Origin of the sequence: Faecalibacterium sp. I3-3-33 (genome assembly GCF_023347295.1) — a bacterium.
In the GTDB taxonomy this organism is placed as follows: Bacteria; Bacillota; Clostridia; order Oscillospirales; family Ruminococcaceae; genus Faecalibacterium.
The window spans coordinates 1-57,671 of sequence record NZ_CP094469.1 but is presented as its reverse complement, the minus strand read 5'-3'; the positions used below and the strand labels follow the sequence as shown (position 1 = coordinate 57,671).

The following is a 57,671-nucleotide window of genomic DNA, read 5'->3' as shown; positions in this document are numbered from 1 at the left end:
TGACAGAAGGGTCTTTCCGATCACTGTACTGTCATCATTGCCGCCAGCACCATCGCTATGACTGCCATGCCCACCGTGCCGAACAGCCACTTTTTCGCCTTGTCCTTGGCGGTAATATAAGGCTTTAAGTCCTCTGTTCCGGGAATCGTCCATGCGTTCGTGTGCCCCACCCAGTAGCCATCGATCAAAAAGCGGTCCATGAGATTCATAACGGACAAGATGACCAGCAGCTGCCAGAAGCCCGCCGCAAAGCTGCGTGCACCGTTTATCCCATAGACACAGACCAGCACATAGGCGATGTAGCCGGGAACGCATACCGCTTTGAAAATCAAAGCATTTTGCTTTATTTTTTCGCGTGTTGTAAGTCCCAGCTTCACGCACCGCCGCTGCACCGCCGGGCTGTAAAGATGCACCATCCCAACAGCCCCTTTGCGGATGCCCACGGCACAGACAAGAAATAGCAAAGCCCCCAACCCAAGACCTTCCAAAATCACCTGTAAAAGCATTACTTGTTCCTCCTGTATCCGTTTTCGTCCCGGTATTCGGGATGTTCCTTTAAGTATAGATCCTGATCGCCGCAGATGGTGTAATCACACTTACAGCCATCCCTCTACGATGTATGGTTCAAAACGCCGTGACGATCAAGGCTGACAGTGCAGCGACTGCGGCAAACAACGGGATACCGCGCCAAAACGATTCGATATGCTTTTTCGGATTTTGATAGTATTTCTTCTCCGGCAGGAAAGAGAAGCGGGTACGTTTTGTGTTGCGCCACCAGAGAAGATCGATCACCAAAAGATCGAACAACCCAAGCCCCTCGCTGAACGCAAGAAAGTACCAAAATGCCGACAGATAACCGTCCAAGTTCAGCACGCCTCTCAGCGCAAGTCCTAAAGCGGAAAACACGACTGTGAAAAGCAAAAGATTGCTGAGCCAAACGGCAGCGGTGGATTTCCCCTTCGGAACAGCCTTTCCAAGCTGATGGTCGCTTCGCACACGGTTTTGAACTTCTTCGGGATAAGAACGCAGCCCCATGAGATTTTTCTTGTCCGTGCCTGTTCCAAGAAAACATACGCCCCAATACAGAAAATAAAAAGCAATTGCAACGATGATTTTCATCAGCCTATATCTCCGTTGAATCCAAAAAGCTGCGGATAGAGCATTCTGATTTTTCCTTTCTTTCAGCTTCTTTTGTTTTGAGCTGCCGATGTGTGTGTCAGGAACTCCATGATTCTCCGATAAAAATCCTGCGGATACATCATCACAAGCTCCGCGTGATCCATCTTCGGAATTTCATGCAGTTGCGCCCGTGGAAAATATTGCTTTATAAAGCAGATATTGCTGTGTCGCGCCTGCTTTTCCTCTTCGCCGTACCAATATGTGATTTGGCAGCCCATTTCAGCCGGCTTCGTCGGCAGAGTATAATTGTTCGCCGACCAGAAAATGTTGCGGACGGTGCGTTTTGAATAGGTTTTCAGATACGCCGCCAGCGCATCATACTCCTTCACTGGATCGCGCCCCGGCATCGTCCAGCGCTCTGGCGGATAGACCGTCTCAAGGACCTTGCGGCTCTTCGCTATGAGCCTGAAACCAAGATCGTCTCGCAGGCAGGCGAGACGGCGCAAAATCAGCGGCATCCGATACGGCGTAATGCCTGCATCAATAACGGCGCGCTCGACCGGGATTTTTCCCAAGGCGAGAAAGCGTGTCAGACACGCACCGCCCAGAGAACAGCCATATGCCGCGTTCAAGTGGGTAATGCCGCGCGCTTGCAGCCAATCTGTTACCTCGTCTACTGTCGTCTCCACAGAGATAAAGTCTTCTCCCGTTTCGCCGTGACCGTCATAGACGATCTGAATCACATGGTAATCCTGCGAAAGCAGGCCAACCGAGTCGGCGAACGCCCACTCCGGCTCCGCCGTGCACGGCAGAAACAGCAGCGTCTTTTCATGTTCTTTTCCATATTCCAAAGTTCTCATACCATCCGCCCCTTGGTTTTTGCAGCATTATTTTTTCGGATCACGCTCCGTCATCGCGCCAAAGAATGCCGGTGCGCCGCCTGCACTTCCTTATCTTCCCACGCCCTTCAAGTACCCGCTTTTTGAGTTTTCCTCAGTATCATCGGATTCATCATAGGCATCGTAAAGCGCATTGGGGTCGTGGGCTCTTTTCTTGAAAGGCGAGCACAGCTCATTTTTGTGCGCAAAGGCAAACTCCATGTTGTCCGTCCAACCTGTGTGACCGGTAACGAACAGCGGATGCAGCCCACGTTTTCTCAGCTTTTTCTCCAGCAAAGCCAAAGACTTCACCGCCAGCTTGTTATCCTCTGCCAGCGAAGAAATAAAACTGTATCCGCCGTCCGCACCAAACCACAGCGTGTCGCCGGTAAAAAGGTACTTATCGTCAACGAGATAGACCATATGTCCCCATGTATGACCGGGAACGAGAAAACACTCGATCCTGATCCCGTCGATGTCGATGACCTCACCATCGTGCAGCAGTACCTTTTCGTTATTGATCGTGACCTGCGGCAATTTATAGAGATGATAGATGACTTTTCGCCGCTCCTCGCCGGTGAGATACCGGTTCTCGATCTCGCCGATGTACAGATTCGCATTCCGGAACAGCCCCGGACTGTCTGCTTCCACCGCACCCACATGGTCGGTGTCCTGATGGGTGATGAGGATGTGCCGGATGGACTGCGGGTCGATCCCCAGCCAGTGCATCTTCTCTGCCAACCGTTCATAGTTGTATCCGGCATCGATCATAATGGTGGTATCGCCCTTGCGGTAGAAGAAGATATTTGCCACCCATTCGCGCACGCAGGCAACATTCTCGTCGATCCGGCCGGTGTTCAAAGGCTTGAAAATCTCCTTGCCCCGGTACATCCAGCTCATTGCTTTTCTTTGAAATTCCGTTGCCTTTTTCGACATGATCGCACCTCATTTCTGTGCTGTGATGCACAGCCAGCCCTTTTTATTTTTGTGGTTCTGGATCTTACAAAATCCTGCTTGCTCCAGATACGTTTTACCGTTCACAATGCAATACTTTTTACCAGATGCGCCCACTGCTCCGGGTGACAGGCCAGCAATTCCTCGTGCTGCAAGTTCTGCTCATGGAGAACAGGATGTGCAAAATGCTGCTGATACCGGGCACGATATTTTGCGCCCATTTTCAGGGCGTAAAAAATATGGATCTCGGTACCGGGTACATGGATCTTATCCGGCAGCGGAGTGATAAGATCGGAGTAGAACTGATTTTTACAGCTCTGCATGGTCACATAAGGGCGGGCCTCACCGAACATTTTCAGAAAGGCTTTGACATAATCCCCCGACTCTCTGGCACGCTTATCCAGACGCTTTTGTAGAAATTTTGCCTTGAACTTTCCGTCCCGCACCACAGGGTAGATCAATGGCAGCAGAAAATCAGTCTGCAATCTTGCCGCCAGCGGCGATGCCTGATCCAGATCGGAGCTGCCCAGAATGCCGTAGTCCATGTGGATATTCTTCCGCGCCGCCAGCAGTCCCACAAACGAGCCGCCCAGAGAGCAGCCGTAGGCCGCCCGGATGTGACCGCCGCAGTGGATCTTGAGGTAGGTCTCGATCTTTTCGGTCTCCTCCAGCATGGTGGGAAATTCAGTCTGTTCAGTCTCATCAAAACCATCGTAGCTGACGCACAGCACCCGGAAGCTGTCAGCCAGAAGCGGGATCACCGCACCGAAATTGCTTTTCCAATGGCAACAGGTGCCCGGCAGCAGCAACAGCACCGGGGCATCCTCTGCACCAAAATGGTAGATCTTCATCCTGATACGCTCCTTCTCTATTTATTTTCCGCCTGTGAACAGAAGAGATATATTTCTTCGTATAGGGCAGAGTTTTGAGTTAGGTAAAGCTAACTTTTCATTCTATAAAAAGCCGCTTCTCAGCGGTCCTTCTGCCAAAATAATACGCCCTGCTGTTGTCTCTGTCAAGATGTTTAGGCGTTTTCGGAGATTCCGAAAGAGATTTCGTTATTGGAGCTTCCCCTGCGGCATAGAGGATGCAAAACATTTCCCGCATCGAAAAAATTTTGCCCCTGTAAACTTGTCTGTTTCTGCTTGACAACGCCCTGTGGGAGTGCTATTTTAATCCCACAGATTTGTTCCGCCTAACCATTTGAGGGGTTTTACCCCTGCATTTTTTTGCATCGATTGTTAGACAATGGTCAAAAATACAACATCCTGTTGCTGCCAGCAATAGAAAGATCTACCGCAGACAGAAAATGGGGTTTGTTCTGATTCACATAGCGTATTTTTTCCTAAAGCTACAAGATGTGTCATACTTTTCTTGCTTCACTTCAATAAATTTTTCAAAACTCTCTTGACGCATTCTACATGCCGTGGTATTTTTCTTGTAAATCCCACTGGTTTTGTGGATTGGTTACAAGTCATCCACAAGATGTGGTCGTGTTCATTTTGAACACAGCCACAGAAAGTGGTTGGTTATCACCGTGAGACCCACCACTTCAGTGAGGGAAAGTCCGCAAAAGAATTTACCGCCCCGCAACACACCCGATTTATTTTGCCGCCGATTCACCCGACAAAATCATCGCTGCGCTGCATGGGCGGTTTTCTCTTTTTGTGGGAAACGCACCTTGAAAATTTCATGAGCCGACCGGACGTGATACCGACTTTTCGTCAACGCCGCTGCACAAACAGGGGCAGGAACTTCGTTCGGAGCAAACGGTGACCCCATTACATGAGCAGCACCACCTCTACTTATTTTTGCGTCTTAACAATTCGGAAACAATTACCCAGAAACGGTTTTGAGCGCAGCGGTAGAGGGCAAGAACCGTCCCGTGGCCACAAATTTTCAATTCTTGAAAATTTCCTGTCCATCCGGGACTTCACTTCTGCAATGCGTCTGCATTTACGAAGTGATCTTGTTGGGGCGTGCCTGCCCCAAACCCTGCTCATGGTTCGCACCTGACGGTGCGAACAGCAACGGCGTGTCGTGCTTACATAACTTCACCGAGGAGTTATCGAACAGACAGGAGGTACAATGACCAAAACGAATGTTCAATCGACCCCTAGCAATTCCCAGCACCACGACACGCCGAACAACAAAACGCACGTCATCAAGTTCCGTGTGACAGCGGAGGAAAAAGCGTCACTGGAACTCACTTGCAAACTCCTGAATCTCTCCCTCTCCACTTTTATCCGCCGCGCCATCCACAACGTCAAGATCGAGAAAACGGTCATCGTTGCCGGCGGCGGAGAAGAAACCCTGACCGCCGTTTCCACCCTGCTTGCCCAGTGCAGCAGGGTGGGCGGAAACCTCAACCAGCTTGCAAGGCACTTCAATTCCGGCGGTGCAGACACCGAGCAGATCCGGGCGAAACTCCTTGACGAACTTGCAGACCTGACTGCATTCCGGCTCCATGCCGAGAAAGTTCTGGGTGAACTGTATGGCAACGCTCAAGCATATCGCCTCTAAAAACTCGGACTATACCGCCATCGAAGCGTACCTCGTTTATCAGCACGATGCGTTCACTGGAAAGCAACTTCTGGATGAACAGGGCAAGCCGAAGCTGCGGGATTCGTACCTGCTCGACACCCTTGAGTGCGGCGATTTCTCGTTTGCAACGGCCTGTCTGCTGGCAAACCGCAAGTATGGTAAGAACACCCAGCATGGTGATATTAAGAGCCATCAGTATATCATCAGCTTTGACCCCAGAGATGCAGCCGACAACGGCTTGACCATGGAAAAGGCACAGGCACTTGGCCTGAAGTTTTGTTCTGAAAACTTCCCCGGTCATCCTGCCATCGTCTGCACTCACCCGGATGGGCACAACCATTCGGGAAACATCCATGTCCACATCGTGATCGGAAGCATCCGAACGCGAGAGGTGGAACGCAAGCCCTATATGCAAAAGCCCCGCGACTGGCGCGAGGGTATGAAGCACTCCAGCACAGCCCAGACCATGCGGCACCTCCGTGTCGAAGTCATGGAGCTGTGCGAGGGTGCCGGACTGTACCAGATCGACCTACTCAACGGCTCGAAGGAGCGTGTCAGTGAAGCCGAGTATTGGGCAAGACGGCGTGGGCAGCAGAAACTTGACCGTGAAAACGCAGCCCTCACCGCAGCCGGACAGTCGCCCAAGCAGAAGAAGTTTGAAACAGTAAAAGATACCCTGCGGAGACAGATTTCGTCTGTATTGTACCGCGCTACCAGCTTTGAGGATTTCTCTGACAAGCTCATGCAGCAGTACGGCATTGCCGTTAAGGAAAGCCGTGGGCAGCTCAGCTATCTGCCTGCTGGCAGAACCAAGTTTATCCGGGCGAAACATCTCGGTGACAAGTTCGATAAGGCGGCAGTGCTTGCCACGTTGCAGGCAAATGCCGAACGCAAACCCCAGGTTCAGTTCAAGCAGGATACCATCTGGAAATTGATCGACATCCAGTCGAGGATGACCGAGGGCAAGGGCATCGGCTACGAGCGTTGGGCGAAGAAGCACAACCTCAAAGCCATGGCACAGACCTTGATCCTCTTAGAAGAAAAGGGCTTGACCGACGAGGACGCCCTGAACCAGCGCATCGCTGAACTGGAAACCAAGTATCACGACGCACTGGCGGTGGTGAAAGACCTCGAAGGTCGCATGAAAACCAACAAAGAGCTGCGCTATCACGTCGCAGCCTACACCAACACCAAGAACATCGCACAACAGTTAAAAGCCGCAAAACGACCCGCAGCCTTTGAAGAACAGCACCGTGCAGAACTGACAGCATACCGGACGGCAGCAGCCTATCTCAAGGCAAACAACATCACGAAGCTGCCCAGTCCGAAAAAGCTGGAAGCCGAGTATGCGCAGCTGGCATCCGAAAAGGCAAAGTTCTACGAGCAGTACAAAGAAGCCACGGAAGAACTGCTCAAACTGAAAACCGCAAAGCAGAATGTTGCGTCCTTTTTCCGGGAGGAAGAACAGGCGCAACAGGAGAGATAAAGGAGTGTGCGTATGATCAATCTGAAAATTGACCCGGAGTTCCAGTCCCAGATTCCTCCTCTGACCGATGATGAATTCAAGCAGCTTGAAGAAAACATCCTGAAAGAGGGCAAGCTGCTCTCTCCTTTGATCGTTTGGGGTAACACCCTTGTTGATGGTCACAACCGTTATGCGATTCTTCAGAAGCATCCCGAAATCTACTTTTCTACCATGCCGCTCCACTTTGCAAATCGTGAGGAAGCACTCGCTTGGATTTGCAAGAATCAGCTGGGGCGGCGCAATCTTTCCCCCGAACAAAAGCGTTACCTGCTGGGGAAGCAGTACGAAGCCGAGAAGAAAGCTGCAAAAATCTTTCGGGGCAATCAGTACACTTTAGCAAAGAAAAGTGGTGGTGATCACGGTGATAACCACCACTCCGGGAAGAAAACCTGCGACCGGATCGCAGAGGAAAACGGTGTCAGCCGTGCCTCCGTTCTTCGTGCCAGCCACTATACACGAGGCATCGACATCGCAGATAATCTCTCTCCCGGCATCAAGCAGAAAGTCTTTTCCGGCGAAGTGAAGTTCACCAACGAAGAAATGTCCAAGCTTGTGCAGGCAAGTGTCGAGCATCGTTCAGATATCCTTGCTCAAATCCTGCATCCAGAGGCATTGGAAGTGTTGGAATCTGCCAGCGCAGAATTTGAACCTGAAAAAGCGGAACCCGTTCCCATGCCCACACCACAAACAGAAGAATTTCGGTGCTATCATGTACCGGACGAGTTTATGAAGGTTTACAAATCTTTGAGCCGTGCGACCGAAATGATGAAAAACTCATGGAAGAAAACGCTCAAAAACAATCCCAGCTATTTCACTGACCCGGAAAAGCAGAAGGTTCTCCGCTTCGCAATGCAGCGACCTGCTAACTACCTGACTGAAATCGAAACCTATCTGGAAAAGGCTCTTGCAGAAGCCCTTGAAGAAGAAAAGACCGCATAACAGCAGACACCTGTAAGCCATCAATAAGCCACCAGCCGCAAGTCCAGGGTGGAAAACTTCCGCGCCCTTGCGCCTGATAAAAATTGGAACTTTGATTTTCTCGCCCGACTTTGCCACGGTGGGACGATCAAAGGAGCGTGCGTTTGAACAAAAAGAAAAAGTCCACAAATACTTCCCCTTATCCCGATGAAGTCATTGACCGTCTGGCGCGGGCATTCTACCCGGCCATCCTTGCCTGCTGGAACAGCGAGGAAGGCCAGAGGGAGTTTGCCGCGTGGCAGGCAGAGCAGGCTCATCATGCAAACAACGAAAAACAGGAAGTTCCCACTTGCTGGGTATTCGTAAAACAGTTTTCGAGAAATGACACGGCAACTGCCTGTCAGGATTGGTTACGAGTACCCGGCTAGGCCGAGGAATCATCAAGTCCCATGTCCGCACCGTCAAGGTGTTGGGTATGGGGCTTTTTGCATTTCAGGAACGTGTACATCTCTGGAAAGGTGTAACACACTAGACTTTGTACCAAAGTCGTGTGCCAAGGGTGCTGCGCCCCTTTGGAATCCCTGCTTACATCGCCTGTGGGCGATGTAGATTCGCCGCACAGAAAGCTCTCACAAAAGGCACACCCGGCTGTCTGCGGCGAGGAGAAGGCACTTCTGCGGAAGTGTAATAACCCACTATGACACTTTCATCCCTGTGGTCTGCAAAGTGTAGTGGGCTCTCCGAGGGGGAAACGGCTATATAGGGTGCGCTTCGGGCAAATCGCTGCGTACGTGCGTACCAATCTCTCGTACGCACGTACGCAGTAAAACGGCTAAAATCTCCTATATAGGGGTGTTCTTCTGGAAATCAATATGATATACTCAACTTAACCAACCATCAACTAATAGGAGGCGGTAATATTATGGGAAAAACTTTTGTGTGTAGCTTATGCCGTAATGGAATCATTGGCGGTGGTTTGTACATTGATGAACAGAGCATTACATATTCAACTCAAAAGCTCACAGTCAGTCCACTGTATCGCAACCTTGTATTGCCCATGAACGAGATAAGGGAGCTTTCATGGAGTCAGATGGTCGTTCCTGTTGCAGCAATTTCCATGAAAGATGGAGAATGTTATAAATTTATCATATATAACAAATCAGGATTTGAAAAGGCATATAAGCAATATAGCAACCACCAAGAATGAAATCACCTAGCAGGGTTTGGGGCAGGCACGCCCCAACAAGAAGCTGTCCCAAAAGGGCAAGAATTTTCAAGAATTGAAAATTTGTGGCCACGGGACGATTCTTGCTCTCACGAAAACCCATACTTTTTGAAAATCCGCTTTTCGCAGCCAAAGGAGGATGCACCATGAAAAAAGAGATCGAAGCCTTCGTCAACGCAGCCAACGAGCAGGAGTTGGAAGCCGCATGGAATAACCTCTCGGCAGAGGAACAGCGAGTTTTCGAGCAGCTCATGGAGGAAGAACCACCCGAAGATGCACTGGCATTTTTCGCACAGCTGTATGATGATGCCCCGAAAGAGCAGACCAGCGAGACTGTGAACATCTCCGAAAATGAAATCTATTTCAAGCGGAAGCCCTTGACCGAAGAGCAGAAGAAACACAGCTCTTATGTGGACGAGAACGGCAACCTCCATGTCAAGAACCTGTCCGCTTTCTGGATTCCAGAACTGACCACCACGGAGAAAGTCGGTCACACCACCTACACCGTGACCGGCAGCTATGAGGGCAAGGAGTCCTTTTTGAAGAAGCTGGAGCGCATTGTTGCCAAGAACGCCCAGCAAAAATTTGAAGATGAGGGTGCAGACGAATGACAACTGCGTCCAATTCTGCTATACTTGACCCGGTAACCAATCCTGTACCGACAGTTGCTCCACAGAGTAAGGAGGACACAACAATGTCTGGAGCAACGAATAAAATCACCGCACTTTACTGCCGACTGTCGCAAGAGGACGCACGGCTCGGCGAAAGCCTGTCCATTGAGAACCAGAAGGCTATCCTTCTGGAATACGCCAAAAAGAACCACTTCCCGAACCCGGTGTTCTTTGTGGATGATGGCTACTCCGGCACGAACTATGACCGCCCCGGCTTTCAGAGTATGCTGGTCGAGATCGAAGCAGGGCGTGTAGGAATCGTTATCACGAAAGACCTGTCCCGACTGGGGCGCAACTCTGCCTTGACGGGTCTGTACACAAACTTTACCTTTCCCCAGTATGGCGTTCGCTACATTGCCATTAACGACAATTACGACACCATTGACCCGAACAGCGTAAACAACGATTTTGCGGGTATTAAGAACTGGTTCAACGAGTTTTACGCCCGCGATACCAGCCGCAAGATTCGGGCTGTCCAGAAGGCCAAGGGAGAGCGTGGAGTGCCGCTGACGGTCAATGTTCCGTACGGCTATGTAAAAGACCCGGAGAACCCGAAGCATTGGCTTGTTGACCCGGAAGCGGCTGCGATTGTGAAGCGCATCTTCTCCATGTGCATGGAGGGACGTGGCCCGACCCAAATTGCAAACCAACTGTGGGTGGACAAAGTTCTGACTCCCACCGCCTACAAGCTGAGCCATGGCCGGAGTACAAACGCACCTGCCCCGGAAGACCCTTACCGCTGGGATAAAAGAGCAGTAAGTTTGATTCTGGAACGCCGGGAGTACACTGGCTGCACAGTCAACTTCAAGACCTATACTAACTCTATCTGGGATAAAAAGAGACATCTGAATCCTGTGGAAAATCAGGCTATCTTCCCGGATACACATGAGCGCATTATTGACGATGATGTGTTTGAAAAGGTTCAGGAGATTCGTAACCAGCGTCACCGCATGACTCGGACAGGCAAGAGCAGCATTTTCTCCGGTATGGTCTACTGCGCTGACTGCGGTTCCAAGATGCAATATGGTTCGTCCAACAACAGGGACTTCAGTCAAGACTTCTTTGATTGCTCTCTGCACAAGAAGAACGGGAGCAAGTGCAAGGGACACTTCATCCGGGTAAAGGTTCTGGAAGGACGTGTACTGAGTCATGTTCAGCGGGTGACGGACTACATTCTCCGTCATGAAGACTACTTCCGCAAGGTCATGGAGGAGCAGCTTCGGGTGGAAAGCACCGAAAAGCTGACCGTCCTGAAGAAGCAGCTTGCCCGGAATGAGAAGCGGATTGCAGACCTCAAACGGCTGTTCATGAAAATCTACGAGGATAACGCCAGCGGAAAGCTGAGCGATGAACGCTTTGACATGATGAGCCAGAGCTACGATGCCGAACAGAAGCATCTGGAAGAGGAAGCCCTCTCTATCCAGCAGGAAATCGAAGTACAGGAACAGCAGATCGAGAATATTGAGAAGTTCGTCCAGAAAGCGCACAAATACGTTCATATTGAAGAACTCACCCCTTATGCTCTCCGTGAACTGGTGTCAGCCATCTATGTGGATGCCCCGAATAAGTCCAGCGGAAAGCGGGTGCAGCACATCCATATCAAGTACGATGGGCTGGGGTACATCCCTCTGGATGAACTGGAAGCAAAAGAAAAGGCGTGACCGAAGTCACGCCAAATCTTCCCCATTTAGGGAACTTTTGCAAATACTGTTTTATGGGAACTCTGCTCTGGGGAACTCCCTGTTGTACATATCGCTATCGTCTGTGGCTTTTGGCAGGGTGCGTCCTATTCAGGGGCGCACCCTGTTTTTTGTTTTGCCCTTAATCTTCTAGCCCATGGCTTCCAGCCACATTCTTCAAATATTTCTCCGGGTCACCGTTCAGAATCAAATCCGCATAGCCCAGCGGATCGTTGTAGATGAGGTAGTCCAGTTCCGTCCTCTGCGCCATGGTCACGTCCAATTCATCCTCGACCCCAGTGCAGTCAATGGAGATCATTCTCCCATCCCGGAGCAGCAGCTCCACGCAGCCGGTATCCATGTTGAACTTGCAGGCTCTTTCATCGTACTTCATGTTTGTGTCCTTTCTGCCTTACGGCACTCTTACAGTGATCTGTCGTGCTTTCTTATGATAAGGTCTAGGACGCTTTTCGATGGAAGCAAGGGATTCGTTCTGTTTTCCGAAGAATACAAAAAATCCGAACCCTTCTCCTATTGGAAAAAAGTTCAGATTTTGTTGTTGTGGTGCGATGGAAGGGACTCGAACCCCCGGCCTACTGATTCGTAGTCAGTCACTCTATCCAGCTGAGCTACCAACGCATACGTTCCGTTCGGAACATGATGTATTTTATCACGAAGGACAGGGTTTGTCAACAGCTTTTTAAAATTATTTTTATATTTTTTGAAAAAGAACGTCTTTTCTTTGATTTTACTGCGGCTTTTTTGCATTCCTTCTGCCGTCCCGGCGCAAAAAGCGACTTTTACAACCGCTTTTCGCCCGCCGGGCGGGGGCGAACCCGGGCGGAAAGGGGAGCAGGGCGCTGCGTGGCAGGTCGGTGCTCCGCGATGCTGGCAGCGCAAGCCGGTCTTGCCCATGGCGCGGCGTTCAGTCCTCCTGCGCCAGCTGACGGGCAATTTTCACACCGGTGGGGGTGGCGGCAAGGCCGCCCTGACCGGTCTCGCGCAGGTCGGGGGAGAGCAGGCTGCCCACGCGGCCCATGGCGTCGATGACCTCGTCGCAGGGGATGGCATAGTCCACCCCGGCCAGTGCCATGTTGGCGCAGGAGACCGCGTTCACCGCGCCCACCACGTTGCGCTTGATGCAGGGCACCTCTACCAGACCCGCCACGGGGTCGCAGACCAGACCCAGCAGGTTGCCCAGTGCCATGGCGGCGGCAGCGGCGCACTGCTCCGGGGTGCCGCCCTTCAGGTTACACAGGGCGGCGGCGGCCATGGCGCTGGCAGCGCCTACCTCCGCCTGACAGCCGCCCTCTGCGCCCGCCAGCGTGGCGCGGGCGGCGATGACCTGCCCAAAGCCTGCCGCCACATACAGCGCATCGCAGACGGCATCCTCGTCTGCCTGTCCGGCGCGCGCCAGCGGCAGCAGCACCGCCGGCAGCACCCCGCAGCTGCCCGCCGTGGGCGCGGCCACGATGCGCTTCATGCAGGCGTTGCACTCGGCGGTCTTTAGGGCTTCTGCCGTGACGGCGGCCAGATAATCATCGCCCAGCAGGCGTCCCTGCTGCCACGCCTGCTCCACCTTGGCGGCATCGCCACCGGAAAGGCCGCTGCGGCTGCGCTGCGCGGGGTCGTATTCCTGACTGGTGGCCTGCATCACCTGCCACAGGTGCCGCATGGCGGCGCGGCTGTGCGCCTCGGTCAGGCGGCTCTCCTCCAGATCGCTGCGCAGCACCGCTTCTGCCAGCGTGATCTTCTGGCTGCGGGCAGCAGCCAGCATCTCTTCACAGGACAAAAATGCCATGGCTCATTCCTCCGTTTCTTCCGGCTCGTCCACGTTCAGGCAGGTCACCTTCAGCAGACCCGGCATCACCGCCAGCTGCCGCTCCAGCGCGTGGGGGATGTGGGAGTCGCACTCCAGCACCATCACCGCATAGCCGCCCGCGGCGGCGCGGAACACCTGCATGGACGCGATATTGATGCGCCGCAGCGCCAGCGCCATGGTCACCTCCGCAATGCAGCCGGGGGTATCCTCGTTGTGGATGATGAGGGTATTGCTGTCCCCGCCAAAATCTGCCGGTACGCCGTCGATCTCGGTCACGCGGATGCGTCCGCCGCCCACCGATGCCGCCTTGAGCGAAAGCTGCCGCCCGGTGCGGCTGGTCAGGGTAAGCACGGCGGTGTTGGGGTGGGCAGAGCGCAGCTCTACCGGGTGGATGCTGAACTGCATCCCCTGCTGCGCAGCCAGCGCAAAGCTGTCCGGCAGGCGGGGATCGTCCGGGCGCAGACCCAGAAGCCCCGCCACCAGGGCGCGGTCGGTGCCGTGGCCCTTTCCGGTGGTGGCAAAACTGCCGTACAGGCCGATGTCTGCCTGCGCCGGAACCTCGCCCAGAAGCTTTTGTGCGGTATAGCCGATCTTTGCCGCACCGGCGGTGTGACTGGAGGAAGGCCCGATCATCACCGGGCCCAGAACATCAAATAATCGCATAGGGGACAGCCTTCCTTTCCTGAGGGTTTTCCCACTTTTGCGCGGCAGCTGCTGCCGCAAAACGCGCTTTTTTCCTGCTTAAATGGACTAAAATTGCCAAAACGGCACATTTTTATCAAGTTTATTATACCGCTTTTGCTGCACTTGTGCTATAATAACTTTACTAATGTTTGAAAATGTCCCCAAAATGGCGTTCCGGCTGCTGCCTTGGCAGCGCCGCCCCGCCGCCAAGGGAACAACACGGAGGGTAGATCCTATGAAACTGGTAAGCGTGGAAACTCCTGAAAAGAGTGTCTGCAAAATGACCTTCAGCGCTACGGCTGAGGAACTGGAGGCCGCCTCCAATGCGGTCTATGAGCGCACCCGCGCCACTTATACCATCAAGGGCTTCCAGAAGGGCGAGGCCGACCGCGCACAGATCGAGGCTGACCGCGGCGAGCACACCTTCTGGTACGATGCCATCAACGATCTGATGGATCAGGATGTGCCTGCTTTGTACGAGGCTGCTTTGAAAGAACACGGCTTTGCGCCGGTAGATGATCCCAGCTACGATCTGGTAAGCGTGAAGAAGGACGAGGGCTTTGTGGCTACCGCCACCGTGGCGCTGCAGCCCGAGCTGAAGCTGACCAAGACCACCGGCTTTACCTCCCAGTGCGTCACCCCGGAGGTGACCGACAAGGAGATCGACGCGGTGCTGGAGCGCCGCCGCAACTACGCCGCAGAGCTGGTGCCCCACAAGGGTCCCGCTGTGAAGGGCAATGTGGTGCACATGGACTTTGAGGGCCTTCTGGACGGCGTGCCCTTTGAGGGCGGCACCGCAAAGGATCAGTCCGTGCAGCTGGGCAGCGGCCGCATGATCCCCGGCTTCGAGGACGGCATTCTGGGCCACAAGGCAGGGGACGAGTTTGAGATCAACGTCACCTTCCCCAAGAACTACCACGGCAAGGAGCTGGCAGGCAAGCCCGCTGTGTTCAAGATCAAGCTGCATGACGTGTGTGTGCGTCAGCTGCCCGCCCTGAACAGCGATTTTGCCAAGAAGATGGGCAAGGAGACCATGGAGGAGTACCGCGCCTTCGTGAAGAAGCAGCTGTTCGACGGCCGCCACGGCGGTGCGCTGAACCACGCCAAGGACATGATCCTTGGTCAGCTGGCCGATGCCGCAGAGGGCGAGATCCCCAGCATTCTGGTGGAGAACGCCTACCAGCAGCAGATGCAGAGCATCCAGCAGCAGCTGCAGATGCAGCGCATGAGCCTGAACACCTACCTGAGCCAGATCCATGAGACCCGCGAGAGCTTTACTGCCAAGGTGCGTGCCGCCGCAGAGAAGAACACCCGCGCCCGCATGGCACTGCTGCAGGTCGCCCAGCAGGAGAACCTGCTGCCCACCGACGAGGAGATCGACAAGCAGCTGGCTGAGCGCGCCGAAAAGACCAAAAAGACGGTGGAAGAGATCAAGGCTGGCACCGACATCGCCGCCCTGCGCCGCAGCGAGGGCATCCGCAAGGCTGCCGATTGGGTCATCGACCACTCCACCATCGAGGAAAAGGTAGAGAGCAAGTAAGCGCCGCCGATTTGGAATGCGCTCCGCTTTGCTTTGCGCATACACAGCGGAATTATTATTTTTAATAGAGCAATGCCGGGCGGTCTGCGGACCGCCCGGCATTGCATTTTCACGGGAAAGGCCGTAAAGGAGAACTGCATTCCTTTCTGTGAAAAATGAACCGGGAAAATCCGCAGATTTTCCCGGTTCTCAAATTTAAAATTGTTTTTCCTCTATTGATGCGCAGAGCAGCGCGGAGCGCATTCAAATCGTTTTTCAGGTCAAGAGGTTGAAACCCATAATGACCACGCCCAGCACCACTAGCACTACGCCGGTGGCGCGGTTCAGGGTCTTGGGGGTTGCCTTGTTGGCAAACACGGCGGCAATGCGTGCCCACAGCAGGGTGAACGCCACGCACAGCACCCATACCAGCCAATCGGGCGTGCCGCCGATCATAAAGTGGGACACTGCACCAGTCAGGGCGGTAAAGGTCATAATGAACACGCTGGTGCCCACGGCAGTTTTCAGCTCGTACCCCAGCACGCTGGTGAGGATGAGCAGCATCATCATGCCGCCGCCTGCACCGATAAAGCCGCAGATGAAGCCGATAAGCACGCCGCACACCACCGACTGCACCGCGCGCTTTTTTGCGCTGACCCCCTGCATGGCTTCCTTGGTGGTCATCACCGGGCGCAGAATGAACTTGACGCCCAGCAAAAAGGTCATGAACACCGAGAAGCCGCCCATGGTGGCGGAGGGCACCTTGCTGGCCACCCAGCTGCCCACCACCGTAAAGGCAAGCACGCTTGCCATCATGATCAGGCCGTTTTTGATATCCAGATTCTTGTTTTTATGGTAGGTATAGGCAGACACTGCGCTGGCAAGCACATCCGAGGAAAGGGCAATGCCCACGGCCATGTAGGGATCCATGTGCAGAAAGGTGATGAGCATGGGGCTGATGACCGCCGCCGCGCTCATACCGGCAAAGCCGGTGCCAAGGCCGGCACCCATGCCGGCAAAAAAGGTGACAAGCACCGTAAACAGCAAGTGCATTTTATCCATTCTCCTTTAAGATCTCGTCCAGATTTTTCCCGATGACCTCCATGGTGCGGAAGAATGCCTCCCGGGTGGGAGCGTCCGTGTTGTCCAGCAGGCGGGCAAAAAAGCGCTCCTGCACCTCGCGTCCCCGTGCGATGACCGGCTGCGCCTTTTCGGTGCACAGCAGCTGGGTCTTGCGGCGGTCGCCCGCCACGGCGCGGCGCTCCAGATACCCCTCCTGCACCAGACGGTCCACGTTTACCGAAACGAGATTTGCCTTGATTTTGCGGATCTCCACGATATCCCGGGCGGTGGTGCAGTCCGGGTTGTTGGCCAGAAACATCAGGATGTCAAAAGCGGTTTGAGGCAGCTTTAGTTCCTGACACAACGGCTTGCACATGGCGCTGTACGCCTGCGCGGTCTTGAAGCTGATCTCTATGGTAGGGTTCATGGGACGCTCCTTTTGTTCTTATATGGATAGTTCATTTTTGAAGTATTATAGTTCAAATAAGGGAAGATGTCAAGAGAAAAAAGGGTCCTGAAAAGCCTGCGGCTTTTCAGGACCCAAAAATCGAACCAGTATTTCAGAACACCGCCACGGCGACCAGACGCACCAGCAGGGCGCACAGCCATGCCACGGCGCACTGGTTCACCACCATGATGGTAGCCCACTTGCCGCCAAGCTCCCGCTTGACCGAGGCCACCGCCGCGATGCAGGGGGTGTACAGCAGGCAGAACACCAGCAGCGGTGCGGCCTGTGCCGGGGTGAGGGCTGCGGTCAGGGCAGCCGTAGAGCCGAAGAGGATGAGCAGCGAGGACACCACGCTCTCCTTTGCCATAAAGCCGGTGATGAGGGCGGTGGAGATACGCCAGTCCGCAAAGCCCAGCGGGGCAAACAGCGGGGCGATATCGCCCGCGATGCGCGCCAGAATGCTGGCCTGCGGGTCAGCGGTCAGCCGCAGCTGCAAATCAAAGTTCTGCAGGAACCAGATGACGATGGTAGCGGCAAAGATGACCGTAAAGGCCTTCTGCAAGAAGTCCCGCGCCTTTTCCCACAGCAGCTGCGCCACGTTTTTCAGGCCGGGCAGGCGATAGTTGGGCAGTTCCATGACAAAGGGCACGGCCTCGCCCTTGAACACGGTGCTCTTGAGCAGCAGCGCCGCCAGCACGCCCACCAGAATGCCGGTGAAGTACAGCAGCACCATCACAAGCCCCGCGTACTTGGGGAAGAACGCCGCCGCGAACAGGCTGTAAATGGGCAGCTTTGCCGAGCAGCTCATGAACGGGGTGAGCAGGATGGTCATTTTGCGGTCGCGCTCCGAGGGCAGGGTGCGGCTTGCCATCACGCCGGGCACGGTGCAGCCAAAGCCGATGAGCATGGGCACGATGCTGCGGCCGGACAGGCCGATGCGGCGCAGCAGCTTATCCATCACAAAGGCGACACGCGCCATGTAGCCGGTATCCTCCAGCATGGAGAGGAAGAAGAACAGCACCACGATGATGGGCAGAAAGCTCAGCACGCTGCCCACGCCGGTAAAGATGCCGTCGATGACCAACGAGTGCACCGCCGCGTTGACGTTCCAGCTGGTCAGGGCGGTGTCCACAATGCCGGTCAGGGCGTCGATGCCCATTTCCATGAGGTTCTGGAAGAACAGGCCGATGACGTTGAAGGTAAGGAAGAACACCAGACCCATGATAGCGATAAACGCCGGGATGGCGGTGTACTTGCCGGTAAGGAACTTGTCGATGCGGTTGGAGCGCAGCTGCTCCTTGCTTTCGTGAGGCTTGACCACCGTCTGCGCCACCAGTTCCTGAATAAAGGAGAACCGCATATCTGCAATGGCGGCGGCGCGGTCCAGCCCGCGCTCCTGCTCCATCTGCACGATGATATGTTCGATCATCTCTTTTTCGTTGGGGTCCAGCTTCAGCGCTTCCTCAATGCGGGGGTCGCCCTCCACCAGCTTGGTGGCGGCAAACCGCACCGGGATGCCCGCCGCCTTGGCGTGATCCTCAATGAGGTGCAAAATGCCGTGGATGCAGCGGTGCACCGCGCCGCCGTGGTCATCCTCGCTGCAAAAATCCATCCGCCCGGGGCGCTCCTGATACTTTGCCACATGGACGGCGTGGTCTACCAGCTCGTCCACGCCCTCGTTCTTGGCGGCAGAGATGGGGATGACCGGGATGCCCAGCATGGCTTCCATCTTGTTGATGCGCACCGTGCCGCCGTTGCCGCGCATTTCGTCCATCATATTCAGCGCCAGCACCATGGGGATATCCAGCTCCATCAGCTGCATGGTCAGGTAAAGGTTGCGCTCGATGTTGGTGGCGTCCACGATATTGATGATGCCGGTGGGCTTTTCGCCAATGATAAACTGCCGGGTGACGATCTCCTCGCTGGAATAGGGGGACATGGAGTAGATGCCCGGCAGGTCGGTGACCTCGGTCTCCGGGTGCCCCTTGATAGCGCCGCTCTTGCGGTCCACCGTCACACCCGGGAAGTTTCCGACGTGCTGGTTGGAACCGGTGAGCTGGTTGAACAGGGTGGTCTTGCCGCAGTTCTGGTTGCCCGCCAGCGCAAAGGTCAGGGTCTTATCCTCCGGCAGGGGATGCTCCCCCTCCTTGGTGTGGTACTTGCCGCCCTCGCCAAGACCCGGGTGCTCCACCATCTTCCCGTCCACCGGGGCGTGCACCGCCGGGGTCTTTTCGGTGGGGGTCACGGTGATCTGTGCCGCGTCGTCCAGACGCAGGGTCAACTCATAACCGTGGATGCGCAGCTCCATGGGGTCGCCCATGGGTGCCAGCTTTACCAGCGTGACCTCCACCCCGGGGATCAGACCCATATCCAGAAAATGCTGCCGCAGTGCGCCCGCACCGCCCACAGCGTCTACTATGGCGCTTTTGCCGATCTGTAACTCTTTTAACGTCATATCCGTTGCCTTCTTTTATATGTACCATTCTTATATGTTAGTCCGTGTTAACAAATGTAGTATAGGCTAACTGGCAGCGGATGTCAATAGAGAATATAGACACAAAAAAAGCACCGCACACTCTCAGGCGAGAATATGCGGTGCTCCGGTTCAAATCATTATTACTTCACGGTGTGGTAGCCATCAGGGTTGTTCTTCTGCCAGTTCCAGCTGTCGGCGCACATCTCCTCGATGCCGTACTCAGCCACCCAGCCCAGCTCGTTCTTGGCCTTGGTGGGGTCGGCGTAGCACTCGGCGATATCGCCGGGACGGCGGGGGTCGATGACGTAGGGGATCTCTTTGCCGCAGGCCTTGGAGAAGGCGTGGATGACATCCAGCACGCTGTACCCCTTGCCGGTGCCCAGATTGCAGATGAAGAGGCCGCAGCCGGTCTCCAGCTTGCGGATGGCGCACACATGGCCCCGGGCCAGATCCACAACGTGGATGTAGTCACGCACACCGGTGCCGTCCGGGGTGGGGTAGTCGTTGCCAAAGACGTGCACCTTTTCCAGCTTGCCCACAGCCACCTTGGCGATGTAGGGCATCAGGTTATTGGGGATGCCGTTGGGGTCCTCGCCGATCAGGCCGCTCTTGTGGGCACCGATGGGGTTGAAATAGCGCAGCAGCGCCACATTCAGGCTGGGGTCAGCCTTGCAGACGTCCTGCAGGATGCGCTCGGTGAAGGCCTTGGTGGTGCCGTAGGGGTTGGTGGTAGCGCCCACGGGGAAGTCCTCGGTGATGGGCACACTGGCGGGGTCGCCGTAGACGGTAGCGGAGGAGCTGAACACGAAGTTGTGGCAGTCATGATGACGCATCACGTCCAGAATGACCAGCGTGCAGTTGAGGTTATTATAGTAGTACTCGATGGGCTTGGACACGCTCTCGCCCACAGCCTTGTAGGCTGCAAACTGGATGACGGCGGTGATATCCGGGCACTCGGAGAAGATCTTTTCCACTTCTTCGCGGCGGGTCATGTCTGCCTTATAGAAGCGGAAATCCTTGCCGGTGATCTGCTTGACCCGATCCAGAACCACAGGAGAAGCGTTATAATAGTTATCTGCCACCACGATATCGTAGCCAGCGTTCAACAGTTCGATGCAGGTGTGGCTGCCGATGTAGCCGGCACCGCCGGAAACCAAAATTGCCATAGCCGAGTACCTCTCTCACATAGTATTATCACTTTTATCTCTTTGCGCCGGGCGCTGCCCGGTCTGCTTAAAGAATACCGCTTTTTGCCGCCGACTGCAAGGGGCGCTTTCTTTATTCAGATATATTTTTGTTGCAGCTTTTTCCCGTGCACTTTTGATTGACAGAGATTTTTTGCACCTTTCACATGGAGAGAATGCGCCGTTTGTGCAAAACATAGAAATAGCGCGCTGCGCAATGAGGTTTGCCGCTGTGCGGCAAATGACGTGCTGTGCAATGATGTTCCGGCTGCGCCGGAAATGATGCAGCCGCCGCAGGCGGCCATTGTGCCGTAAGGCACACATCATTTGTCCGCAGGACAACATCATTTCCCGCAGGGAACATCCTGCCACGCAAAAAACGTCTGCCGGAGCAGACGTTTTTGCGTAATGTATCATTTTTAAAGCTTTCCGCACTGTTTGCCGGTGAAGAACCGCAGGGTGGTGGTGGCGCGGAACACCTTGCCCGCCCGCAGCACCGTGGAGGGGAACTCCGGGTGGGAGGGGCTGCACGGATAGTGCTGGGTCTCCAAGGCAAAGCCGCCGTACTTGCGCAAAGGCTGGCCGCCCTTGCCCGGGGCGGGGCAATCCTGCAAAAAGTTGCCGGTGTACAGCTGGATGCCCGGCTGGGTGGTGTACAGCTTCATACTGATGCCGGTCTTATCGCTGGTAGCCCATGCGCAGATGCTCTGGCTGGAACCGCGTGCGCGGTCGATGACATAGCAGTGGTCGTAGCCGCCGCCTACCATGGTGGTCTGGGAGAAGCCGGTGTCGATCTCCTTGCCGATGGTCTTACCGGCGGTAAAGTCCATGGGGGTGTTCGCCACGGGCAGGATGTTTCCGGTGGGACAGGTGGTATTGTTGCCCTCCAGATAGCGGGAGGCGTAGATGCGCAGCTTCTGGTTCAGCACATCGCCGCCGCCATCCAGATTGAAGTAGCTGTGGTTGGTCAGGTTTACAAGGGTGTCGGCGTCCGAGGACACACGGTAGTCCATGCGGAAGGTGTTGTCATCGGTGAGGGTATAGCGCACCGCGATCTTCAGCGTACCGGGAAAGCCGTCCTCGCCGTCGGGGCTTACGGCCTCCATCAGCAGGGTATCGCCGAAGTATTTCACCTCATAGATTTTCCGGGAAAAGCAGCCGTGCAGATGGTGCTCACCGCAGTTTTTTTCCAGCTGGTAGGTCTTGCCGCCCAAGGTAAAGACGGCGTTTTCGATGCGGTTTGCGTAGCGCCCCACAAAGGCACCGCAGCAGGTGCTGCCGGACGAGGTGAAGTCGTTTTCGTAATCTGCCATGGTGTCGTGACCCAGCACCACATCCACCGGGCCGTTTTTGGCCGGGACGATGATATTTTTGATCACGCAGCCGTAATCCAGCACACTGACGGACATACCGCCGGGGTTCGAGAGGATGTACTCGGTAACATTAGCGCCCTCTTTGGTCACACCGAAGGGCTTGGAACGGATCTGTGCCATTGGGCCTCGCCTCCTAAAGTTTTTTTCGGAAATGCAAAAGGGGGCAGACTACCCCCTTTGCATCTTGTCTGTATTTATGATTATATCACAGTTTTACGATTTTGTGTTGGATTCATTTTAGAATTACCATCCAATTTTTGCGGCGATTTTTTGTTAGAATCATCGAAAGTGCCTACAATACCAAAAAGCGCCCCGCACTTCCGGTGGAAATGCGGGGCGCTTTGGAGATACGGGCTGTATGCCTTATGCCTCCGGCTGGGGCTGTGCCGCAGAGGACTGGGCGGCAATGAATTCGGCGGCATCGTCCGGGATGTCGTCCAAGTCCTCGTCGCTGCCGATGTCCACGTTGAGCGGCGGCTTCTTGAACAGGATATCGTACAGGATGGGCACGATATACAGGGTCATCAGGGTGGCGTAGCTCAGGCCGCAGATGATGACGATGGCCATGCCGCTCATCAGCTGGCTTGCCATATCGTTGCTGAGCACCATTTGCAGCATGGCCAGCACGGTGGTCAGGGTGGTCATCAGGATGGGGCGCATACGGGTCTTGCCGGTGGCCACCAGCGCGGCGCGGCGCTCCATGCCGCCCATACGCAGCTGGTTGGCGTAGTCCACGAACACGATGCCGTTGTTGACGACCGTACCCATCAGCACGATGAAGCCCATCATGGAGATCATGGTCAGCTGCTGGCCGGTGAGCAGCAGGCCCAGCAGACCGCCGGTAAAGGCCAGCGGCACGGTAAACAGCACGATGAAGGGGGACAGCAGGCTCTGGAACTGTGCCACCATGACAAGGTACACAAAGGGCAGAGCCAGTGCCATCCACTGGATCATCTCATTGGTCATATAGTTGACGCTGTCGCTCTCGCCGCCCATGGAGAAGGAGCAGCCTTCCGGCATCTCATCGGTGAGGGCAAAGGCGTCCAGCGCCTTTTTCACTGCACGCGCCTGCACCGTGGTGTTGTAGCCCGGGGCAGTCTCGGCGGTGACGGTAACGAACTGGTTCTGGTTCTCGCTGGTGATGGAGTCCGGCGTGGTGCCGGTGGTCCAGCTGGCGATATCCGACAGCTTGCAGGTTCCGGTGGCGGTGGTGCCGTCTGCGGACATGACGGTGGTCTCAAAGGTCATGTCCATCATGTTTTCCTTGGTCAGCGGGTCCAGATTGTTGCTGATCTGCACGTCCATGGTGGTGCCGTCCACGGTAACAGGGGTCTGTGCCGTGGTGGTGGTGGTCAGCTTTGCCGCGATCTGCTGGTACACCTGCGCAACGGTCAGGCCGTTGGCGCGCACCTTATCGCGGTCCACCTGCAAAATGATGGTGGAATCGCCCGCGCCCAGACCGTTGGTGGCGTTCTGGAAGCCATCGGTGCTGTTCACGATGTCAATGACCTTCTCGGACAGGGCGGTCAGGGTCTCGGCATCGGTGCCGTAGATCTTGATGGTCAGACCGGTGGACAGCTGGCTGGTCAGGTCATCGGTCATGCCGTACTGCTGGACGGTGGCGGTGCAGTCCGCCACCCCGGCCACGGCTTCTTCCATGGCTTTGCAGGCGGTGTCGATCTCGGAAGAGGAGAGCTCCTCGTTGAGCTTGACGTTGATCTTGTACTTGCCGTAGCCGTTGGCGGCGTTCAGCAGGTCGGTGATGGTGGAGGGCAGGCCAAGGTTGGAGACATCCATGCCCGACACGGTGTTGTCGGGAGTAATGCCTACCTCCTCCACGCCGTCCACGGCCATCACAGCCTGCACCACCTTACCAGCCACATCGTAGGACTCGTCCTTCGAGAGGGTGTCGGTGGTAGAAAGGGTGATCATGGCCTCGTTGCTGGTGCTGGTGGGCAGCAGCACGATGCCCATGGAGACCACCCGCCAGCAGCAGAACACCAGCAGCAGCACTGCGGCTGCCAGCGGTACAAAGCGATTTTTCAGCGCCTTTTCCAGACTGCGGCCGTAGGCGTTCTGGATCTTATCGAACCATGCCAGCTTTTTGGGCTGGGCGTTCTTCAGCACGGTAGCCGAGGCGGCGGGCACCACGGTCAGTGCCACGATGAGAGAAGCCATCAGGCAGTAGCCGATGCACAGGGACATGGGGCCCATCAGGCTGCGGATGAGGCTGGCAGAGAACACCGCCGGCAGGAACACGCAGACCGAGGTAAGGGTAGACGCCACAACGGACATACCCACCTGACGCGCGCCCTGCACCGCCGCGCGGGCGGCGGGCACGCCGCGGCCGCGCAGACGGTAGATGTTCTCGATGACGACCACCGAGTTATCCACCAGCATGCCGATGCCCAGCGACAGGCCGGCCAGCGTCATAACGTTCAGGTCCAGCCCGGTGAAGTACATCAGCACCACGGCAAACAGCACCGACAGGGGGATACTGACGCCGACCACCAGCGTGGGCTTGATGTCCTTCAGGAAGATGGCCAGCACGATGATGGCCAGTGCGGCACCCACCAGCATACTGGTGAGGATGCTCTTGATCAGGATGCTGATGTAGTTGCCCTGATTGGACAGCACCACAACGTGCAGGCCCTTGTACTGGGCTTCCAGCTCCTTGAAAGCGTCCAGACAGTTGGCAGATACGTCACCTGCGCTGGAACTGTCGTCCTTGTAAATTTTCAGCACCGAAGCCTGCTCGCCGTTCAGGCGGGTATAGCTGTCGGCGGCGTTGTCGATGATCTCCACGTCTGCCACATCAGAAAGACGCACGTCGCCGTAGCCCTCCACATGGAGCAGCAGGGCACCGCGGATATCCTCCACGCTGTCGTATTCCTCGCCCACCTTCAGTAGCCACGACTCGCCGCTTTCGTCCTTGACGTAACCGGCGGGCATGGAGAAGTTCTGGGCGTAGATGAGGGTGGCAAGGGTCTTGATATCCAGCTGCTTGGCCACATCGGCGCTGGCAAGGGCTTTTTCTCTGGCGGCCTCATACTGGAGCTTTGCCTCGCTGAGCTGCTTTTCGTACTCGTTCAGCATCTCACGGGCATCCGTAAACTGCATATAGGCAACCAGCTGCTGCTGGGTAAAGTTGCCCAGCGCCTTGGAGAACTCTGCCATCATGCCGGGCACATTGTCCATGGCTTTGATGGTGTCCTCCAGCGTCTTGTAGATGACGTTCAGGCTGTCCTGCAGCTGCAGCTCGTCTGCAAGGTCTGCTGCGCCCTCGCCCTGCGTGCCGGTCTCGGTATTGATGCGGTTCTGCAGGGTCTGCAAGGCAGAGGAGAGTTTATCGGTGATATCGCGCAGCTCGGACACGATCTCGATCAGGGAGTCGATATCCCGCATACCGGTGCTGTTGAACTTGTCCAGCACCCGCTGCAAACCGGCCTGCACCTCGATCAGTGCCTGCTGCACCTCGGGCTCCTTGACCACGGCGATCAGGTTGTTGACGCTTTGCAGCAGCGCCTCGGCCTGCTTGCGCACCACCTCTACGGCGTCGCCGACCTCAGAGCTCAGGGTGCCCATGACAGTGTTGGACACCGTGTTGCCAAAGTTCCGGTACTGCTTGTCGTATTCCGCGCGGCCGGCCTTGATCTTGGCCTCGGCATCCTCCAACTGGGCGTGCGCTGCTTCCAGCTGGGTGTCGATGAGCTCCATCAGCTTTTCGTTGATGGCATCCACCTTTTCCTGATTCAGCTGCACCTGCACCAGCTGCTCCACAAGGCCGCTGGAAGATACGCTGGACACGCCGCCCTTGCGCTGGACGTAGGGGGTCATGGTGTTCTTGATAAAATCAGAAAGCTCGTACACCGAACTGCCCTCGCGGCTGACAGCCACGGTCATAAAGGCGTTCATGTTCACGCTGTACTGTATCACAGAAGGGGTCAGGGCAGTATCCGGCAGGTCGCTCTTAGCCTGATCCAGCTTGTTGGACACCTGCACCATTGCGCTGTTCATGTCCGTATCATCCACGAACTTCATCAGCAGCAGGCTGTAATTTTCAGCCGAGGTGGCGGTGATATTTTCCACACCGGGCACTGTAAGCGCGTTTTGCAGCACATCCGAGACCTCGGTCTCCACACGCTCCGGGCTGGCACCGGGATACACGGTGACCACCATCAGATACGGTGTGCTGACATCCGGCAGCAGGTTGGTTTTCATCTTGGTGATCGACACAAAGCCGAGCATCAGCACCATGATGACCGCAACCAGCACCGTAAATGGTTTTTTGACACTGAATTTTTCCATCTTATCCTACCGTTTCTCTGCAGCACCGCCCGGCACAGCAGTTTTTCCACCTTCGTGGGGCAATGGGTTCCTAACATTCCTATTATACACGCAAGGCGTGTGCTTTCAATAGCGGGGCGGCGAATCTTTTGCGAAAGTTGTGTCAAAATCTGCGAAACGCACAACTTTGCCGCCCCAAAACCGGCAGTCTGCCTGCCTTCCTCCCCTCTGCCGCCGGACAAAATTTCGACACTTTTTCCCATACTGCATACGGTTGAGCGGGGGGAATCATTGCAGGGGAGGGGAAATTTTAGGGGATGCCCCTTCCGTCATCGCCTGCGCAGCGCTGGATGAGGGGCAGCACTCGTTAGCTCCGCACGCCCTCTCAGTCAAAGCCTGACGGCTTTGCCAGATTCCCCCTTTTGTCACCTACGGTGACATCTTCCCCCGGAGCGGGGGAAGTCTTTCCTCAAAGGGAGAGCCAAGATTTAAAAGCCGTTGCTAAAGTGTTAGGAAAAACGAGAAAGTTCCCGGTAGTGGTCTTGCCTCTCCCTTTGGGAGAGGTGGCATCGCGCAGCGATGACGGAGAGGGCGCGCCCGTCTCCCAAAGACTTTTCTTTTTGCATAGAAATGTGCTTTTGATTATGGTATACTAACAGCAGACTGAAAAAGCTGCCCCTTGCGGGGCTTATCCGATACAAAAACGAGGAACACTATGAAAAAAGTCATTTCGGTCCGTTTCAAGGAAAACGGCAAGAGCTATTATTTTGATCCCGGTGATGCTGTCGTCCACACCGGGGAGTTCGTGATCGTGGAGACTGCCCGCGGCGTGGAGTGCGGCGAGGTGGTGCAGGGCGTGCGGGAGCTGGCAGATGCCGCCGTGCCCAAGGCGCTGAAGCCCATCACCCGCATGGCCGACAGCGTGGATATCCGCCGGATGCGCCAGAATCGCGAGGACGAAAAGCGCGCCTACCGCACCTGTCAGGAGTGCATCGCCCGCCACGGGCTGGAGATGAAGCTGGTGGAGGCCGAGTACACGCTGGACCGCTCCAAGATCATGTTCTACTTCACCGCCGACGGACGGGTGGACTTCCGGGAGCTGGTCAAGGATCTGGCCGGCATCTTCCACACCCGCATCGAGCTGCGCCAGATCGGCGTGCGCGACGAAAGCAAGATGATCGGCGGTCTGGGCATCTGCGGCCAGCCCTTCTGCTGCAGCCGCTTCTTAAAGGATTTCCAGCCCGTTTCCATCAAGATGGCCAAGGAGCAGGGACTTTCGCTGAACCCCACCAAGATCAGCGGTGCCTGCGGCCGCCTGATGTGCTGCCTTGCCTACGAGGAAAGCGCCTACGAATACCTGAACAGCATCATGCCCATGGTGGGCAGCACGGTGCGCACCCCGGACGGTCTGGGCACCGTGCTGGAGGTGAACCCGGTATCCGGCTACCTGCGGGTGCGCTGCGGCACCGAAAGCCTTGCACCCCGGTACTACAAGGTGGGCGTGTGCGAGTATGTGAGCGGCGGCAAGCGCCCGCCCCGCCGTCCCGACCCGGACGATGATTACTCCGGCGTGCGCAACCCCGCCCCGGTGGTGGCAAGCTCCGACGACGAAAAGCGCCCCGCCTGCCCCCGCCGCCGCGCAAACGAAAAGGAATGAGTGTCCGGGCGGTTAGTATCATAAAACTAACTAGACTTCGTGATTTTCGCTAAAAATCTCCGGCAATTTTGGCTATAAGTTAGGCCGTGCTTTTGTGCAACCCCACAAAATATTTTATTTTGTTGTTGTGGCAGCACGGTTAGTCTTGCCTTTTCCGGCCTGCTTTGTTAGAATGCAGACAAGGATACAAATTCCGGGGGGCGTGCGTGGCCGTGCCAAGGTACGTTTCTTCATAATTACATCGGCACGGGATAAAAAAGGAGAGTTTATTATGGCACACAAGGTTTCTGACGCATGTGTTGGCTGCGGCGCTTGCGAGGGCGCTTGCCCGGTTGGCGCTATCACCATCGAGAACGGCGCTGCAGTTGTGAACGCTGATTCCTGCATCGATTGCGGTGCTTGCGAGGGTGCTTGCCCCACTGGTGCAATCGCTGCTGAATAATCAGTAGTTTTTGCTGAAAACGCATCAAAAAGGACTGCTGCACATCTGTGCAGCAGTCCTTTTTTGTGGTATCATAAAGTAAACTCATGAAAAACGCAGTTCGGCGCGTCCGCAGACGCGCCGAACTGCTGAATCAAAAAATATTTTTCCGCTGCACATGGCCAAAGCACATGCGGCGGCCATTCCTGATCGTCCACCGCAAAAGAGGCACTGCACAAAATGCTGCGCAGCCGCCCCGCTTTTTGTTTCATGCACAAATTCCGCAGGAAAATACCCTGCATTTTTTGGAAGGGAAACGGCACACTCTCTATGGAACATTCTACGGAAGTTTTGTATAATAGAACTATGGTCTATTGCACCCCGGAGCACCGGTTCGGCTCGGATGCGCTGCTGCTGGCACGCTTCTGTGAGCCAAAACACAGCCAGAAAGCCGCAGACCTGTGCTCCGGCTGCGGCATCGTGGCGCTGGAATGGCACGACCGGGGGCACCGCGGCCCCTGCACCGCGCTGGAATTGCAGCCCGAGGGCAGCGCCCTGCTGGCGGCAGCGGTGGAAGAGCAGCAGCTGGGGCATATCACCCCCGTCTGTGCCGACCTGCGCACATGGCGGCAGGACGAGGGGCAATTTGACGTGTGCGCGTGCAATCCCCCTTATTTTACCGAGGGGCCGCAGAGCCAGAACGCCGCCCACGCCCTTGCCCGGCACGAAAACACCTGCGCTTTGGAGGATGTCTGTGCCTGCGGCTTCCGGCTTTTGAAGGACGGCGGGCGTCTGGCGCTGTGTCACCGCCCCGAGCGGCTGGCTGAGGTGCTGGCTGTGCTGCGCGCCCACCGGCTGGAACCCAAGCGGCTGGCCTTTGTGAAGAACGCCCCGGAAAACGCCCCGTGGCTGTTCCTTGTGGAAGCCCAGAAGAACCGTAAAACCGGCCTGCGGGTGGAGCCGGACGTGCTCATCCGCGCCGGAGCGGCGCTGTACGGACGATAAATTCAGGAGGTAATTATGGCAGGAACTCTCTACATTGTGGCGACCCCCATCGGCAATCTGGAGGATATGCCGCCCCGGGTGGCTGCCACCTTTGGCGCAGCCGACTTTATTGCCGCCGAGGACACCCGTGTGACCATGAAGCTGCTGAATTATCTGGGGCTGAAAAAGCCCATGGTCAGCTACTACGAGCACGCTTTGCAGAAGGGCGAAGCCATTTTGCAGCGCATCGAGGCAGGGGAGAGCTGCGCCTTGTGCAGTGACGCCGGAATGCCCTGCGTGTCCGACCCGGGCGAGGTCATCGTGCGGGACGCACTGGCGCGGGGCATTAAAGTAGTGCCCATCCCGGCCGCATCGGCCTGCGTCACAGCGCTGGCAGTCTCCGGGCAGGACACCTCCCGCTGGGTGTTCGAGGGCTTTCTGCCGGTGAACCGCAAGCAGAAAAAGGAGCGTCTGGCCGAGCTTTTACAGGAAAAGCGCACCGTCATCTTTTACGAAGCGCCCCACAAGCTGCGCACCACGCTGGACGATCTGACCGCCGCCTTTGGCGCAGACCGCAGCATTACCCTTTGCCGGGAGCTGACCAAGCTCCATGAGGAGATCTGGAAAACCACCCTGGGCGAGGCCGTGGAGCACTACCGCGCCGCCGAGCCCCGGGGCGAGTATGTGCTGGTGATGGCGGGTGCGCCCGCCGGTGCCGCCGAGGAAGAGGAGCTCACGCTGGAACAGGCGGCGCAGCGCGCTTTTGCGCTGACCAGCGAGGGTTTCAGCGCTTCTGCCGCCGCCAAGGCTGCTGCGCAGGGCACGGCCTATTCCAAGAGCGAAGTGTACAAGCAGCTGCTGCTGTTGCAGCAGACTGCCGAATGAGGTTAGAGGAGGATATTGTTCCGTGACAAAACTACTGGTCCTGAGCGACAGCCACGGCGCGCGTGACGCCATTAAGCGCATTTTGAACAAAGAGCAGAACAACGTGGATGCTGTGATCTTTTTGGGGGACGGCCTGCGGGATCTGGAACAGGCGCTGGCCTTTTTCCCTCATCTGCGGGTGTATTCCGTGGCCGGCAACTGCGATTACGGTGCGCTGGAGCCGCTGGACGGCCTTGCGGGCTTTGATCAGACGGTGGTTTTCTATACACACGGTCACATGTATGGCGTGAAATACGATCTGGATACGCTGGCAGACGCCGCCGCCGCCCGCGGGGCAGAGGTGGCGCTGTTCGGCCACTCCCATATTCCCCACGCGGAGCAGCGGGGCAATGTGTTTTTGTTCAACCCCGGCTCCTGCGGGCGCTGCTACACCGGCCCGGACACCTACGGTCTGCTGACGCTGGAAAACGGCGCAGTGACCGCCTATGAGCACAAAGAGGTACCCAAGCAATGAGCATCAACGAGGTGCGCTATCTGCCGGAATGCGGCAGCACCAACGCCTATGTAAAGGAACATTTCGAGGAGTTCGGCCCCGTTGCGGCGGTGTATACCGAAAACCAGACCGCCGGGCGCGGGCGGCTTGGCCGCAGCTGGGTAAACGCCGAGGGCAAGGCGCTGTACTACACGGTCGCCATCAAGGAGCCGCTGGCGCAGCCCGCCACCCTGCCGCTGCTGGCAAGCCTTGCGGTGCGCCGCCAGTTGCAGCTGCGCTACGGCGTGGACTGCCAGATCAAGTGGCCCAACGACCTTTTGCTGAACGGCAAAAAGCTGGTGGGCATCCTGTGCGAAAGCGTGAGCTACGGCTATCAGCAGCAGGGGCGCGGTATCCTGTGCGGCATCGGCATCAACCTTGCCCAGCCCCAGAGCTATTTTGACGCCGCCGACCTGCCCCACGGCACCTCGCTGGCGCTGCAGGGCGCTGCGGTGGATCTTGCCACCGACCCCGCATGGCTGGCGGAGGGGCTGACCGATTTTGGCTTTGACCGCAGCCTGTACACCTTTGCCCGGGACGGCTTTGCGCCCTTCCGGGAGGAATACAAGGCCGCCTGCATCAATCTGGGCCGCCGGGTCACCTTTGACCTGCCGGACGGCAGTCAGGGCGCAGGCGAAGCCGTGGACGTGGACGCCGAGGGGCGTTTAGTGGTGCGCACCGATGCCGGGGAACAGCACGTTTTCACCGGGGAAGTGTCGGTGCACGGCATCTACGGAGCAGTATAATTATAAAAGGGGCAGATGCACAACCGTGCATCTGCCCCTTTTATCTTTGACGATTTGGAATGCGCGCCGCGTTCGCTTTGCGCATAATCAGCGGAAAGCATATTTTATAATTCGCAATTCTGGAAAATCTGCGGATTTTCCAGAATTGCCTTTTCACGAGAGGGGTTATCTTCTCCGCTTCATTTGACGGCGGCGCTGGTTGAGGGTCAGCCCGCCGCCGCAGCGCAGGGTGACAAAGCCCAAAGCGCACAGGATCAAAATCAGGGCGCAGAGCAGCAGCAGGGTGGCCTTGATATCGGTGCGGAAGTCCGACACATACTCCCGGTGGGTCACAAGGTCTACCTGTCCCACCTCGTAGCCATCCAGATAGACGGTGGCGGTGCCCAGCTTCTGCCCCTCCTTGACGGTAGCGGAAACGCGCTCGGGCAGGTCGAAGGAATAACTCACCTTATCGTCACTGTGGCCGTAGCCGCTGACCGGGGCGGCGGCGTACAGCTCCACAACCGGCTCGGTGCGGCACTTGTTCAGGTCTACCGTGGTCAGCACGGTCTTGGTATCCACCAGCGGCCGGTCGGCAAAGCTGGCAAAGGCCCAGTCGAACAGGTCGTCGCACTCGGTAAAAAGATGATCCAGCGTGTCGCAGCCAAGGATCACCAGCCCGTAGTTGTGGCCGTCCTGCTGGGCAAAGGCCACGGTACAGCGGCCTGCCAGCGTGGTAAAGCCGCCCTTGACCCACTGGACATACTCCCGGTAGTTGGTGCTTTCGCTGTTCATCAGGCTGTTGGAGCTGCTGATGGTGTGCTCTGCCTTGCGCAGATTGGTGGCCGGCAGCACATAGCTGGCGGTGCCCGCCACCTGTGCAAAGGTCTGGTTCTGGGCGCAGGCGGCGGCGATCTTTGCCAGATCCTGTGCGGTGGACACGTTGCCGTAGTCAAACAGGCCGTGGGCGCAGGTAAAGTTTGTGCCGGTGCAGCCCAGCTCTGCTGCCTTGGCGTTCATCTGCTGCACAAAGCCCACCACGCTGCCCCCCACGTCCCACGCAATGACGCTGGCGGCGTCGTTGGCGCTGACGATGAGCATCGCGTTCAGCAGGTCGATGCGGCGCACGGTCTCACCGATGCGCAGCCCTATGGTGGTGCCGTTGGCGTTCTGGATATCCTTGAACTCCTGCGTTAAATCGGTGGGCACGGTCACTTCACCGTTCAGGTCCTTGCCGCTTTCCACCAGCAGCAGGGCGGTCATCAGCTTGGTCAGGCTGGCGACATATTTCTGCTGGTCGGCGTTCTGGCTCAGGATGGTCTTGCCGGTGTCCGCGTTGAACAGATACACTGCCTCGGTCTCTGTTGCAGTCTGGATGGGCATGGGGTATACTGCAAATACCGGCAGCACTGCACTGACGGCGACCGCCAGCGTGAGCACCAGTGCCGCCAACCGGCGGCAGAACGTGTTGTGAAGCATGAAGGTACCCCCTTGAATCCCGCTCCGGCAAAACCGGCGCGCACATTTTTGTTCCTTACTTATAAGAATACCATAAAAGAACCAAAAGAGAAAGGTGGTTTTTAACAATGTTCTTATCCTTTTGTGGAAAAACGCCCCGCGATGAGGGCGCAGCTTTTGTAGCCCCCAGCGCTACGGTGCAGGGAGATGTGGTTTTAAAACCCGGCTCCACCGTCTGGTACGGTGCGGTGCTGCGCGGGGATGACGGCACGCTGACCATCGGCAAAAACAGCAACGTGCAGGACAACGCGGTGCTGCACTGCGACATCGGCGGCTGCGTGACCCTTGGCGAAAACGTCACGGTAGGGCACTGCGCCCTGGTGCACGGCTGCACCGTAGGGGACGGCAGTCTCATCGGGATGCACGCCACCCTGCTGAACCATTGCGTGGTGGGCAAAAACTGCATCATCGGGGCAGGGGCGCTTGTGCCGGAAGGCATGGTCATCCCAGACAACTCGGTGGCAGTGGGCGTGCCCGCCCGGGTCATCAAGCAGGTGAGCGCCGCGCAGGTGGAAGCCAACCTGCACAACGCCGTGCACTATGTGGAGCACGGAAAGCTGCACGCGGAGCAGATGAAAAACGGGTGAGCGTGCGGCGCTGCGCGGGGGAAGTTACTGCTTGCCAGCAGCGGGCTGGAACGCTCCGCTGGGCCAGAGGCAGGGAGGGGTGTTCCGACTCCCCCCTCCCTACCTCTGGACTCCACCCACCCCGCAACGGGTCAAGGGCTGCACGCCCTTAACAATCCTAAAGAAGAAGTCGAAGCACAAAAAAGCTAGCGCTGCGCCAGTCGGCGCTATCGCTTTAACGCTTTTTTCGCTTCTCCATTTATAGCCCCTCAGTCGCTGCGCGACAGCTCCCCCCGGGGGAGCGGCTGCGCTCGCAAACTTTGCGGTTTAGCCGGAAACTTTACCTCCACCTCAAAAGGCGCCCCCTTGGGGGAGCTGGCGAGCGCAGCGAGACTGAGGGGGTTCGTTTTTCTTCTTAAACGTTTCATTTTGTATTTTTTTCGCACTGCGGTACAAAGTTTCAAGAACTTTTTTGATTTTTCACAGAAATGTAATGACTTTTTTCGTAAAATCGGGTATACTGTATCTTGCAGGGACAGTGGGGCCGCAACCACTTCCCCGCACATGATTCCTCCTCACACCAAAGCAATACCCCAAACAAGAACCCCCTCCGGTGTACCGCAAGCGCCGGAGGGGGTTCTTGTTGTTCTGTTATTTTTTAAAGGGTGCGCAGCTTTGCCGCGAACACCGAAAGCACCACCTTGGGGTTCACCTGTGCGCCCAGCCGCTGCAAGGCGGCGTCTGCCAGACGCACCGCCTGCCGCGCCTGTGTGCCCTGCACCGGGGCGCGGGGGCTGCTGCGCAGTCCCGCCGCTGCCACGGCGCGAAAATCGGTCAGCAGGGCGGCGGCAGCAGCTTTATCCTTTTCAAAGGCGGCAAGCAGCACGGCGGCGGTGTAGCTGTCCCGGGCGGCAGCGGCGCGGGCAAGCTCCAGCGCTTTTTCCACCTGTGCAGCGCGGGCTTCGTCCCGGGCGGCAGCCAGCACCGTGCCGATATGACCATCGAACAGCTCACTGTACAGTGCGGCTGTTTTTTTGTCCACCCCCTGCGCCGCGCAGTAGCGGGTGCAGTCGGCGGGGGACACCGGTGCCACCGCAAAGCTGACGCAGCGGCTGCGGATGGTGGGCAGCACACTGGCCAGAGAATCCGCCGTGAGCAGGAACAGCACCCCCTCCGGCGGCTCCTCCATCACCTTCAGCAGGGCGTTGGCGGATTCCTCGTTCATCCGCTCCACATGGTACAAAAGCACGGCGCGCCCCTCGGCGGAAAGGCTGGTGTTGAAAATCTCGCTGCGCATGGCGGTGACCTGACCCACCAGATACTTTCCGCCGCTGCCCATACCGGACACCGAGATGGCTTCCCGCACGATGCCGGTCTCCACCGTGCCGCTGTCGCGCTTACCGGCCTTTGCCACGGCGCGGCAGCACTCGCCCCGCAGCAGCGCCTCGGCGGCGGCACCGCCCGCCGGGTAGAGGTAGTCGGCGGCGATGCAGCGGGCGGCAAAGCCGGTACCAAGTCCGGCTTCGCCCACCAGCAGCACGCTGTGGGTCAGCCGCCGGGTGGCCAGCATCTGCTGCACACTGGTTTTCAGTTCTGCGTTGCCTTCCATGCGGTCCAGCATCATGATGAGGGTACTCCTTTTGTGAGACGGTCGTAAAACGATTTAGAATGCGCTCCGCTTCGCTCTGCGCATGAATAGCGGAAGATTTATTTTTAATTTCGGAATACCGGAGCGTCTGCGGACGCTCCGGTATTCCATTTTCACGGGAGGGTTCTTATCTCCTATTTTTTCTCTTCCACTGCTCCCGGCGCATCCATGCGCGGAGAGAGCGGTAGGCCATGGGGACAAAGAAGAGCCAGACGTTGAGCATGGACAGCAGGTAGTCCAGCTTGCCGGGCAGGGAAGCGCCCAGAAAGCTGAATACCCACAGCACCGCTGCAAAAACGCCGAAATACTTCACCCGGATGGGGATGACGAAGAAGAGCAGCAGCTGCACCTCCGGGTACAGCATGGCAAAGGCCAGCAGCAGCGAGAGGGACAGGCAGTAGGTGCTGGCGGTCACGCCGGTGAGCAGACAGCCCAGCACCGTGCCCAGCACACCGGACAGCAGATACACCGTGTAGCGGAAATCGCCCCACTCCCGTTCCAGCGCCGTGCCGATGAACCATGTGAAGTAGATGCCCAACACCACGCTGAGGATGCTGCCGCCGGAAAAGGGGATGAAGATAAAGCTGATCACCCGCCAGACCTGCCCCTGCAGCAGCAGGCTGCGGCTGAGCCCCAGCCAGTAGGGGATGGTGCGGTCAATAAACAGCTCGATGGCCAATACCAGAATCTGCCCCGCCACCAGAATATTGGTCAGATTCGGGATTCCGTAGCGGCCATACTTGCGCTCCAGCTTATTCAGCCAGTTGTTCATGTGTTTCGCCTCCGTTGCGGGATGCCCCGCCAGTTTCATGTTACCCCTATTTTACCATGACAGTCCCCCGCATTCAAGAAAATCCACGCGGAAGGCGGTGAAACTGTGCTTTCTTTCCCGGCAGACAGACTGCACGCGCAGTTTTTTCACCCCGAAACCGCCGGGGTGTGGAAAAGGCGGGAAAAGCACAGCATTCATGCGGGTTTCAAGTCCCAAAACGACAACCGAAAATTGTATGGATTATCCGGTCTGGAATGAACTTTTCACTTTTTCCACCGGGTTTTCCACCGTTTTTGTGAAAAAGAGGCGCAGTTTCCAACGATGTTTTCCACCTTTTCCACATAGTTTTCCACATCCAATAGAGGAAAGTCCTATACAAGCCGTAATGGATGCCGCCGCATTCTGGAAATTTGTGGGCTAAAATGTGGGCATTCTGCCTTTTATAAAAAAGAAAGTCGAAGGTTTTTCTTTTGTTTTTACAGTTTACTCCGGCTTACGGGTTTGCTTTTCTCCAATCTGGAATCTTACCCCGGGCAGTTTTCCACAAACCGCCGGGGAGAAAAACCCGGTGTGGAAAACGGACGCAAACGGTGGTTTTCCACACTGTTTTTATCCCGCAGGCGCGGCGGGGGAGTTACCCCTTCCGTCATCGCCTGCGGCGATGCCACCTTCCCCAAGGGGACGGCTTTTGGTGGTGACGATAAAGTTTCCGGCATAGCGCAAAGGCGTCCCCTTGGGGGAGCTGGCGCGCAGCGCCTGAGGGGGTACTTGCCTGAACTCCCCGCAAAAAATGCCGGGCGGTCCGCAGACCGTCCGGCATTGCTTTTTTCTTTACATCATATTGCGGAACACCAGCTGTGCGATCTGGAAATAGAGGATCAGGCTGCAAGCGTCCACAATGGTGGTGATGAAGGGGGTAGCCATGATGGCGGGGTCGGCACCCAGCTTTTTGGCGGCAAGCGGCAGCATACCGCCCACCAGCTTTGCCAGAATGACGCTGAAGAACAGCGACACGCTGACCACGATGGCGTAGCCTATCACGTTGGCGTACTGGCCGGGGAAGAGGAAGGTGTACATCAGGTAGATGCGCAGGCCGTTCACGATGCCCAGCACTGCGCCCACGATGGCAGACACCCGCAGCTCCTTGCCCAGCACCCGCATAAAGTCGGCAGGCTCTACCTCGCCCAGTGCCAGACCGCGCACCATCAGGGTGCTGATCTGGTTGCCGCAGTTACCGGCGGTATCCATCAGCATGGGCATGAAGGAGACCAGCAGCGGCAGGCTGACAAAGGCTTCCTCGTAGTGGGTGGTGACCATGCCGGTAAAGGTAGCGGACAGCATCAGGATCAGCAGCCAAGGGATGCGCTGCTTGGCGTGGGTCCACACACTGGTGCCGAAGTAGGTGGTGGCGTCGTCATCCGGGAGAATGGCGGCCATCTTCTGCATATCCTCGGTGCTCTCGTCGGTCAGAACGTCGATGGCATCGTCGATGGTGATGATACCCACGAACATGCCCTCGTTGTCCAGAACGGGCATGGCGGTAAAGTCGTAGCGCTGCATCTCACGCGCCACGAACTCCTGATCGTCGGTGACCTTCACGGTGACCAGATTATCATCCATGATCTCCGTGATGGGGGTCTTGGGGTCTGCCAGCAGCAGATTGCGGGCAGAGACAACGCCCTGCAGCCGGTTGCTCTCTACCACATAGCAGGTGTAGACGGTCTCGGCGTTCTCGCCCTGCTTGCGGATGGCGGCAAAGGCCTGTTCCACCGTCATATCCCTGCGCAGACGCACATATTCCGGGGTCATCAGGCTGCCGGCAGAGCTTTCCGGGTAGTTCAGCAGCTTGTTCAGGCTCTCGCGGGTCTCCCGGGAGGATTTTTCCAGCACCCGCTTGACCACGCCCGCGGGCATATCTTCCAGCAGGTCGGCGGCATCGTCAAGGCTCATCTCCTCGATGGCGCTCACCAACTCCACGTCCGAGAAGGCGTTTACCAGATCGTCCCGGGCTTCGTCGGACATATAGGCAAAAGCTTCGGTGGCAACTTCCTTTTTCAGCAGACGGAACACCACCAGACGGTTGTTCTCGTCCAGTTCCTCCAGCAGCTCGGCTAAGTCGGCGGGCTGCTCTTCCTCAGTCACCTCGCGCAGCTTGACGTACTGCTTTTTGATCAGCAGCTTCAGCAGACGGCTCTTGGTCAGCATCTCGGGGTTTGCCTTGACCTCTTCGTCATTGGCTTCCTCCCGCTCTGCCTCCCGCATATCCTGCTTCAGATCCTCGGTGGCTTCCTCGTTCAGATCCTCCGCCAGCTTCTGACGCACCTCGGCGGGGATATCGGCGGGCAGCTCCTGCACCGGCAGGTTCTGTTCCGTGTTGGTTTCCAGCTTCTTTTCTTCCATATCCATGGGCTACCTCCTCTGGGTACTATACGGCACGGAGCGCTTTCTCCGCGCCGGAGGATGCAGCAGGTCGGGAAACAAAAAACGCGCCGCCCGGTGCCGGAATGCCGCAAATGCAGCCATTTCCGCGCACGCAAAGCCGCGCCTTTCCTATACCGGGGGCTTTTTAAGCCGCCGGATGCAAAAAGGCGAACGCAGTACTTTTTGTTGTCCGATCTACCGCATCGGTGGATCTACTTCGACTATGATCAGGGTCCATTGTCCTGCGTTCACCTCCCAATTTTCGTAAATTCCGCAGCCGCAGCACCCGCGCCGGGCGCTGCACTGGCTATATCCTTTTTTATTATAGCGCCGCAAAAAAATAGGGTCAACCCTAAAGCGAAGTTTTGCAAAGATTTTTGCAACGTCTTACAGAAACAAAACACCCTTCTCCGTGTTGCGGCGCACAGAGAAGGGTGTTTTGCTTGGATATTGCCTTGGTGTGAGGAGGAATCATGTTACTTGGGAAGTGGTTGCGGCCCCGCTTCCCATGGCAAAAGTATAACAGCTTTTACAATTCATTTCGTTAAGAAGCTATGAAGAAACTGTAAAAAGGAAGCGGAAAATTCTGGAAGATTTTGTGATAAGCTTCTTGGTTGACGCGCACAAAAATACGCCCCGGTCACCTTGCGGTGAACGGGGCGCTAAAAACTGATGCAGTTTTTTCACTGGGGCAAGATCCCTGCACAGCAGGTCTTATGCCGCAGGCGGAGCAAGGTATCTGCACGCAGACCTTATGCTCCTGACACACGCGGGGTGTGCTCTCAAGGGCCCTCGCGGGCGCTTTGGTATCTCAAGCCCCTGCGCAAAAGGCGGGGAATGAAATCAGGTTTTTCGACCGTTCTGTCAGGTACAGGGCAAAACGTTCAGCCTGTTCTGTGCACGGCAAAGGCAAATTCCACAGTTCCGCACCGCTGCATTGCGCAGTAACCGCCGATGCGGGGCTGCCGCTCTTCACACGGGAAAGAGCAGGGGCCGCTGGTTCATTTGATGTCTCTGCCGCTGCTTTGAAACAGCTTACTTGTACAGCTCGACCAGACGGGTCAGGTGCTCGTAGCGGTCGTTTGCAACCTCCTGGTTGCGAGCGAACAGCTCCTTAGCACGGTCGGGGAAGGCGCGGGTCAGACGGCTGTAACGGGTCTCGTTTGCCAGCAGAGCCTGATACTTCTCGTTGTCCACAGCCTTGGAGGTCAGGGTGAAGGGGTTCTTGCCCTGTGCCTTGTTGGCGGGGTTGAAGGTGAACAGGTTCCAGTAGCCAGCCTCGACTGCCTTCTTCATCTCGTTCTGGCAGTTGGTCATGCCGCCCTTGACACCGTGCAGCTCGCAGGGAGCGTAGCCGATGATCAGAGAGGGGCCGGGGTAAGCCTCAGCCTCGGCAATCGCCTTGACAGCCTGGTTCATGTTAGCGCCCAGAGCGATCTGAGCAACATAGATGTAGCCGTAGGTCATTGCGATCTCGGACAGGCTCTTCTTGCTGATCTCCTTACCTGCAGCAGCGAACTGGCAGACCTCGCCGATGTTGGAGGCCTTGGAAGCCTGTCCACCGGTGTTGGAGTACATCTCAGTATCGAAGACCATCACGTTGACATCCTCGCCGGAAGCCAGAACGTGATCCAGACCGCCGAAGCCGATGTCGTATGCCCAGCCGTCGCCGCCGAAGATCCAGACGGACTTCTTGGCGATGTACTGCTTGCTCTTCAGGATCTCTGCAGACTTCTCGCAGCCAGCAGCAGCAGCCTTCTCCAGCTCAGCGATCAGGGCCTTTGCGGGCTCGTCGTTGGCCTTGGTGTTGTTCTTGGTTGCGATGAACTGCTCGTAAGCAGCCTTCAGCTCAGCAGAAGCCTTGTCGGAACCAGCAACCTCTGCGATCTCCTTGATCAGGTTCTCGCGGACGGTCTTCTGGCCGATGTACAGGCCCAGACCATGCTCTGCGTTATCCTCGAACAGGGAGTTGCACCATGCAGGACCATGGCCGCTGTCCTTGTTGACGGTGTACGGAGAGATGGAAGCGGTGCCGCCCCAGATAGAGGAGCAGCCGGTAGCGTTGGAGATGTACATCTTCTCGCCGAACAGCTGAGTGATCAGGCGAGCGTAAGAGGTCTCGGCACAGCCTGCGCAGGAACCAGAGAACTCCAGCAGGGGCTGGTTGAACTGAGAGCCCATAACGGTGTCATCAGCCATCTTGGTAGCCTTCTTGGAGATGTTGGCCACGCAGTAGTCAAAGACTGCCTGCTGATCGGCCTGGCTGTCCTGAGGAACCATGGTGATAGCCTTGGTGGGGCAGACGGTGACGCACTCGCCGCAGCCCATGCAGTCCAGCGGAGAAACAGCCATAACAAACTTGTACTCGGGGGTCAGCTTGTTATCGCGGCTCTTGGTCTGGGCAGGAGCAGCTGCCAGCTCGTCAGCGGTCAGCAGGAAGGGACGGATGGTTGCATGAGAGCACACGAATGCACACTGGTTGCAGCCAACGCACTTTGCAGCATCCCACTCGGGGACGTTGACAGCGGTGCCGCGCTTCTCGTATGCAGAAGCGCCCTGCTCCCACTCGCCGTTTGCATTTGCCACGAAGGAGGAGACAGGCAGGCTGTCGCCGTCCATACGGGCAATGGGCTCCATGACGTCGCGGATCTGCTTGACCAGTTCCGGACGGCCAGCCAGAGCCTTGGGTGCGGGATCAGCCTCGGGGTTGGACCAGGATGCGGGCACGTCTACCTTGTGGATAGCGTCAACGCCTGCGTCAATGGCCTTCCAGTTCATCTCAACGACGTCCTGGCCCTTCTTGCCGTAGCTCTTCTGAGCGGCCTGCTTCATGAAGTTGATGGCGTCATCGATAGGCATGACGTCAGCCAGCTTGAAGAATGCAGACTGCAGGATGGTGTTGGTGCGCTTGCCCATGCCGATCTCGATAGCCTTATCGATAGCATTGATGGTATACAGCTGGATGTTGTTGTCAGCGATATACTTCTTTGCCTCGGCGTTCAGGTGCTGGCCCAGCTCCTCATCGGACCACTGGCAGTTGATCATGAACACACCGCCGGGCTTGACATCCTGGACCATCTTCATGCCCATGTGGATGTAAGCGGGGTTGTGGCAGGCCACGAAGTCAGCCTGGTTGATGTAGTAGGGGCTGCGGATGGGCTTGTCGCCGAAACGCAGGTGGCTGATGGTCACGCCGCCGGTCTTCTTGGAGTCATACTGGAAGTATGCCTGAACATACTTGTCGGTATGGTCGCCAATGATCTTGACGGAGTTCTTGTTTGCGCCGACGGTGCCGTCGCCGCCCAGACCCCAGAACTTGCACTCCTTGGTGCCAGCAGCTGCGGTGATGGGAGCGGGCTTGACCTCGGGCAGGGACAGGAAGGTGACGTCATCGGTGATACCCAGAGTGAAACGCTCCTTCGGCTGATCCTTCTCCAGCTCCTTGAACAGAGCGAAGATGGAGGACGGGGGAGTGTCCTTGCTGCCCAGACCGTAGCGGCCGCCGGTCAGAACGACATCGTTCAGGCCAGCCTCACGCAGGGTAGCGGCAACATCCAGATACAGGGGCTCGCCCAGAGAGCCGGGCTCCTTGGTGCGGTCCAGCACAGCCACCTTCTTGGCGGTCTTGGGCAGGACCTTCAGCAGAGCGGAGGACACCCAGGGACGGTACAGGCGGACCTTGATGATACCGACCTTCTCGCCCTTGGCGTTCAGGTAGTCGATGACCTCGTCAGCAACGTCGCAGATGGAGCCCATAGCCACGATCACACGGTCAGCATCGGCTGCGCCGTAGTAGTTGAACAGATCGTAGTTGGTGCCCAGCTTTGCGTTGATCTTGGCCATGTACTTCTCAACAACAGCCGGCAGAGCGTCGTAAACGCTGTTGCAGGCCTCGCGGTGCTGGAAGAACACGTCGCCGTTCTCGTGGGAGCCGCGCATCTTGGGGTTCTCGGGGTTCAGAGCCTTCTTGCGGAACTCCTCGACAGCCTCCATGTTGCACATTTCCTTCAGATCAGCGTAGTCCCACTTCTCGATCTTCTGGTACTCGTGAGAGGTACGGAAGCCATCGAAGAAGTTCAGGAAGGGAACCTTGCCCTCGATGGCGCACAGATGTGCGACAGGGGACAGATCCATAACTTCCTGCACGCTGCTCTCGACCAGCATTGCAAAGCCGGTCTGGCGGCAAGCCATAACGTCGCTGTGATCACCGAAGATGTTCAGGGACTGGGTAGCAACGGTACGTGCAGAAACATCGAACACGCAGGGCAGCTGCTCAGCAGCGATCTTGTACATATTGGGGATCATCAGCAGCAGGCCCTGAGAAGCGGTGAAGGTGGTGGTAACAGCACCTGCACCCAGAGAGCCGTGGACAGCACCAGCGGCGCCGGCCTCGGACTCCATCTCAACGACCTTGACCTGATTGCCGAAGATGTTCTTCTGGCCGGCTGCAGACCACTGGTCCACAGAGTCAGCCATCGGAGAAGACGGGGTAATGGGGTAGATGGCAGCCACGTCCGTGTAGGCATACGCTACATGGGCGGCAGCGGTATTGCCATCCATAGTTTGCTTTGCTCTAGGCATTTTTCTTCCTCCATTATTCAGAATTTGGTACCTTTTGCGCGGGGCAATATGCCCGCTGGGACCGGAGAACCCCATAAAAGGCACTATTGCTTGTATACTATAATAGCAGATTCCGGCAATAAAGTAAACGCAAACCGCCCGACAAACGCACCAAAAATTAAGAAATTTTTTAGCGGTTTTGTACTTTCTTTAGTGCGCTAAAGCAAGCAGTGATGCAGATTTTCGGTTTTTGCCCACCGTCGCTTCCAGAAATTGTGATTTTTTTCGCAAGAGGGAGCCTCTGGCGCGTGCGCAAGCTTTGCACTTTAGCCGGGAAGTTCCTACTTGTCGCAAGCGTGCAGGGACGCTCCGCTGGGCCAGAGGCAGGGAGGGGTGTTCCGACTCCCCCCTCCCTACCTCTGGACTCCACCCACCCCGCAACGGGCCAAGGGCTACACGCCCTTGACAATCCTGAAGAAGAAGTCGAAGCACAAAAAAGCTAGCGCTGCGCCAGTCGGCGCTAGCGCTTTAACGCTTTTTTCGCTTCTCCATCTATAACCCCTCAGTCGCTGCGCGACAGCTCCCCCAAGGGGGAGCGAGCGCGGCAGCTGCCGTTTCCCGTTACGACCCCTCCCGTGAAAAGGCAATTCTGGAAAATCCGCAGATTTTCCAGAATTGCGAAATTATAAATATTCTTTCCGCTGAACATGGCCAGAGCGCAAGCGGAGGCCATTCCAAATCCTCCCGCCCTCTTGTATTTATCATATCTTTATTGACAACAAACCGCACTTTGCCGTAAACTGAGAGCATAAAACCGGCGCAGCGCCGGAAAAGGGGCGTAAGGTAAATGAACGATACTGTACACTTTGAAAAAACTCTCTCCAGCGAGACCCTGTTCGAGGGGCGGGTCATCACCCTGACCAAGGACACCGCGCTGCTGGAAAACGGCAAGACCGCTACCCGCGAGGTGGTGCATCACCACGGCGGCGCCTGCATCCTGCCTTATTTTGCGGACGGCACCATCTGCATGGTGCGGCAGTTCCGCTATGCCATGCAGCAGCAGCTGTGGGAGCTGCCCGCCGGTAAGCTGGAAAAGGGCGAGGACCCCTTTGCAGCCGCCAAGCGGGAACTGGAAGAGGAGTGCGGCCTGACCGCCGACAACTACATCTCGCTGGGCGAATTCTACCCCACCGTGGGCTACGATACCGAGGTCATCTATACTTGGGTGGCCACCGGCCTGCACGAGACCAAGATGCACCTTGATGCGGACGAGTTCCTGACCCCCGACCGGGTGCCGCTGGAAAAGGCATATCAGATGGTCATGAGCGGCGAGATCAAGGACGGCAAAACCATTGCAGGCATCCTGAAACTGAAGGCTCTGCTGGCCGAGGGCAAGCTGTGATCTTATACGAGGACGCCGCCCTTGTGGTGCTGGACAAGCCTGCCGGGCTTTCCAGCGAGGAGGGCGTGCCCGCCGCGCTGCGGGCGCACTGGAACGCACCTGATGCCTTTGTGGGGGTGGTGCACCGGCTGGACACCGGAGTGTCCGGGTTGATGGTCTATGCCCGCACCCCGGCGGCGGCAGCCGCCCTGAGCCGTCAGGTGACCCAAAGTCAGGACGCCTATGCCGTGCAGGATGGCCGCGCCGAGGGCAAAGCTGCTGCGCCGCAGTTCGTCAAGCAGTACCGCGCCGTCATCGCCGGTGCGCCGGACGCGCAGCTGCCCGCCGCCGGAGTGCTGCGGGACTACCTGTTCAAGGACAGCCGCAAGGGCAGGGTGTTCCCGGTCAGCCGTCCCCGCAAAGGAGTGCGGGAGGCGGTGCTGGAATACCGCATCCTTGCCACGGCAGGGGAGAGCAGCCTTGCCGAAATCACCCTGCACACCGGGCGCACCCATCAGATCCGGGTGCAGTTTGCTTCCCGCAAGCACCCGCTGTACGGCGACGGCAAATACGGCAGCCGCCAGAAGGGCAGCATCGCCCTGCAAAGCTGCGGCCTGCGCTTTGTGCACCCGGACACCGGCAAGCCCATGGCCTTTTCTCTGCCCCTGCCCGCCGCCGCACCGTGGAAGGAGTTTTTTAAATGATGTATCGCCTTGCGGCGATATGATGTTGTCCCGATGGGACAAATGATGTTCCGGCTTCGCCGGAAATGATGCAGCCGCCTGCGGCGGCAATTGCTGCCCTGCGGGCAGCATCGTTCCAGCATTGTGTCCGCAGGACACACATCATTTTTGCTGCAAAGCAGCAAAACATCATTTGTCCGTAGGACAACATCATATTTGCGCAGCAAATACATCATTTCAACTAGGTGAGTGATATGGAACAGCAATACAAGACTGATGCCGAAATTTACGCCGTGCTGGAACGGGAGATCATCGACCTGACCATCCGTCCCGGCTCTTCGCTGAGCGAGAACCCGCTGTGCGCCCGGTTCGGTGCGCCGCGCTCCCTGATCCGGGTGGTGCTGCAAAAATTGCAGGAAAACGGGCTGGTGCGCATCGTGCCCTACAAGGGCACCACCGTCACCCGGCTGAACCGGCGCATCGTGGACGAGCTGATCTACGAGCGCACCGCCGTGGAGGGGCGCATTCTGCGGGACTTTGCCCCCATCGCCACCCCGGCGCAGCGGGCGCAGATCCGCGCACGGGTGGACGCCTACGAAGCCCTTGCCCGCGCCGAGACCCCGGACTTCAACAAGCTGTACGAGGCCGACTGCCGCCTGCACGAAACATGGTTTGCCGCCATGGACAAGATGTACCTGTGGAGCACCTTACAGAACGCTCACGCCGATTACAGCCGGTTTCGTATGCTGGACACCATGACCACCGGCGGGCTGGACGAGGTGATCGCCGACCACCGCAACCTGCTGAACGCCATCGAGCGGTGCGACCTTGCCGCCTTTGAGCCGCTGGTGGAGCGGCACCTGTACGGCGGCATCCGCCGCCTTGGCAGCAAGCTGACCAAGGAATACGCCGACTTTTTTGAGCCGGAGACCGTGAAATAATGCAAAATTGTTCCACGGGGAACAAAGACGAGTTAAAAAGCCCGGAGTGTCCGCAGACGCTCCGGGCTTTTGATATTCAGAACACCCCGGTGATAAAAATTTCCAGCCCGATGCCGATAAGGATGACACCGCCCAGAATACTGGCCTTGCCGGAAAGCTGTGTGCCGAACTTTTTACCGATACGCAGACCCACCATGCAGATAAAAAAGGTGACCACCGCAATGATAACGGCAGCGGTAAGCGCCATCAGCCAGCCGTATTCCGAGATGGTGAAGCCCACCGAGAGGGCATCGATGCTGGTAGCCACGCCCTGCATGAACAGTGCCCCGGCGCTGAGTTCTGCCGCCTCCTCGGCTTCTTCGCCATGGATGCCGTCCAGCAGCATCTTGCCGCCGATGTAGCCCAGCAGCGCCAGCGCGATCCACGGGATCAGGCTTTCAAAGGACGCGAACAGCTCCACGATGGTGTGCACGCATACCCAGCCGATCATGGGCATCGCGGCCTGAAAAAGGCCGAAAGTGCCCGCGATCTTCACCATGGTGCTTTTCGTCATCTTAGGGTCATGCAGACCGTTTGCCATAGACACCGAAAACGCATCCATCGCAAGCCCCACGCCCAGCAAAACGCTGTTGAGAAAAAACACAAAACTCCATTCCATTCTGTCTGCCTCCTGTTTGTTGACCGTATTCCAAACCAAAACAAAACCCGGCCCCGGGCGCGTTGTACGTCCGGGACCGGGTGATTTTTTGAGATCCACTCCATGTGCACGGGCGCAGCAAACACGCACCAAAACACATGAGTCTCGCAAATGAAAGCAAGCCAGACCGGAAAGCGGCCATTATGTTGACTTGCTGCGCTCTGCAAAGCGCCTGCTACTCCCCCACGGGTATTGTGATTTTGTTTATTCTAGCACAGTTTTAAGGGGAAGTCCAGACAAACCTGACGGTGAAACGATTTTAAATGTGCTCCGCTGCTTCCGGGTTGCGGCACCCAGCATCCGCTTCGTGCCTTGGGCGGCACTCGCGTCTTGCTGGCCGCTGCCCCAACAACTCCTCCCTGCTTCCGCCGCTGGCGGCGGTCGTCGTCGTTGCTGCACATCAATAGCGGAAGAATTATTTATAATTTCGGGTTTCAGGAAAGTCTGCGGACTTTCCTGAAACCCATTTTCACAGGAGGGGTTTCCACTCAGTGCTTCAACTTGAGGTACAGCGCCGGTGCGACACGGTGCACCGCTGCCTGAAAGACGTGTGCAGGGGTCACTGCGCCGCTCTGCTTCAGCTGCTGCCATGCGGTGCGGCGGCATTCCAGTGCCCTTTGTGCCTGCGGGCTTTTGCGCTCTGCCGGGGTGATGGCGCGCCAGTTCTGTACAAAATACTTTACGATGAGCCAGTAATATACGCACAGCACGTCCGTCAGTCCCTGCTCCCGGGCACAGGTGAACATGGCATAGTTCGCCGCCACCTGATCTTCCAAATTCCGCACGGTGCGCTTGCTGTGCATAGCGCTTTCCGTGACCTGCCGGTAGTCATACAGAGCCTGTGCAATGCAGACCACTTTATTTGCCTCCGAAAAGACCTCGACCTGAAAGGTCGCATCCTCGCCGATCGTTCTGTTTCCAAAACGATGTGCGCCGATCAGTTCCGTGCGGTACAGCTTGCAGCACATTCCCGGAAACGGTGCCAGCATCATCTTGCTGAGCACTTCGTGCCGGGTCAGCGTTTCGTCTTTTATCAAGCGTTCCACGCGGTGCTTGTCTTTGCCGCTTTCGTCCGTCAGCCGAAAATCGCAGACGGCTGCATCCGCCTGCTCTGCTACTGCTTTTCGATACATCGCTTCCAGATAGCGCGGCGCAACGGTATCGTCCGAGTCCACAAAGGTGATCCACTTTCCCTTTGCGGCATCCAGACCGGTATTGCGCGCAGCCCCCACACCGCCGTTCTTCTGATGGATCACCCGCACACGGTCGTCCCGCAAAGCGGCAGCATCGCACAGGGCAGGGCAGCCGTCCGGAGAGCCATCGTCCACAAGGATCAGCTCAAACTGTGCAAACGTCTGCGCAAGGATCGAGTTTATGCACTCGTTCAGGTATTTTTCCACCTTGTACACCGGAACGATCACACTGATCTCCGGGCATTTTTTCTCTGCCATCTGCCTTCCTCACTTTTCGTTTCGTCCGCTGTGCCGGTGCTGCAAAAAAGCCCACGCGGGCAAGCATACGGCCTGCGTGGGCTTTGCAGCGATTCAGCGGAAAAAGAATTTCCGCGTGCGCTGATCTATTATTCCTTCTCTTCGGGGTCTGCCTCCGGGGCTTCGGTGGCGGCAGCTGCGTCGGCAGCTTCCATCTCCGCCAGCTGCTCGGCGGTGGGCTCGGCATCGGCTTCGGAAGCGTCGATCTTCTCGGTCTGTGCCTCATCGTCGTGGTCGGTGCGTGCCAGCACCATCACCTTGTCGTTCTCACCCAGACGCATCACCCGCACGCCGGAGCCGTAGCGGCTCTGCAGCGGGATCTCGTTGGCGTGCAGACGGATGATGATGCCCTCCTGACTGCTCAGCAGCACATCGTCCACGTCATCCACGATCTTCACAGCGGCTACCTTGTCGCGGCTCACATCGTAGTTGCGGATGCCCTTGCCGCCGCGGGCGGTGATGCGGTAGGTGTCGATATCTGAGCGGCGTCCCTTGCCGTTCTCGGTCACGGTCAGCACCGTGCCGCCCTCGCGGCAGATGCACACGCCGACAACTTCGTCACCCTCTGCCAGACGGATGGCGCGCACGCCATGGCCGTTACGGCCCATCGGGCGGGCGTTCTCCTCGTTGAAGCGGATGGCCTGACCGTTGCGGGTGGCAACGATGAGCATATCGTGGCCGGAGGTCAGGCGGGTCCATGCCAAGGCGTCGCCCTCGTTCAGGGCAATGCCGATCAGGCCGCTCTTGCGGATGTTGGCGTACTGTTCCAGCGGGGTGCGCTTGATCAGACCCTGCTTGGTGACCATGGTCACATAGCCGCCCGACTGCTCGGCATCCTTGCTCTGGCAGATCATGTTGGTGACCTTTTCGCCCTCAGCCAGCTGCAGCAGGTTGACGATATTCATGCCCTTGCTGGTGCGGCTGCCCTCGGCAATGGTGTAGCCCTTGATGCGGAACAGGCGGCCACGGTCGGTGACAAAGAGCACATAGTCGTGGGTGGAACCTACGAACATCTCCTGCACGATGTCCTCTTCCTTGCGGGTCATGCCGGAGATACCGCGTCCGCCACGGCGCTGTGCCTGATAGGTGGCCTTGAGCTGACGCTTGATATAACCGGCCTCGGTCAGGGTGTAGACGCACTGCTCCTCGGCGATCAGATCCTCGATATCCACCTCACCGGTCACGGACTGGATCTCGGTGCGGCGCTCGTCGCCGAAGCGCTTCTTCATTTCCAGCAGCTCGTCCTTGACGATGGCAAGCACCCGGGCGTCATCGGCCAGAATGGCTTCCCAGTCCTCGATCTTGGCCTGCAGGCTGGCCAGTTCTTCCTCGATCTTCAAGATCTCCAGACCGGCCAGACGACCCAGCTGCAATTTGACGATGGCGTCTGCCTGCGGGTCGTCAAAGCCGAACTGCTCCATGATGGCAGCTTTGGCTTCTGCCATGCCGCCCTTGCAGGCGCGGATGGTGGCGATGAGCTCGTCCACGATGTCGGTAGCCTTTTTCAGACCTTCCAGAATGTGGGCGCGCTCCTTGGCCTTTTTCAGGTCGTACTGGGTGCGGCGGCGCACCACTTCGTCCTGAAACTCCACATACTTCTGCAGCATCTGCTTCAGGGTGAGCACCTTGGGCACCTTGTGGTCGATAGCCAGCATAATGACGCCCACGGTATCCTGCAGCTGGGTGTACTGGTACAGCTGGTTCAGGATGACCTGTGCATTGGCGTCCTTGCGGATATCCACCACGATGCGCATACCCTTGCGGTTGGTCTCATCGTTCAGGCCGGTAATGCCCTCGATGCGCTTTTCCTTGACAAGGTCTGCCATGTGCTCGATGAGGCGCGCCTTGTTGACCATATAGGGAATTTCGGTAATGACGATCTGGGTACGGCCGTTCTTGGTCTCCTCAATGGTGGCACGACCGCGCAGGGTGATCTTGCCGCGGCCGGTGGCGTAGGCGGCGCGGATGCCGCTGCGGCCCATGATGATGCCGGCAGTGGGGAAGTCCGGGCCCTTGATGTGCTCCATCAGGCCGGGCAGGTCGATGTCCGGGTCGTCGATATAGGCGATGCAGCCGTCAATGACCTCGCTCAGGTTGTGGGGCGGGATGTTTGTCGCCATACCGACCGCGATACCCTGACTGCCGTTGACCAGCAGGTTCGGGAAGCGGCAGGGCAGCACGCTGGGCTCCTTTTTGGTCTCGTCAAAGTTGGGGTCCCAGTCGATGGTATCTTTTTCGATATCGGTCAGCATCTCCACCGCCATGCGGCTCATGCGGGCCTCAGTGTAACGGTAGGCAGCCGGGGGGTCGCCGTCCACAGAACCAAAGTTACCCTGACCATCCACCAGCGGATAGCGCAGCGAGAAGTCCTGTGCCAGACGTACCATGGCATCGTAGACCGATGCATCGCCGTGGGGGTGGTAAGAGCCCAGCACTGCACCGACGGTATCGGCGGATTTGCGGTATGCGTGGCTGGGGTCGTTGCCGCGCTCGTGCATGGTGTACAGAATGCGGCGGTGGACAGGTTTCAAGCCGTCCCGCACATCGGGCAGGGCGCGGGACACGATGACCGACATGGAATAATCCAGGAAGGCCGTCTCGATCTCCTTTTTGACATCGCGGATGATCTTTTTGGTTCCGCTGCCCGGTATCATCACATAATCTTCTTCCATTTGTTCCTCCGTGTCTTACACGTCCAGCTTTGCGTACTGGGCGTTGGTCTCGATAAAGCGGCGGCGGGGCTCCACCTGATCGCCCATCAGGATGGTAAAAGCTTCGTCAGCCTTTTCGGCATCCTCGATGGTGATCTGCACGATGACCCGGTTGTCCGGGTTCATGGTAGTCTCCCACAGCTGATCGGGGTTCATCTCACCAAGGCCCTTGTAGCGGTTCACCTTTGCGCCGGGCATCTCCTGCGAGAGAATCGCCATTTCCGCGTCGTTGTAGGCGTACTTGATGGTGTTGCCCTTCTGCACCTTGAACAGGGGCGGCTGTGCCACATACACATGACCCTGCTCGATCAGCGGGCGCATATAGCGGAAGAAGAAGGTCAGCATCAGGGTGCAGATGTGGGAGCCGTCCACATCCGCATCGGCCATGATGAACACCTTGTCGTACCGCAGCTTGGAGATATCGAACTCGTCCCCGATGCCGCAGCCCAGTGCCAGCACCACCGGCATCAGCTTGTCGTTGCCGTAAATTTTATCGGCGCGGGCCTTTTCCACGTTCAGCATCTTGCCCCACAGCGGCAGGATGGCCTGAATGGCAGAGTCGCGTCCCATCTTGGCAGAGCCGCCTGCAGAGTCGCCCTCGACGATGAAAATTTCGGTGCGGCTGGGGTCTTTTTCGCGGCAGTCTGCCAGCTTGCCGGGCATCCGGCTGGTCTCCAGCGCGCTCTTGCGGCGCACCAGCTCGCGGGCCTTTTTGGCGGCGGCGCGGGCGCGGGCGGCCTGGGTGGCCTTTTCAAAAATAGCCTTTGCCACGCCGGGGTTCTCCTCAAAGAACTCCATCAGCTTGGAGTAGACCATGTTGGAAACGAGGGTACGAATTTCCGTATTGCCCAGCTTTGCCTTGGTCTGGCCTTCAAATTCGGCCTCCTGCAGCTTGACCGAGATGACGCAGATCAGGCCCTCGCGCACGTCTGCGCCGGACAGGTTCTCGTCCTTGTCCTTCAGCAGGCCGTGGCTGCGGCCGTAGTCGTTGAACACGCGGGTCAGGCTGGCTTTAAAGCCCTCTTCGTGGGTGCCGCCGTCCGGGGTGTTGACGTTGTTGGCAAAGCTCAGAAGCAGCTCGTTGTAGCTGGAATTGTACTGCAAAGCGATCTCTGCCACGCCGCGGTCGGTCTGTCCCTTGAGGTAGATGACGTTGGGGTGCAGCACTTCCAGCTTGCGCTTTTCGCCCAGATAGGTGACAAAGCTCTTGATGCCGCCCTCGTAGCACATGACCTCGGAGCGGTAGCAGGGGTCGCCCTCCTGCCCATCCTCCAGCACGGGGGTGTACAGCTGACGCTCATCGGTCAGGGTGATCTTGACACCGGCGTTCAGGAAGCTTTCCTCCCGCAGGCGCTTTTCCAGCGTGTCGAAGTCGTAGACGGTGGTATCCTTGAACATTTCCGGGTCGGGCTTGAAGGTGACCCGGGTGCCGGTGACGCCCTCGGCTACCGTGCCGATGCACTTCAGGGCGCCGTCCGGGTCGCCCCGACGGAAGGTCTGCTCGTACTCCTTGCCGTCGCGGCGCACGTTGACGGTAAGCCACTCGGAGCAGGCGTTGACCACCGAGGCACCCACGCCGTGCAGACCGCCGGCCACCTTGTAGCCGGAGTTCTCGCCGCCGAACTTGCCGCCGGCGTGCAGGATGGTGTACACCACGGTGACGGCGGGCAGACCGGTATCGGCCTGAATGTCCACGGGGATGCCGCGTCCGTTATCGGTGACCTGAATGATGTTATCCTTCAGGATCTTGACCTCGATGTGGTCGCAGTAACCGGCCAGCGCCTCGTCAATGGCGTTGTCCACGATCTCGTACACCAGATGATGCAGACCGCGCTCACCGGTGGAGCCGATATACATACCCGGGCGCTTGCGCACCGCCTCCAGACCCTTCAGCACCTGGATCTCGCTGGCGTTATACTCGTGGTCGGTGGCGGTATCGGCATTTGTACTGGTAATGATTTCTTCTGCCATATCCTTTCTCCCTTTTGTTCGTTTTTGCGTTTTTTTCAAATTATAGCAAAGCGGGAACCGGTACACCATGGTGTACTTTTTTCTCGCCGTTTTGTTGTGTTTTCACGCGCTGCCCGCAGAGGGCGTTCCGGCCGGCACGGTGCGGCTTTCCGGGCAGTTCCGGGGCTTTCCCATCCCTCTTTTTTCTGTGGATCTTCCGCCCGTTTTCCGCAAATTTCACTCCACCATCTTTTGCGCTCTGCGGCGCATGGCGGCGCTGGACAGCTCCGAAAGATACACTGCATCCACAAGCCCGCCGTCTGCCAGCACATAGCACTGGGGCAGCTCGTCCGAAAGGCTGACCACCGCCCCGTTCTTCTGGGCGTAGTTCAGAAACTCCCGCCCCCGGGGGGAGGTGGTGGTGGTTTCCAGATCAAAGATCCCGATGATGTCACGGTCGTTCAGGACATAGTCCCGCCCCAGATGAATATACATACTGTATTTTCTCCCGTGTCTTTTGTTTGCATAAAACCCGCGAAAATGCAGCTTTTATGCAACATTCTTTGCAACATTTCTCCATGCCGTCAGACCCGGTTCAGCACCCCGCCGTCCATGCGGTACACCTCGCCGTCGGTCTTTAAAAAGTCCGTGTCATCGCAGCTGGTCACAAAGGTCTGCTTTTCCTTCATGCAGGTAAGCAGGTACTGTTTGCGCCCTTCGTCCAGCTCGCTCAGCACATCATCCAGCAGCAGTACCGGGTGCTCCCCGGTGATCTGCGCGGCTGCGGCGGCTTCGGCCATTTTCAGGCTCAGCACCACGCTGCGCTGCTGTCCCTGACTGGCATACACCCGGGCAGGCTGGTCGTCCAGCAGCAGCTCCAAGTCCTCGCGGTGGATGCCGCACAGGCTCTGCCCGGCGCGCAGCTCCTCCTCCTGCCGCTGACGCAGCAGTGCGGCAAGCCCGCCCGGCGCAAACTGGGCGGCATAGCGGATGCTCATCCGCTCCGCCCCGTGGGAAAGCTCCGCGTAGTTGGCACAGGCGCGGGGAGCCAGCAGTTCCAGATACTCCCGCCGCCGCTGCTGCAAGGCTTCGCCCTGCGCGGCAAGCTCGGTGTTGAGCACTTCCAGCAGGGTGCGCTTTTCCGCGTAGGGGCGCTCCTGCCCGTTTGCGGAGTGGCGCAGCAGCGCATTTTTTTGCTGCAAAACCCGCACATAGCGGCGGTAGCTTGCCAGATACCCGGGGTACAGCTGGCACAGCGCAGCGTCCAGAAACTTGCGCCGCCCCTCCGGTGCCCCCTTGACAAGGCTCAGGTGGCCGGGGTCGAACACCACCGCCGGAAAGCTGCCCGCCAGTGCCGCCGCCCGCTTGGGCGCTGCGCCGTTCACCGCCGCATAGCGGCCGGGCTTTGCGGCCTCCGGGGTGCCCACGGTCATGCGGATGTGGGCAGGCTCAGCGGGCTCGCAGCCTTCCGGCCGGTCCCGCTGGGTGTCGGCTTCCAGCACCGCGAATGCTTCTCCCCGGCGCACAAGCTCGGCGTCCTTGCCGCCCCGGAAGCTTTTGCCGCCGGTCAGCAGCCAGATGGCTTCCAGAAGGTTCGTCTTGCCCTGACCGTTGTTGCCGCAGATGACGGTAAGCTCCCGGCCGGGCTCCAGCCGTGCCGCACAAATATTGCGATAGTTCTGTACTTCCAGCGAAAGCAGACGCATTTACTGACCCTGCCCGATCTCTACGCTCTGCCCGTCCAGCTCGATGATGTCCCCGGCGCGGCACTTTTTGCCCCGCATGGTGCACACCTCGCCGTTCACCTTCACAGCACCGCCCTGCACCAGCTCTTTGGCTTCACCGCCGGTCTCGCACAGGCCGGCAAATTTGAGCAGGGCATCCAGCTTGATAAACTCGGTATGAATGAGAATCTTCTGCATAAAACGCGCTCCTTAGTCGTTTTTAAAGCGTACCGGCAGTACCAGATACAAAAAGTCGTTGCCCTCTACCGGCAGCACCTTCACCGGGCTCAACGGGCCGCTGATCTCCATGCGCACCTGCTCGGTGCGGGCGTTGCGCAAAGCATCCAGCAGATAGCGGTTATTGAAGCCGATCTCTACCTCGTCGCCCTCGCAGGCGGCGCTGAACTCGTCCACCACGCGGCCGAGGTTGGTCTGGCAGCGCACCACGACTTTACCCTCTGTAAAGGAGATGCGGAGAGGATTTTTTAAACGTTCTGTAATAATCAGAGAGGCGCGCTCGATGGTGGAGATAAAATCCTTGGTGTCGATGGTCACACGGGTGCGGCTTCCGGCGGGGATGACGTTGCGGTAATTCAGGAATTCGCCCTCGATCAGGCGGCTCATGATGGTGTAACCGGCGGTGGTGAACACCACATAGCGGCGGTTGGCACTGATGTGCACGTCCTCTTCGTCATCGTTGGCCAGCAGGTGGGAGACCTCGGTCATGGTTTTGCTGGGCACGATGATGCGGATGTCCTTCACGGCAGTGATGGGGCGCTCCACGATGGCAAGACGGTAGCCGTCCAGCGCCACGATGGTCAGCTTGTCCAGCTCGATCTCGAACAGTTCGCCGGTGTGGGCGGGTTTTTTCTCGTCCTGACTGACGGCGTACAGGGTGCGGTCGATCATATCCCGCAGCACGCCGGTCTTGATGGTCAGGGTCTGCTCCGCGCCGGTGTTGGGCAGATCCGGGAAATCGGTGGCCGGCATGGACTGGATCTCGAACTGTGCCACGCCGCTCTGGATGGTGGTCTTGCCGTTATCGGCAGCCACGATGCTGATCTGACCTGCCGGCATCCGGCTGATCATGCTGCTGAGCAGCTTTGCGTTCAGCACGATCTCGCCCGGCTCCTTGATGTTGGCTTCGATGGTAGTCACGATGCCCATTTCCAGATCGTAGCCGGTCAGGGTGAGCTGAAAGCCCTCGGCCTTCAGCAGAATGCCCTCCAGCACCGGGATGGACGAGCGCATGGTGACAGCTTTGGAAACGCCGTCGATGGCTGCACTGAGCAGTGTTTTATCGCAGACGATGTTCAAAACAGTATCTCTCCTTTTTTCACACTTCCGGCTTGATCCCTGCCCTTTGGGCTGCTGCCGGAAGGCAGTAATATATTGAACTTGTTGTAGTAACCGTAGTAGGGGGTGGGGAAGATGTTGAAAACCCGGAAATGTCTTGCCGGGATGCGGGGCTTTGGCTTTCCACAGGGTTGTGGAAGGCTCGTGAAGGAAATGTTGAAAGGTGGGGAACGGTGTTTCTTTCCACAGCCGATGTGAACAACTGATGTTGAATGTTGAAAACTAAGTGGAAAGTGTGGAAAGCTTCGCCTTTTTGCCACAAGATATAGGCTTATTTTCCCCTTTTTGTTCCGTTTTCTCCCCATATTTTGGGGTCACACCCTGAAATGAGTATGACTTTTGCCCGGTTTTCCCCGGTTTACGCCTTCACGTTCTTGATGATATCGCTCACAGTCTCCCTCAGATGCTGGTCGTTCTTCATGTCCCGCTCCATGGTCTTGAGGGAGTAGACGATGGTGGAGTGGTCGCGGCCGGAGAATTCCCGCCCGATCTCCTCCATGCTCATGCCGGTGACCTCCCGCAGGATATAGATGGCCACGCGCCGGGCGGAAGCCACATTGGCGTTGCGCTTGGTGCCCCGGATGTCGGCAGGGGACACGTTGAAGGTGCGGGACACCTCGCCGATGATCTTTTCGATGGTCACCGGCACCGGCTGGGTCTCGTTGAGGATATCCTTGATGGCGTTCTGCGCCACGCTGATCACCGGCTGGATGCCCTCCAGCATATAATAGGCGTTCAGCTTTTTCACCGCGCCTTCCAGCTGGCGGATGTTGTTTTTCAGGTGGTTGGCAATGAACTCTGCCACGTCCTCGGGCAGGTCCAGATGCAAAAGCTCTGCCTTGCGCTTCACGATGGCAACGCGGGTCTCAAAATCCGGCGGCTGCACATCGGCGGTCAGACCCCACTCAAAGCGGGTGCGCAGACGCTCCTCCAAGCTCTTGATCTCCTTGGCGGGGCGATCGGAAGCGATGACGATCTGCTTGTGGGCATCATGCAGGGAGTTGAAGGTGTGGAAGAACTCTTCCTGCGTGGACTCCTTGCCCGCGATGAACTGGATATCGTCCACCAGCAAAAGGTCTGCCACGCGGTACTTCATGCGGAAGTCCTCGGTGCTGCCGGCGCGGATGGCGGCGATCAGCTCGTTGGTGAACTGCTCGCAGGTGACATACATGATGACAAAATCGGGGTGGGTGCGCTTGATCTCGGTCTGAATGGCGGTCAGCAGATGGGTCTTGCCCAGACCGGAGCCGCCGTAGATGAACAGGGGGTTATAGGCCCCGGAAGGGTTTGCCGCCACAGCCTGCGCAGCAGCAAACGCAAACTGGTTGGACGGCCCCTTGATGAAGTTTTCAAAGGTGAATTCGTAGTTGCCCTGCGGAGAGGCGGGGTTTGCCTCGTACTGCTGGGCCAGCACCACCTCGTGGGGCGGGGTGCTGGGCACCACAAGGGTGATGTCCACATCAAAACCCAGCACGGACTTGAAGGCCTCCTTGAGCAGGCCGAGGTACCGGTCGGTGACGATCTTGCAGATAAAATCGTTGCGCACCGACAGGGTGATATGGCTGGAGTCCTCAAAGCTGATGGGCTCCAACCCGTCGATATAGAGATTGTACGTTGGCTCGGCCATCTGCGCCTTGCAGTACATCTGGGCCGCTTCTAAAACGTCCTTGAAAGAATCCAT

At 57.5% G+C, this 57,671-nt stretch carries 48 protein-coding genes, 1 tRNA gene and 1 pseudogene (1 of these 50 running past the window's edge); 18 read left to right on the top strand and 32 right to left on the bottom strand.

The genetic code is table 11. The features are described from left to right. The 6 genes and pseudogenes from MTP39_RS14065 to MTP39_RS00225 all read right to left on the bottom strand — a co-directional run. Positions 1–28, bottom strand: a pseudogene (locus tag MTP39_RS14065) (class I SAM-dependent methyltransferase); its annotated part reaches 86 nt to the left of the window's first position; the annotation flags it as partial. Then, positions 21–506, bottom strand: a complete 486-nt coding sequence (locus tag MTP39_RS00245; protein ID WP_212791843.1) for a hypothetical protein — start codon at positions 504–506, stop codon at positions 21–23. The gene MTP39_RS00245 and the pseudogene MTP39_RS14065, both read right to left, overlap by 8 nt. Before the next feature lie 118 nt (positions 507–624). Continuing rightward, complete coding sequence (locus tag MTP39_RS00240) at positions 625–1,119, bottom strand: ABC transporter permease (protein ID WP_156067054.1); 495 nt, start codon at positions 1,117–1,119, stop codon at positions 625–627. Positions 1,120–1,181: 62 nt separating this feature from the next. Further along, positions 1,182–1,979 (bottom strand): alpha/beta fold hydrolase, encoded by a 798-nt coding sequence (locus MTP39_RS00235; protein WP_249241009.1) that lies wholly within the window; start codon positions 1,977–1,979, stop codon positions 1,182–1,184. 90 nt (positions 1,980–2,069) lie between these two features. Next, positions 2,070–2,933, bottom strand: a complete 864-nt coding sequence (locus tag MTP39_RS00230; protein WP_249241008.1) for an MBL fold metallo-hydrolase — start codon at positions 2,931–2,933, stop codon at positions 2,070–2,072. Positions 2,934–3,034: 101 nt separating this feature from the next. Beyond that, on the bottom strand, positions 3,035–3,802 hold the full coding sequence (locus MTP39_RS00225; protein WP_249241007.1) for an alpha/beta fold hydrolase: 768 nt from the start codon (positions 3,800–3,802) through the stop codon (positions 3,035–3,037). 1,237 nt (positions 3,803–5,039) lie between these two features. Here MTP39_RS00225 and MTP39_RS00220 point away from each other — a divergent pair. From MTP39_RS00220 to MTP39_RS00190, 7 genes are all read left to right on the top strand, one after another. Further along, on the top strand, positions 5,040–5,474 hold the full coding sequence (locus MTP39_RS00220; RefSeq protein ID WP_117476354.1) for a plasmid mobilization protein: 435 nt from the start codon (positions 5,040–5,042) through the stop codon (positions 5,472–5,474). Continuing rightward, entirely contained in the window at positions 5,446–6,981 is a 1,536-nt protein-coding gene (locus MTP39_RS00215) for a relaxase/mobilization nuclease domain-containing protein (protein ID WP_249241006.1), read from the top strand. Before MTP39_RS00220 ends, MTP39_RS00215 begins: the two co-directional genes overlap by 29 nt. A 12-nt stretch (positions 6,982–6,993) precedes the next feature. Next, on the top strand, positions 6,994–7,959 hold the full coding sequence (locus MTP39_RS00210) for a hypothetical protein (protein WP_117476356.1): 966 nt from the start codon (positions 6,994–6,996) through the stop codon (positions 7,957–7,959). 137 nt (positions 7,960–8,096) lie between these two features. Beyond that, on the top strand, positions 8,097–8,366 hold the full coding sequence (locus MTP39_RS00205) for a hypothetical protein (protein ID WP_242994758.1): 270 nt from the start codon (positions 8,097–8,099) through the stop codon (positions 8,364–8,366). Positions 8,367–8,860: 494 nt separating this feature from the next. Beyond that, complete coding sequence (locus MTP39_RS00200; RefSeq protein ID WP_015538118.1) at positions 8,861–9,145, top strand: hypothetical protein; 285 nt, start codon at positions 8,861–8,863, stop codon at positions 9,143–9,145. Positions 9,146–9,309: 164 nt separating this feature from the next. Continuing rightward, entirely contained in the window at positions 9,310–9,774 is a 465-nt protein-coding gene (locus MTP39_RS00195) for a hypothetical protein (RefSeq protein ID WP_112120869.1), read from the top strand. Then, a complete protein-coding gene (locus MTP39_RS00190; RefSeq protein ID WP_154276619.1) occupies positions 9,771–11,495 on the top strand; it encodes a recombinase family protein in 1,725 nt (574 codons plus the stop codon). The genes MTP39_RS00195 and MTP39_RS00190 overlap by 4 nt, the downstream gene beginning before the upstream one ends. Positions 11,496–11,655: 160 nt before the next feature. Here MTP39_RS00190 and MTP39_RS00185 read toward each other — a convergent pair whose 3' ends face one another. From MTP39_RS00185 to sdaAB, 4 genes are all read right to left on the bottom strand, one after another. After that, complete coding sequence (locus MTP39_RS00185) at positions 11,656–11,907, bottom strand: DUF6061 family protein (protein ID WP_117476357.1); 252 nt, start codon at positions 11,905–11,907, stop codon at positions 11,656–11,658. 168 nt (positions 11,908–12,075) lie between these two features. Next, positions 12,076–12,152 (bottom strand) — tRNA-Arg (locus MTP39_RS00180). 286 nt (positions 12,153–12,438) lie between these two features. Continuing rightward, positions 12,439–13,314: an L-serine ammonia-lyase, iron-sulfur-dependent, subunit alpha gene (gene sdaAA, locus MTP39_RS00175; RefSeq protein ID WP_249241005.1), complete on the bottom strand. Its 876-nt coding sequence runs from the start codon at positions 13,312–13,314 to the stop codon at positions 12,439–12,441. A 3-nt stretch (positions 13,315–13,317) separates the two neighbouring features. Next, entirely contained in the window at positions 13,318–13,998 is a 681-nt protein-coding gene (gene sdaAB / locus MTP39_RS00170; RefSeq protein ID WP_112091433.1) for an L-serine ammonia-lyase, iron-sulfur-dependent subunit beta, read from the bottom strand. A gap of 256 nt (positions 13,999–14,254) precedes the next feature. Here sdaAB and tig point away from each other — a divergent pair, with 256 nt between their 5' ends. Then, positions 14,255–15,559, top strand: a complete 1,305-nt coding sequence (gene tig / locus MTP39_RS00165) for a trigger factor (protein ID WP_249241003.1) — start codon at positions 14,255–14,257, stop codon at positions 15,557–15,559. A gap of 255 nt (positions 15,560–15,814) precedes the next feature. Here tig and MTP39_RS00160 read toward each other — a convergent pair whose 3' ends face one another. The 7 genes from MTP39_RS00160 to MTP39_RS00130 form a co-directional block, all read right to left on the bottom strand. Beyond that, a complete protein-coding gene (locus MTP39_RS00160) occupies positions 15,815–16,591 on the bottom strand; it encodes a sulfite exporter TauE/SafE family protein (RefSeq protein WP_249241002.1) in 777 nt (258 codons plus the stop codon). Between the two features lies 1 nt (position 16,592). Beyond that, positions 16,593–17,027 carry a MarR family winged helix-turn-helix transcriptional regulator gene (locus MTP39_RS00155; RefSeq protein WP_006735258.1) on the bottom strand — a complete coding sequence of 145 codons (435 nt, stop codon included), beginning with the start codon at positions 17,025–17,027 and terminating at the stop codon, positions 16,593–16,595. 133 nt (positions 17,028–17,160) lie between these two features. Next, entirely contained in the window at positions 17,161–19,503 is a 2,343-nt protein-coding gene (gene feoB / locus MTP39_RS00150) for a ferrous iron transport protein B (protein WP_249241000.1), read from the bottom strand. 161 nt (positions 19,504–19,664) lie between these two features. Then, positions 19,665–20,690 carry a UDP-glucose 4-epimerase GalE gene (gene galE, locus MTP39_RS00145; protein WP_249240999.1) on the bottom strand — a complete coding sequence of 342 codons (1,026 nt, stop codon included), beginning with the start codon at positions 20,688–20,690 and terminating at the stop codon, positions 19,665–19,667. 15 nt (positions 20,691–20,705) lie between these two features. After that, positions 20,706–21,125 (bottom strand): hypothetical protein, encoded by a 420-nt coding sequence (locus MTP39_RS00140; protein WP_249240998.1) that lies wholly within the window; start codon positions 21,123–21,125, stop codon positions 20,706–20,708. A gap of 2 nt (positions 21,126–21,127) precedes the next feature. Then, positions 21,128–22,201 carry an aldose epimerase family protein gene (locus MTP39_RS00135; protein WP_249240997.1) on the bottom strand — a complete coding sequence of 358 codons (1,074 nt, stop codon included), beginning with the start codon at positions 22,199–22,201 and terminating at the stop codon, positions 21,128–21,130. Between the two features lie 243 nt (positions 22,202–22,444). Beyond that, complete coding sequence (locus MTP39_RS00130) at positions 22,445–26,389, bottom strand: efflux RND transporter permease subunit (RefSeq protein WP_249240996.1); 3,945 nt, start codon at positions 26,387–26,389, stop codon at positions 22,445–22,447. Between the two features lie 694 nt (positions 26,390–27,083). On the opposite strand from MTP39_RS00130, the gene MTP39_RS00125 reads away from it, so the two are divergent. Both MTP39_RS00125 and MTP39_RS00120 read left to right on the top strand, forming a co-directional pair. Beyond that, positions 27,084–28,025 (top strand): PSP1 domain-containing protein, encoded by a 942-nt coding sequence (locus MTP39_RS00125; protein WP_249240994.1) that lies wholly within the window; start codon positions 27,084–27,086, stop codon positions 28,023–28,025. Between the two features lie 271 nt (positions 28,026–28,296). Next, positions 28,297–28,467 (top strand): DUF362 domain-containing protein, encoded by a 171-nt coding sequence (locus tag MTP39_RS00120; protein ID WP_006735241.1) that lies wholly within the window; start codon positions 28,297–28,299, stop codon positions 28,465–28,467. 71 nt (positions 28,468–28,538) lie between these two features. Here MTP39_RS00120 and MTP39_RS00115 read toward each other — a convergent pair whose 3' ends face one another. Beyond that, entirely contained in the window at positions 28,539–28,718 is a 180-nt protein-coding gene (locus MTP39_RS00115; RefSeq protein ID WP_249240993.1) for a hypothetical protein, read from the bottom strand. Between the two features lie 58 nt (positions 28,719–28,776). On the opposite strand from MTP39_RS00115, the gene MTP39_RS00110 reads away from it, so the two are divergent. Genes MTP39_RS00110 through MTP39_RS00095 form a run of 4 tightly spaced genes read left to right on the top strand, consistent with a single transcriptional unit; the run spans position 28,777 to position 31,593 of the window. Beyond that, complete coding sequence (locus MTP39_RS00110; protein ID WP_249240992.1) at positions 28,777–29,451, top strand: tRNA1(Val) (adenine(37)-N6)-methyltransferase; 675 nt, start codon at positions 28,777–28,779, stop codon at positions 29,449–29,451. 15 nt (positions 29,452–29,466) lie between these two features. After that, the gene (gene rsmI, locus MTP39_RS00105; protein ID WP_249240991.1) at positions 29,467–30,315 is read left to right on the top strand and encodes a 16S rRNA (cytidine(1402)-2'-O)-methyltransferase; all 849 of its coding nucleotides are present in this window, start codon (positions 29,467–29,469) and stop codon (positions 30,313–30,315) included. Between the two features lie 22 nt (positions 30,316–30,337). Continuing rightward, positions 30,338–30,829, top strand: coding sequence for a metallophosphoesterase family protein (locus tag MTP39_RS00100; RefSeq protein WP_006735233.1), 492 nt, complete (start codon positions 30,338–30,340; stop codon positions 30,827–30,829). Beyond that, the gene (locus tag MTP39_RS00095; protein WP_236130884.1) at positions 30,826–31,593 is read left to right on the top strand and encodes a biotin--[acetyl-CoA-carboxylase] ligase; all 768 of its coding nucleotides are present in this window, start codon (positions 30,826–30,828) and stop codon (positions 31,591–31,593) included. Before MTP39_RS00100 ends, MTP39_RS00095 begins: the two co-directional genes overlap by 4 nt. A 165-nt stretch (positions 31,594–31,758) precedes the next feature. On the opposite strand, the gene MTP39_RS00090 is transcribed toward MTP39_RS00095, so the two are convergent. After that, a complete protein-coding gene (locus tag MTP39_RS00090; protein WP_249240990.1) occupies positions 31,759–33,051 on the bottom strand; it encodes a D-alanyl-D-alanine carboxypeptidase family protein in 1,293 nt (430 codons plus the stop codon). A 107-nt stretch (positions 33,052–33,158) separates the two neighbouring features. On the opposite strand from MTP39_RS00090, the gene MTP39_RS00085 reads away from it, so the two are divergent. Further along, a complete protein-coding gene (locus MTP39_RS00085) occupies positions 33,159–33,677 on the top strand; it encodes a gamma carbonic anhydrase family protein (protein ID WP_249240989.1) in 519 nt (172 codons plus the stop codon). Between the two features lie 637 nt (positions 33,678–34,314). Here the strand turns inward: MTP39_RS00085 and MTP39_RS00080 are convergent. The 4 genes from MTP39_RS00080 to nifJ form a co-directional block, all read right to left on the bottom strand. Next, positions 34,315–35,280, bottom strand: coding sequence for a hypothetical protein (locus tag MTP39_RS00080; RefSeq protein WP_249240988.1), 966 nt, complete (start codon positions 35,278–35,280; stop codon positions 34,315–34,317). A gap of 151 nt (positions 35,281–35,431) precedes the next feature. Then, complete coding sequence (locus MTP39_RS00075; protein WP_249240987.1) at positions 35,432–36,076, bottom strand: rhomboid family intramembrane serine protease; 645 nt, start codon at positions 36,074–36,076, stop codon at positions 35,432–35,434. Between the two features lie 831 nt (positions 36,077–36,907). Beyond that, complete coding sequence (gene mgtE, locus MTP39_RS00070) at positions 36,908–38,482, bottom strand: magnesium transporter (protein ID WP_249240986.1); 1,575 nt, start codon at positions 38,480–38,482, stop codon at positions 36,908–36,910. Between the two features lie 1,050 nt (positions 38,483–39,532). Beyond that, positions 39,533–43,078 (bottom strand): pyruvate:ferredoxin (flavodoxin) oxidoreductase, encoded by a 3,546-nt coding sequence (gene nifJ / locus MTP39_RS00065; protein WP_249240985.1) that lies wholly within the window; start codon positions 43,076–43,078, stop codon positions 39,533–39,535. An 826-nt stretch (positions 43,079–43,904) separates the two neighbouring features. Between nifJ and MTP39_RS00060 the strand changes: the two genes are divergently transcribed. The 3 genes from MTP39_RS00060 (at position 43,905) to MTP39_RS00050 (ending at position 46,062) form a co-directional block, all read left to right on the top strand. Then, a complete protein-coding gene (locus tag MTP39_RS00060) occupies positions 43,905–44,459 on the top strand; it encodes an NUDIX domain-containing protein (protein ID WP_113991702.1) in 555 nt (184 codons plus the stop codon). Then, on the top strand, positions 44,456–45,142 hold the full coding sequence (locus MTP39_RS00055) for an RluA family pseudouridine synthase (protein ID WP_249240984.1): 687 nt from the start codon (positions 44,456–44,458) through the stop codon (positions 45,140–45,142). Before MTP39_RS00060 ends, MTP39_RS00055 begins: the two co-directional genes overlap by 4 nt. A gap of 233 nt (positions 45,143–45,375) precedes the next feature. Beyond that, positions 45,376–46,062 (top strand): GntR family transcriptional regulator, encoded by a 687-nt coding sequence (locus tag MTP39_RS00050; RefSeq protein ID WP_249240983.1) that lies wholly within the window; start codon positions 45,376–45,378, stop codon positions 46,060–46,062. Positions 46,063–46,138: 76 nt separating this feature from the next. On the opposite strand, the gene MTP39_RS00045 is transcribed toward MTP39_RS00050, so the two are convergent. The 9 genes from MTP39_RS00045 to dnaA all read right to left on the bottom strand — a co-directional run bounded on the left by MTP39_RS00045 (position 46,139) and on the right by dnaA (position 57,671). Beyond that, the gene (locus MTP39_RS00045; protein WP_249240982.1) at positions 46,139–46,720 is read right to left on the bottom strand and encodes a manganese efflux pump MntP; all 582 of its coding nucleotides are present in this window, start codon (positions 46,718–46,720) and stop codon (positions 46,139–46,141) included. A 527-nt stretch (positions 46,721–47,247) separates the two neighbouring features. Continuing rightward, positions 47,248–48,210 carry a glycosyltransferase family 2 protein gene (locus tag MTP39_RS00040; protein ID WP_249240981.1) on the bottom strand — a complete coding sequence of 321 codons (963 nt, stop codon included), beginning with the start codon at positions 48,208–48,210 and terminating at the stop codon, positions 47,248–47,250. 128 nt (positions 48,211–48,338) lie between these two features. Next, positions 48,339–50,921 carry a DNA gyrase subunit A gene (gyrA, locus tag MTP39_RS00035; RefSeq protein WP_055186814.1) on the bottom strand — a complete coding sequence of 861 codons (2,583 nt, stop codon included), beginning with the start codon at positions 50,919–50,921 and terminating at the stop codon, positions 48,339–48,341. 15 nt (positions 50,922–50,936) lie between these two features. Continuing rightward, positions 50,937–52,931 (bottom strand): DNA topoisomerase (ATP-hydrolyzing) subunit B, encoded by a 1,995-nt coding sequence (gyrB, locus tag MTP39_RS00030; RefSeq protein ID WP_249240980.1) that lies wholly within the window; start codon positions 52,929–52,931, stop codon positions 50,937–50,939. Positions 52,932–53,147: 216 nt separating this feature from the next. Beyond that, entirely contained in the window at positions 53,148–53,405 is a 258-nt protein-coding gene (gene remB / locus MTP39_RS00025) for an extracellular matrix regulator RemB (protein WP_005924242.1), read from the bottom strand. A gap of 89 nt (positions 53,406–53,494) precedes the next feature. Further along, on the bottom strand, positions 53,495–54,616 hold the full coding sequence (recF, locus tag MTP39_RS00020; protein WP_249240979.1) for a DNA replication/repair protein RecF: 1,122 nt from the start codon (positions 54,614–54,616) through the stop codon (positions 53,495–53,497). Further along, complete coding sequence (locus tag MTP39_RS00015; RefSeq protein WP_015537089.1) at positions 54,617–54,832, bottom strand: RNA-binding S4 domain-containing protein; 216 nt, start codon at positions 54,830–54,832, stop codon at positions 54,617–54,619. Positions 54,833–54,844: 12 nt separating this feature from the next. After that, complete coding sequence (gene dnaN / locus MTP39_RS00010) at positions 54,845–55,951, bottom strand: DNA polymerase III subunit beta (RefSeq protein ID WP_005924249.1); 1,107 nt, start codon at positions 55,949–55,951, stop codon at positions 54,845–54,847. A gap of 397 nt (positions 55,952–56,348) precedes the next feature. Then, positions 56,349–57,671 carry a chromosomal replication initiator protein DnaA gene (gene dnaA / locus MTP39_RS00005; RefSeq protein ID WP_005924255.1) on the bottom strand — a complete coding sequence of 441 codons (1,323 nt, stop codon included), beginning with the start codon at positions 57,669–57,671 and terminating at the stop codon, positions 56,349–56,351.

Excerpts from the sequence above, each read along its gene's own strand:
- MTP39_RS00120 (WP_006735241.1), top strand. The coding sequence starts at position 28,297 with ATGGCACACAAGGTTTCTGACGCATGTGTTGGCTGCGGCGCTTGCGAG.
- nifJ (WP_249240985.1), bottom strand. The coding sequence starts at position 43,078 with ATGCCTAGAGCAAAGCAAACTATGGATGGCAATACCGCTGCCGCCCAT.
- MTP39_RS00045 (WP_249240982.1), bottom strand. The coding sequence starts at position 46,720 with ATGGAATGGAGTTTTGTGTTTTTTCTCAACAGCGTTTTGCTGGGCGTG.
- MTP39_RS00125 (WP_249240994.1), top strand. The coding sequence starts at position 27,084 with ATGAAAAAAGTCATTTCGGTCCGTTTCAAGGAAAACGGCAAGAGCTAT.
- sdaAB (WP_112091433.1), bottom strand. The coding sequence starts at position 13,998 with ATGCGATTATTTGATGTTCTGGGCCCGGTGATGATCGGGCCTTCCTCC.
- MTP39_RS00050 (WP_249240983.1), top strand. The coding sequence starts at position 45,376 with ATGGAACAGCAATACAAGACTGATGCCGAAATTTACGCCGTGCTGGAA.
- MTP39_RS00095 (WP_236130884.1), top strand. The coding sequence starts at position 30,826 with ATGAGCATCAACGAGGTGCGCTATCTGCCGGAATGCGGCAGCACCAAC.
- MTP39_RS00245 (WP_212791843.1), bottom strand. The coding sequence starts at position 506 with ATGCTTTTACAGGTGATTTTGGAAGGTCTTGGGTTGGGGGCTTTGCTA.
- MTP39_RS00060 (WP_113991702.1), top strand. The coding sequence starts at position 43,905 with ATGAACGATACTGTACACTTTGAAAAAACTCTCTCCAGCGAGACCCTG.
- MTP39_RS00160 (WP_249241002.1), bottom strand. The coding sequence starts at position 16,591 with ATGCACTTGCTGTTTACGGTGCTTGTCACCTTTTTTGCCGGCATGGGT.
- MTP39_RS00195 (WP_112120869.1), top strand. The coding sequence starts at position 9,310 with ATGAAAAAAGAGATCGAAGCCTTCGTCAACGCAGCCAACGAGCAGGAG.
- MTP39_RS00190 (WP_154276619.1), top strand. The coding sequence starts at position 9,771 with ATGACAACTGCGTCCAATTCTGCTATACTTGACCCGGTAACCAATCCT.
- MTP39_RS00130 (WP_249240996.1), bottom strand. The coding sequence starts at position 26,389 with ATGGAAAAATTCAGTGTCAAAAAACCATTTACGGTGCTGGTTGCGGTC.
- mgtE (WP_249240986.1), bottom strand. The coding sequence starts at position 38,482 with ATGGATATGGAAGAAAAGAAGCTGGAAACCAACACGGAACAGAACCTG.
- galE (WP_249240999.1), bottom strand. The coding sequence starts at position 20,690 with ATGGCAATTTTGGTTTCCGGCGGTGCCGGCTACATCGGCAGCCACACC.
- MTP39_RS00140 (WP_249240998.1), bottom strand. The coding sequence starts at position 21,125 with ATGATACATTACGCAAAAACGTCTGCTCCGGCAGACGTTTTTTGCGTG.
- MTP39_RS00040 (WP_249240981.1), bottom strand. The coding sequence starts at position 48,210 with ATGGCAGAGAAAAAATGCCCGGAGATCAGTGTGATCGTTCCGGTGTAC.
- MTP39_RS00155 (WP_006735258.1), bottom strand. The coding sequence starts at position 17,027 with ATGAACCCTACCATAGAGATCAGCTTCAAGACCGCGCAGGCGTACAGC.
- MTP39_RS00135 (WP_249240997.1), bottom strand. The coding sequence starts at position 22,201 with ATGGCACAGATCCGTTCCAAGCCCTTCGGTGTGACCAAAGAGGGCGCT.
- MTP39_RS00090 (WP_249240990.1), bottom strand. The coding sequence starts at position 33,051 with ATGCTTCACAACACGTTCTGCCGCCGGTTGGCGGCACTGGTGCTCACG.
- gyrA (WP_055186814.1), bottom strand. The coding sequence starts at position 50,921 with ATGGAAGAAGATTATGTGATGATACCGGGCAGCGGAACCAAAAAGATC.
- feoB (WP_249241000.1), bottom strand. The coding sequence starts at position 19,503 with ATGACGTTAAAAGAGTTACAGATCGGCAAAAGCGCCATAGTAGACGCT.
- remB (WP_005924242.1), bottom strand. The coding sequence starts at position 53,405 with ATGTATATTCATCTGGGGCGGGACTATGTCCTGAACGACCGTGACATC.
- MTP39_RS00240 (WP_156067054.1), bottom strand. The coding sequence starts at position 1,119 with ATGAAAATCATCGTTGCAATTGCTTTTTATTTTCTGTATTGGGGCGTA.
- MTP39_RS00085 (WP_249240989.1), top strand. The coding sequence starts at position 33,159 with ATGTTCTTATCCTTTTGTGGAAAAACGCCCCGCGATGAGGGCGCAGCT.
- tig (WP_249241003.1), top strand. The coding sequence starts at position 14,255 with ATGAAACTGGTAAGCGTGGAAACTCCTGAAAAGAGTGTCTGCAAAATG.
- recF (WP_249240979.1), bottom strand. The coding sequence starts at position 54,616 with ATGCGTCTGCTTTCGCTGGAAGTACAGAACTATCGCAATATTTGTGCG.
- MTP39_RS00230 (WP_249241008.1), bottom strand. The coding sequence starts at position 2,933 with ATGTCGAAAAAGGCAACGGAATTTCAAAGAAAAGCAATGAGCTGGATG.
- MTP39_RS00015 (WP_015537089.1), bottom strand. The coding sequence starts at position 54,832 with ATGCAGAAGATTCTCATTCATACCGAGTTTATCAAGCTGGATGCCCTG.
- MTP39_RS00080 (WP_249240988.1), bottom strand. The coding sequence starts at position 35,280 with ATGATGCTGGACCGCATGGAAGGCAACGCAGAACTGAAAACCAGTGTG.
- MTP39_RS00235 (WP_249241009.1), bottom strand. The coding sequence starts at position 1,979 with ATGAGAACTTTGGAATATGGAAAAGAACATGAAAAGACGCTGCTGTTT.
- MTP39_RS00075 (WP_249240987.1), bottom strand. The coding sequence starts at position 36,076 with ATGAACAACTGGCTGAATAAGCTGGAGCGCAAGTATGGCCGCTACGGA.
- gyrB (WP_249240980.1), bottom strand. The coding sequence starts at position 52,931 with ATGGCAGAAGAAATCATTACCAGTACAAATGCCGATACCGCCACCGAC.
- MTP39_RS00185 (WP_117476357.1), bottom strand. The coding sequence starts at position 11,907 with ATGAAGTACGATGAAAGAGCCTGCAAGTTCAACATGGATACCGGCTGC.
- dnaA (WP_005924255.1), bottom strand. The coding sequence starts at position 57,671 with ATGGATTCTTTCAAGGACGTTTTAGAAGCGGCCCAGATGTACTGCAAG.
- MTP39_RS00225 (WP_249241007.1), bottom strand. The coding sequence starts at position 3,802 with ATGAAGATCTACCATTTTGGTGCAGAGGATGCCCCGGTGCTGTTGCTG.
- MTP39_RS00210 (WP_117476356.1), top strand. The coding sequence starts at position 6,994 with ATGATCAATCTGAAAATTGACCCGGAGTTCCAGTCCCAGATTCCTCCT.
- sdaAA (WP_249241005.1), bottom strand. The coding sequence starts at position 13,314 with ATGGCATTTTTGTCCTGTGAAGAGATGCTGGCTGCTGCCCGCAGCCAG.
- MTP39_RS00220 (WP_117476354.1), top strand. The coding sequence starts at position 5,040 with ATGACCAAAACGAATGTTCAATCGACCCCTAGCAATTCCCAGCACCAC.
- MTP39_RS00110 (WP_249240992.1), top strand. The coding sequence starts at position 28,777 with ATGGAACATTCTACGGAAGTTTTGTATAATAGAACTATGGTCTATTGC.
- MTP39_RS00115 (WP_249240993.1), bottom strand. The coding sequence starts at position 28,718 with ATGAAACAAAAAGCGGGGCGGCTGCGCAGCATTTTGTGCAGTGCCTCT.
- MTP39_RS00215 (WP_249241006.1), top strand. The coding sequence starts at position 5,446 with ATGGCAACGCTCAAGCATATCGCCTCTAAAAACTCGGACTATACCGCC.
- MTP39_RS00200 (WP_015538118.1), top strand. The coding sequence starts at position 8,861 with ATGGGAAAAACTTTTGTGTGTAGCTTATGCCGTAATGGAATCATTGGC.
- rsmI (WP_249240991.1), top strand. The coding sequence starts at position 29,467 with ATGGCAGGAACTCTCTACATTGTGGCGACCCCCATCGGCAATCTGGAG.